The organism is Pseudomonas sp. NY15364, from assembly GCF_048068235.1.
GTDB lineage: Bacteria > Pseudomonadota > Gammaproteobacteria > Pseudomonadales > Pseudomonadaceae > Aquipseudomonas > Aquipseudomonas mendocina_D.
The window spans coordinates 1-56633 of record NZ_JBLUPX010000017.1; the positions used below are offsets into that span (position 1 = coordinate 1).

Annotated in this window: 51 protein-coding genes and 3 pseudogenes (1 of these 54 running past the window's edge); 26 read left to right on the forward strand and 28 right to left on the reverse strand. The window is 60.5% G+C overall.

Going from position 1 to position 56633, the window contains the following annotated elements:
- The 4 genes from ACNFCJ_RS15050 to ACNFCJ_RS15065 form a co-directional block, all read right to left on the reverse strand.
- Positions 1–873: AMP-binding protein (locus ACNFCJ_RS15050; RefSeq protein ID WP_416772161.1), on the reverse strand; the 873-nt coding region annotated here is incomplete at its 3' end.
- 16 nt (positions 874–889) lie between these two features.
- Positions 890–1201, reverse strand: coding sequence for an EthD family reductase (locus ACNFCJ_RS15055; protein ID WP_416772163.1), 312 nt, complete (start codon positions 1199–1201; stop codon positions 890–892).
- Positions 1202–1236: 35 nt separating this feature from the next.
- On the reverse strand, positions 1237–2844 hold the full coding sequence (locus ACNFCJ_RS15060) for a phytoene desaturase family protein (RefSeq protein WP_416772164.1): 1608 nt from the start codon (positions 2842–2844) through the stop codon (positions 1237–1239).
- Between the two features lie 49 nt (positions 2845–2893).
- A complete protein-coding gene (locus ACNFCJ_RS15065) occupies positions 2894–3682 on the reverse strand; it encodes an SDR family oxidoreductase (RefSeq protein WP_416772166.1) in 789 nt (262 codons plus the stop codon).
- A 104-nt stretch (positions 3683–3786) separates the two neighbouring features.
- On the opposite strand from ACNFCJ_RS15065, the gene ACNFCJ_RS15070 reads away from it, so the two are divergent.
- Positions 3787–4515 carry a Crp/Fnr family transcriptional regulator gene (locus ACNFCJ_RS15070; protein WP_416772167.1) on the forward strand — a complete coding sequence of 243 codons (729 nt, stop codon included), beginning with the start codon at positions 3787–3789 and terminating at the stop codon, positions 4513–4515.
- Between the two features lie 5 nt (positions 4516–4520).
- Here the strand turns inward: ACNFCJ_RS15070 and ACNFCJ_RS15075 are convergent, their stop codons facing one another.
- Positions 4521–5543: an AraC family transcriptional regulator gene (locus tag ACNFCJ_RS15075; protein WP_416772169.1), complete on the reverse strand. Its 1023-nt coding sequence runs from the start codon at positions 5541–5543 to the stop codon at positions 4521–4523.
- Positions 5544–5675: 132 nt separating this feature from the next.
- On the opposite strand from ACNFCJ_RS15075, the gene ACNFCJ_RS15080 reads away from it, so the two are divergent.
- The gene (locus tag ACNFCJ_RS15080; RefSeq protein ID WP_416772170.1) at positions 5676–6572 is read left to right on the forward strand and encodes a TauD/TfdA dioxygenase family protein; all 897 of its coding nucleotides are present in this window, start codon (positions 5676–5678) and stop codon (positions 6570–6572) included.
- On the opposite strand, the gene ACNFCJ_RS15085 is transcribed toward ACNFCJ_RS15080, so the two are convergent.
- The 4 genes from ACNFCJ_RS15085 to ACNFCJ_RS15100 form a co-directional block, all read right to left on the reverse strand.
- Positions 6569–7471: a LysR family transcriptional regulator gene (locus ACNFCJ_RS15085; RefSeq protein WP_416772172.1), complete on the reverse strand. Its 903-nt coding sequence runs from the start codon at positions 7469–7471 to the stop codon at positions 6569–6571. The genes ACNFCJ_RS15080 and ACNFCJ_RS15085 overlap by 4 nt on opposite strands.
- A 78-nt stretch (positions 7472–7549) precedes the next feature.
- Entirely contained in the window at positions 7550–8647 is a 1098-nt protein-coding gene (locus ACNFCJ_RS15090; RefSeq protein WP_416772173.1) for an NADH:flavin oxidoreductase/NADH oxidase, read from the reverse strand.
- Between the two features lie 10 nt (positions 8648–8657).
- Positions 8658–9641, reverse strand: coding sequence for a zinc-binding dehydrogenase (locus tag ACNFCJ_RS15095; RefSeq protein WP_416772175.1), 984 nt, complete (start codon positions 9639–9641; stop codon positions 8658–8660).
- A gap of 48 nt (positions 9642–9689) precedes the next feature.
- Positions 9690–10190 (reverse strand): lactoylglutathione lyase family protein, encoded by a 501-nt coding sequence (locus tag ACNFCJ_RS15100; protein WP_416772176.1) that lies wholly within the window; start codon positions 10188–10190, stop codon positions 9690–9692.
- A gap of 96 nt (positions 10191–10286) precedes the next feature.
- Here ACNFCJ_RS15100 and ACNFCJ_RS15105 point away from each other — a divergent pair, with 96 nt between their 5' ends.
- Complete coding sequence (locus tag ACNFCJ_RS15105; RefSeq protein ID WP_416772177.1) at positions 10287–11165, forward strand: LysR family transcriptional regulator; 879 nt, start codon at positions 10287–10289, stop codon at positions 11163–11165.
- On the opposite strand, the gene ACNFCJ_RS15110 is transcribed toward ACNFCJ_RS15105, so the two are convergent.
- Complete coding sequence (locus ACNFCJ_RS15110; protein ID WP_416772179.1) at positions 11154–11612, reverse strand: MarR family winged helix-turn-helix transcriptional regulator; 459 nt, start codon at positions 11610–11612, stop codon at positions 11154–11156. The genes ACNFCJ_RS15105 and ACNFCJ_RS15110 overlap by 12 nt on opposite strands.
- 71 nt (positions 11613–11683) lie before the next feature.
- On the opposite strand from ACNFCJ_RS15110, the gene ACNFCJ_RS15115 reads away from it, so the two are divergent.
- The 9 genes from ACNFCJ_RS15115 (at position 11684) to ACNFCJ_RS15155 (ending at position 22512) form a co-directional block, all read left to right on the forward strand.
- On the forward strand, positions 11684–12454 hold the full coding sequence (locus tag ACNFCJ_RS15115; protein ID WP_416772180.1) for a siderophore-interacting protein: 771 nt from the start codon (positions 11684–11686) through the stop codon (positions 12452–12454).
- Positions 12454–14208 (forward strand): tannase/feruloyl esterase family alpha/beta hydrolase, encoded by a 1755-nt coding sequence (locus ACNFCJ_RS15120; protein WP_416772182.1) that lies wholly within the window; start codon positions 12454–12456, stop codon positions 14206–14208. Before ACNFCJ_RS15115 ends, ACNFCJ_RS15120 begins: the two co-directional genes overlap by 1 nt.
- Before the next feature lie 13 nt (positions 14209–14221).
- On the forward strand, positions 14222–14722 hold the full coding sequence (locus tag ACNFCJ_RS15125; RefSeq protein WP_416772184.1) for a GlcG/HbpS family heme-binding protein: 501 nt from the start codon (positions 14222–14224) through the stop codon (positions 14720–14722).
- 378 nt (positions 14723–15100) lie between these two features.
- The gene (locus tag ACNFCJ_RS15130) at positions 15101–16441 is read left to right on the forward strand and encodes an MFS transporter (RefSeq protein WP_416772186.1); all 1341 of its coding nucleotides are present in this window, start codon (positions 15101–15103) and stop codon (positions 16439–16441) included.
- Between the two features lie 24 nt (positions 16442–16465).
- Positions 16466–17722: a gallate dioxygenase gene (locus tag ACNFCJ_RS15135; protein ID WP_416772187.1), complete on the forward strand. Its 1257-nt coding sequence runs from the start codon at positions 16466–16468 to the stop codon at positions 17720–17722.
- Between the two features lie 208 nt (positions 17723–17930).
- On the forward strand, positions 17931–19202 hold the full coding sequence (locus ACNFCJ_RS15140; RefSeq protein WP_416772189.1) for an OprD family porin: 1272 nt from the start codon (positions 17931–17933) through the stop codon (positions 19200–19202).
- 364 nt (positions 19203–19566) lie between these two features.
- Positions 19567–20622: a TRAP transporter substrate-binding protein gene (locus ACNFCJ_RS15145; RefSeq protein WP_416772190.1), complete on the forward strand. Its 1056-nt coding sequence runs from the start codon at positions 19567–19569 to the stop codon at positions 20620–20622.
- A 46-nt stretch (positions 20623–20668) separates the two neighbouring features.
- Positions 20669–21190: a TRAP transporter small permease gene (locus ACNFCJ_RS15150; protein ID WP_416772191.1), complete on the forward strand. Its 522-nt coding sequence runs from the start codon at positions 20669–20671 to the stop codon at positions 21188–21190.
- Positions 21190–22512: a TRAP transporter large permease gene (locus ACNFCJ_RS15155; RefSeq protein WP_416772193.1), complete on the forward strand. Its 1323-nt coding sequence runs from the start codon at positions 21190–21192 to the stop codon at positions 22510–22512. Before ACNFCJ_RS15150 ends, ACNFCJ_RS15155 begins: the two co-directional genes overlap by 1 nt.
- Here ACNFCJ_RS15155 and ACNFCJ_RS15160 read toward each other — a convergent pair whose 3' ends face one another.
- Positions 22513–23706, reverse strand: coding sequence for a LysR family transcriptional regulator (locus tag ACNFCJ_RS15160; protein ID WP_416772195.1), 1194 nt, complete (start codon positions 23704–23706; stop codon positions 22513–22515).
- A gap of 147 nt (positions 23707–23853) precedes the next feature.
- Here ACNFCJ_RS15160 and galB point away from each other — a divergent pair, with 147 nt between their 5' ends.
- The 8 genes from galB to ACNFCJ_RS15200 all read left to right on the forward strand — a co-directional run bounded on the left by galB (position 23854) and on the right by ACNFCJ_RS15200 (position 31191).
- A complete protein-coding gene (gene galB, locus ACNFCJ_RS15165) occupies positions 23854–24588 on the forward strand; it encodes a 4-oxalmesaconate hydratase (RefSeq protein ID WP_416772197.1) in 735 nt (244 codons plus the stop codon).
- Positions 24585–25301, forward strand: a complete 717-nt coding sequence (locus ACNFCJ_RS15170; protein WP_416772199.1) for a 4-carboxy-4-hydroxy-2-oxoadipate aldolase/oxaloacetate decarboxylase — start codon at positions 24585–24587, stop codon at positions 25299–25301. Before galB ends, ACNFCJ_RS15170 begins: the two co-directional genes overlap by 4 nt.
- A 2-nt stretch (positions 25302–25303) precedes the next feature.
- Positions 25304–26389, forward strand: coding sequence for a 4-oxalomesaconate tautomerase (locus ACNFCJ_RS15175; protein ID WP_416772201.1), 1086 nt, complete (start codon positions 25304–25306; stop codon positions 26387–26389).
- Positions 26386–27273 (forward strand): DUF1932 domain-containing protein, encoded by an 888-nt coding sequence (locus ACNFCJ_RS15180; protein WP_416772203.1) that lies wholly within the window; start codon positions 26386–26388, stop codon positions 27271–27273. Before ACNFCJ_RS15175 ends, ACNFCJ_RS15180 begins: the two co-directional genes overlap by 4 nt.
- Before the next feature lie 124 nt (positions 27274–27397).
- Positions 27398–28312 carry an ABC transporter substrate-binding protein gene (locus ACNFCJ_RS15185; protein ID WP_416772204.1) on the forward strand — a complete coding sequence of 305 codons (915 nt, stop codon included), beginning with the start codon at positions 27398–27400 and terminating at the stop codon, positions 28310–28312.
- Positions 28312–29310: a FecCD family ABC transporter permease gene (locus tag ACNFCJ_RS15190; protein WP_416772206.1), complete on the forward strand. Its 999-nt coding sequence runs from the start codon at positions 28312–28314 to the stop codon at positions 29308–29310. Before ACNFCJ_RS15185 ends, ACNFCJ_RS15190 begins: the two co-directional genes overlap by 1 nt.
- A 1-nt stretch (position 29311) precedes the next feature.
- Entirely contained in the window at positions 29312–30364 is a 1053-nt protein-coding gene (locus ACNFCJ_RS15195) for a FecCD family ABC transporter permease (RefSeq protein ID WP_416772207.1), read from the forward strand.
- Entirely contained in the window at positions 30361–31191 is an 831-nt protein-coding gene (locus ACNFCJ_RS15200; RefSeq protein ID WP_416772209.1) for an ABC transporter ATP-binding protein, read from the forward strand. The genes ACNFCJ_RS15195 and ACNFCJ_RS15200 overlap by 4 nt, the downstream gene beginning before the upstream one ends.
- 59 nt (positions 31192–31250) lie before the next feature.
- On the opposite strand, the gene ACNFCJ_RS15205 is transcribed toward ACNFCJ_RS15200, so the two are convergent.
- The 15 genes and pseudogenes from ACNFCJ_RS15205 to ACNFCJ_RS15275 form a co-directional block, all read right to left on the reverse strand.
- Complete coding sequence (locus ACNFCJ_RS15205; RefSeq protein WP_416772275.1) at positions 31251–31574, reverse strand: DUF3325 domain-containing protein; 324 nt, start codon at positions 31572–31574, stop codon at positions 31251–31253.
- A 9-nt stretch (positions 31575–31583) separates the two neighbouring features.
- A pseudogene (locus ACNFCJ_RS15210) lies at positions 31584–31778 on the reverse strand (methyl-accepting chemotaxis protein); the annotation flags it as partial.
- Between the two features lie 78 nt (positions 31779–31856).
- Positions 31857–32882 (reverse strand): annotated as a pseudogene (locus ACNFCJ_RS15215) (PAS domain-containing protein); the annotation flags it as partial.
- 227 nt (positions 32883–33109) lie between these two features.
- Positions 33110–35509: an efflux RND transporter permease subunit gene (locus ACNFCJ_RS15220; protein WP_416772211.1), complete on the reverse strand. Its 2400-nt coding sequence runs from the start codon at positions 35507–35509 to the stop codon at positions 33110–33112.
- Complete coding sequence (locus ACNFCJ_RS15225; protein WP_416772213.1) at positions 35506–36546, reverse strand: WD40/YVTN/BNR-like repeat-containing protein; 1041 nt, start codon at positions 36544–36546, stop codon at positions 35506–35508. Before ACNFCJ_RS15225 ends, ACNFCJ_RS15220 begins: the two co-directional genes overlap by 4 nt.
- A 54-nt stretch (positions 36547–36600) precedes the next feature.
- Positions 36601–37956, reverse strand: coding sequence for a DUF1329 domain-containing protein (locus ACNFCJ_RS15230; protein WP_416772215.1), 1356 nt, complete (start codon positions 37954–37956; stop codon positions 36601–36603).
- Positions 37957–37982: 26 nt separating this feature from the next.
- Positions 37983–39617 (reverse strand): DUF1302 domain-containing protein, encoded by a 1635-nt coding sequence (locus tag ACNFCJ_RS15235; RefSeq protein ID WP_416772217.1) that lies wholly within the window; start codon positions 39615–39617, stop codon positions 37983–37985.
- Between the two features lie 287 nt (positions 39618–39904).
- The gene (locus ACNFCJ_RS15240; protein ID WP_416772218.1) at positions 39905–40816 is read right to left on the reverse strand and encodes an SMP-30/gluconolactonase/LRE family protein; all 912 of its coding nucleotides are present in this window, start codon (positions 40814–40816) and stop codon (positions 39905–39907) included.
- Positions 40817–40899: 83 nt separating this feature from the next.
- On the reverse strand, positions 40900–42084 hold the full coding sequence (locus tag ACNFCJ_RS15245) for a thiolase family protein (protein ID WP_416772219.1): 1185 nt from the start codon (positions 42082–42084) through the stop codon (positions 40900–40902).
- Positions 42077–42853 (reverse strand): Asp/Glu racemase, encoded by a 777-nt coding sequence (locus ACNFCJ_RS15250; RefSeq protein ID WP_416772220.1) that lies wholly within the window; start codon positions 42851–42853, stop codon positions 42077–42079. Before ACNFCJ_RS15250 ends, ACNFCJ_RS15245 begins: the two co-directional genes overlap by 8 nt.
- On the reverse strand, positions 42850–43308 hold the full coding sequence (locus ACNFCJ_RS15255) for an acyl-CoA thioesterase (RefSeq protein WP_416772222.1): 459 nt from the start codon (positions 43306–43308) through the stop codon (positions 42850–42852). Before ACNFCJ_RS15255 ends, ACNFCJ_RS15250 begins: the two co-directional genes overlap by 4 nt.
- Positions 43305–44465 (reverse strand): FAD-dependent monooxygenase, encoded by a 1161-nt coding sequence (locus ACNFCJ_RS15260; protein ID WP_416772224.1) that lies wholly within the window; start codon positions 44463–44465, stop codon positions 43305–43307. The genes ACNFCJ_RS15255 and ACNFCJ_RS15260 overlap by 4 nt, the downstream gene beginning before the upstream one ends.
- Positions 44465–45307: a VOC family protein gene (locus ACNFCJ_RS15265; RefSeq protein WP_416772225.1), complete on the reverse strand. Its 843-nt coding sequence runs from the start codon at positions 45305–45307 to the stop codon at positions 44465–44467. The genes ACNFCJ_RS15260 and ACNFCJ_RS15265 overlap by 1 nt, the downstream gene beginning before the upstream one ends.
- Positions 45308–45330: 23 nt before the next feature.
- Entirely contained in the window at positions 45331–47055 is a 1725-nt protein-coding gene (locus ACNFCJ_RS15270; protein ID WP_416772227.1) for an AMP-binding protein, read from the reverse strand.
- Between the two features lie 25 nt (positions 47056–47080).
- Positions 47081–48331, reverse strand: a complete 1251-nt coding sequence (locus ACNFCJ_RS15275) for an alpha/beta hydrolase (RefSeq protein ID WP_416772228.1) — start codon at positions 48329–48331, stop codon at positions 47081–47083.
- A 250-nt stretch (positions 48332–48581) separates the two neighbouring features.
- Here ACNFCJ_RS15275 and ACNFCJ_RS15280 point away from each other — a divergent pair, with 250 nt between their 5' ends.
- Positions 48582–49340, forward strand: a complete 759-nt coding sequence (locus ACNFCJ_RS15280; RefSeq protein ID WP_416772229.1) for a TetR/AcrR family transcriptional regulator — start codon at positions 48582–48584, stop codon at positions 49338–49340.
- Positions 49341–49481: 141 nt separating this feature from the next.
- On the opposite strand, the pseudogene ACNFCJ_RS15285 reads toward ACNFCJ_RS15280, so the two are convergent.
- Positions 49482–49628 (reverse strand): annotated as a pseudogene (locus ACNFCJ_RS15285) (hypothetical protein); the annotation flags it as partial.
- A 408-nt stretch (positions 49629–50036) separates the two neighbouring features.
- On the opposite strand from ACNFCJ_RS15285, the gene ACNFCJ_RS15290 reads away from it, so the two are divergent.
- From ACNFCJ_RS15290 to ACNFCJ_RS15305, 4 genes are all read left to right on the forward strand, one after another.
- Positions 50037–51410, forward strand: a complete 1374-nt coding sequence (locus tag ACNFCJ_RS15290; protein ID WP_416772230.1) for a tyrosine-type recombinase/integrase — start codon at positions 50037–50039, stop codon at positions 51408–51410.
- A 107-nt stretch (positions 51411–51517) separates the two neighbouring features.
- On the forward strand, positions 51518–52153 hold the full coding sequence (locus tag ACNFCJ_RS15295) for a hypothetical protein (RefSeq protein WP_416772231.1): 636 nt from the start codon (positions 51518–51520) through the stop codon (positions 52151–52153).
- Between the two features lie 66 nt (positions 52154–52219).
- Positions 52220–52456: a helix-turn-helix transcriptional regulator gene (locus ACNFCJ_RS15300; protein ID WP_416772232.1), complete on the forward strand. Its 237-nt coding sequence runs from the start codon at positions 52220–52222 to the stop codon at positions 52454–52456.
- Positions 52457–52477: 21 nt separating this feature from the next.
- Positions 52478–53650: a hypothetical protein gene (locus ACNFCJ_RS15305; protein ID WP_416772233.1), complete on the forward strand. Its 1173-nt coding sequence runs from the start codon at positions 52478–52480 to the stop codon at positions 53648–53650.
- Between the two features lie 482 nt (positions 53651–54132).
- Here the strand turns inward: ACNFCJ_RS15305 and ACNFCJ_RS15310 are convergent, their stop codons facing one another.
- Positions 54133–54369 (reverse strand): helix-turn-helix domain-containing protein, encoded by a 237-nt coding sequence (locus tag ACNFCJ_RS15310; RefSeq protein WP_289535325.1) that lies wholly within the window; start codon positions 54367–54369, stop codon positions 54133–54135.
- A 67-nt stretch (positions 54370–54436) separates the two neighbouring features.
- Here ACNFCJ_RS15310 and ACNFCJ_RS15315 point away from each other — a divergent pair, with 67 nt between their 5' ends.
- Positions 54437–56633 carry the 5' portion of a helicase-related protein gene (locus ACNFCJ_RS15315; protein WP_416772235.1) on the forward strand. 1256 nt of this gene lie beyond the right edge of the window, so 2197 of the gene's 3453 nt are visible here — the first part of the coding sequence; the start codon lies at positions 54437–54439; the stop codon falls past the right edge of the window.

Genomic DNA, 56633 nt, shown 5'->3' on the forward strand with positions numbered 1-56633 from the left:
GTTGCAGGCATCGACATGCTCCAGCAGCATTTGCCAGACCGTCGGCACACCGAGCGCAATGGTGACCTGCTCCTGCTCGATCAGCTGGTACACAGAGCGCCCGTCCAGCGCTGGCCCGGGCAGAACCAGTTTGCAGCCGGCCATCGCCGTGCAGTAAGGCGTCCCCCAGCCGTTGACGTGAAACATAGGCACCACCGGCATCACCACATCCTGCGGGCCGATACCCAGCGCACTGGGTGTGTTCAGGCTCAGGCTGTGCAGCAGGGTCGATCGGTGGGAATACAGCGCGCCCTTGGGATTGCCGGTGGTACCGCTGGTGTAACACAGGCTCGAAGCAGCCTGCTCATCGAACTGCGGCCAGCTGTACTGGCCACTGAACGCAGCCAGCAGTGTCTCGTAGCTGAGCACGCCGGGCATGTCCTCGAGCCGGTCGACGGCCCCCTGCTCGCCCAGCAGCACCCAGAAGCGCACTTGCGGCACCAGCGGCTGCAGGGTACGCACCAGGTCGCTGAAGCTGGCGTCGAAAAACACCACCTCGTCTTCGGCGTGCTCGAGCATCCAGGCCACCTGCGAGGCATGTAGGCGCGGGTTGATGGTATGCAGCACGCGCTGCGAACCACTGACCCCGTAGTACAGCTCCAGGTGGCGGTAGCCATTCCAGGCGATACTCGCCACCCGGCTGCCCACCGCCAGCGCCCAGTTGTCGAGCACCATGGCCAGTTGCCGGGAACGCTGTGCGACATCCGCCCAGGTGTAGCGATGAATATCGCCCTCGACACGCCGCGACACCACCTCAACGCCAGCGCTGTAACGCTCTGCGTATTCCAGCAGCGATGAGATAAGCAGTGGCTTGTGCTGCATCAATCCGTTCACGGCCTGGCCTCCCGCATCACTGAATGACTTGGCTGATGACGACGACCGGGATGATGTCGGTGTAGTTGGTGCGGTCTGCTCCCAACACCTTACCCTCGGCGCCCATGGCCGCCTTGAAGCTGTCGACGTCGCTAAAGAACATGTGCGCGGCCGCGACGCTGGCCGCCAGCTTGCCGCTCGGATCGGCCAGGGCCTGATCGATCTCCAGCTTCAGCAGACCGCGTTCGGCCAGACGGTCACGGATCAGTTGGGCGTGGGTGTTCTGGTAGTACGCGTGGTCGAAGCTGTAGCCTTCGTGTGGAGGGTAGGAAACGGTTACGCGGATCATGGTGTGCTCCTGATAAGGTGGGTCAATTCGTTGGATCAAGCGAGGGTGCGCAGTTCGCGGAACAGGTCTCGGCCCAGCGCGGCCGATGCCGCCAGCAGCCCACCGACCATGGCGCCGCTGACGCCGCCCATAGCGACATCCTGGCCGGTGAAGAACAGCCCCTTGACCGGGCTGAAGGCACGGGTCCAGCGCTGCTTGTAACGCTCCGGCGTCGGTGCGAAGGACATGAAATCCCCGCGCACACGGCCAAGGAAATCATTGAAGCTGACCGGAGTGGCCAGCTCGGTATGCGCCACATGCCCCCGTGCCTTGGGATAGAAACGATAGACCTGCTCCAGCATTTCTTCAGTCAGACGCGCTTTCAACGCCTCGTATTCGTCACCGCGGTGCTTCCATTGGGTACCGGTGAACGGCTGCCACAGGTTCCAGTCGGTGAAGCTGCAGATGTCCATGGTGCTACGCCCCGGATAGCGCTGAGGCCAGGTCGGGTCCTTGGCCGACGGCTGCGAGATGAAGTGCAGCGGCATCGGTCGGTTGGCCGAATCCTCAATGTAGTGGTGCCAGTCTTCGGTCTGCCTGGCGCTCTGGTGAATCCAGATATTGGCCGGACCGATATCCAGATCCGCGTTGCTGGCATCCAGGCCGACGTTGAGCACCACCGCCGGCAGGGTGCTGGGCATCGACTGCGCCTTGTCATTGATCTGGGCGAGCTCGGCGTTGTCGCTCGGCAGCATGCTCAGCGTCTGCCGGATGCCGATACCGCTGATGACCTGCCGCGCCTCGTGTACCTCGCCACCGGCCATACGCACGCCGGCCACCTTGCCACCGCGCTCGATCACTTCGACCACATCGGCACCGGCTAGCACCATGCCGCCGGCACTGCGAATGGTCTCGGTGATCTGGTCAGCGATGACCTGGGCGCCGCCGATGGGATAACTGGCACCATCGAGGTAGTGGCGGATGACCGCTGCGTGCACCGAGAACGATGCCACGCTGGGCAGGCTGGCGTAGTCGCCGAAATGGCCGCACAGCACGGCGATCAGCGTCTCGTTGCTGGTGATTGAACGCAACACCTCCAGGGTGGTTTTCTCCGCCAGCGGCATGAAACGCGGTGCAACCTGCTCGAAGGCCTGATCCGCGAAGGCGCCCGGCATGGCCCGCACGGCGAGGAATTCACCTGCCGGCCGGCTGGCTTCGTTGACGAGTTCAATGTAACGGTCGATGGCGTCGGCTTCTTCGGGGAAGTACTGCTTCATCCGCTCCTTGAACGCGGCGCTGCCGGAGCAGTACTCGTACAGTTCGTCCCCCACGGCGATCTTGTTATAGATCTCCGGCATCTTGTGCCACTTCAGCTCATTGCGCGTGACCTTGTTGAACAGGCTCAGCAAGGTACCGGGGCGATGAACTTCTCCGATGTAATGCAGGCCTACGTCCCACTCGAAGCCTGGGCGCTTGAACACCTGCAGACAACCGCCGATGACGGCGTGACGTTCGAGAACCAATACCTTCTTGCCATCCAGCACCAGCAGTGCGGCGGCGGTCAGCCCGCCGGCACCGGAGCCGATGACGATGGCATCGAATTGGGTTTGCAGATCACCGCGCGCGAGCGCGCGCTTATAGCTTGAGTCAGCAGCACTGTTCATTGTTGTTTTCCTGGCTGGGGGTGGAGAAGCGGCTGAGCGATCGGCTCACTTATGCAGGGGAGCCGAACAAACCGGGGCCTGCCAGCGATGCACCACCGTCGACAGGCAACACCACGCCTGTCACGTAATCGCATATCGAAGAACTGAGCATGACGGCGACCTTGGCCACCGAGGTGAGATCGCCGTAGCGCCGCAGCGGCAGGTTGCGAATCACCGCCTCGCGCGATTCGCGTGTTGGTGTCAGGCGCGCCATACCTTCCGTGCCGTCGATGGGTCCGGGGACGATCGAGTTGACGCGGATGCCCTCTGGCCCCCACTCCATGGCGAGTACACGGGTGAGCATGTCGACCCCGGCCTTGGCCGCGCACACGTGCGCCTGCAATGGCGTGGCGATGGATGCCTGCGGCGCGGAGATGTTGATGATGGAAGCGCCTGGCTTGGTCAGGAAGGGATAAGCCGCGCGCAAGACATGGAAACTGCCGAGCAGATCGATATCCATCACGCTCTTGAAACCGTTGGGGGACATCATGGCGGCCGGGGCCACGAAGTTACCGGCAGCGCCCGAACACAGCACATCGATACCGCCCCAGGCCTCTGCTGTAGCCGCCATCGCCTCCTGAACGCTGGCCATATCACGCACATCACCGACGAAGCCGAGCACTTCAGCGCCCAGTGTCCGCAGGCTGGCAACTGCGCCATCGCCCCGCTCGGGCGAGCGACTGAAGACAGCCACGCGTGCGCCCGCAGTGGCAAAGGCCTGGGCGATCCCCAGATTGATGCCGCTTGTTCCACCGGCGACGAACACCGCTTTACCGATGAATTCGCTCTTATCCAGCATAGGTATTACTCCCGCCTGTAAGTCGCTTACTGTTATTGGCGAGGACTAGGCTAGGAGCTGCGAAGATGGCAGTCTGTCAAAAATTTGATTTTTGATTTCTCGCCATGGGCACACTGACTGACCCCCATAACCTGCTGACCGTACTGGAGAAGGATGAGTGGTTTTCGTCCTGCGCGAGCGAACTGAAGCAGGCTTTGGTTCGTGATGCCAAGCTCCACAACTACGCCGCAGGAGAGGCGCTTTACCGCGAAGGCGAGAGCGCCCGCTATGCCCTGTTCTGCGTGATCGACGGTGCCGTACAACTGACCAACGCTCTTCATGACGGCACCCCTTCCCTGCTGGTGTATCTGCAGCCTTACCACTGGTTCGGCGATATCGCCCTGATCGACGGCGGGCCGTACATTCGAGACGCGATCGCTGACATGGACACACAGATCCTCTGTGTGCCGATCCAATCCTTCAGTCATTGGCTGGACGAGCATCCCAAGTACTGGCGTGATATCGCGCGGCTCAGCATCAACAAGCTGCGGGTGGCCTATCAGGTGATTGGCGAACCGGGGGCGTTACATCACCGGCTGGCCAGACGGCTGTGGCTGATGGCGCAAGGATTTGGCTCCCGCACGCAGAATCCCTCGCTGCAGCTCGTCGTGTCTCAGGAGCACCTGGCGCAAATGATGGGCAGCACGCGCCAGAGCATCAACGCCGCGCTGGCCAAGCTGGAGGGCCTGGGGCTAGTCGGTCAGGGCTACAAGTCAATCGAGGTGCATGATCTGCAGAGCCTGCTCAACCATGCCAATCACTTGGATGTTGGCGACTCATCAGGGCGTTCCTGAGACAATCACTCCTGCGCACTCTGCCGCTGCCAGAGACTGGGTGAACAGCCGGTCCAGCGACTGAAGGCACGGGAGAAACTGGCAGCCTCGGCATATCCAAGGCGTTGGGCGATGCTGTTCAAATCCATTCGCGAATCAGCCAGCAGGCGCTTGGCGAGCTGCTTTTTGACGTGCTCGTTGAGCAACTGGAACGAATGCCCTTCGAGCGCAAGGCGACGGTGCAAAGTGCGCTCAGAGATGCCGATACGTTCAGCCACCACACGGCACGAAAGCAGTCGTTCCGATTGCGCGATGATCACGCGTTGCACCTGGCGGGCGGTGGGGGTCTTGGCCAATCGGTTCGATATTTCCCTGCATTGCACCTCACACAGATGCTCACCTGCGAGCTGCGCATCGATATGCGCCTGCGGCAGCGGACTCGACAGATCCCTGGCGGAAAGCAGAACGCCGTTACGCTCAGCGGAAAGCGTCAATGGGTGAGGGAAAACCGACTGCCTAACGGCCATATCGCCAGGCTCATGCGAAGTCATCTCCACGGCCAGGGGGATCAATGGCCGTTTCAGCAGTTCCGAGCCAATGTTCAAACAGGCTGAAATACCCCGTTCGACGACAAAGGTGCAGGCATCTCTGGGCAAGACACTTGTGTCGAATATCAGCCATGTGCCGCGCCGCTCAGGTTCGAAACGCACGGGGCAAAGCGCCACCGCCATCGTCTGAAATCGACTGAACGAGCCGAACGCCTCTTCCAGGGTACGGCTCGCTAGCATGGTAAAACCGAGCATCCCGAGAGAGGTCAGGTGGTAGCTGTCTCCTGTCATGAAGCCCAGTCCGGGACGATTGCTGTGTTCGAGCAAATTGCGAATGACGGCAAGCTCCTGCCAGGCCTCTATCTGCGCAGTAGCGGACTGCAGATCAGCAGGTGCAACAGCACAGCCTTTCAAGCAACTGGCCATCTCCACGCCCGCGGCCTGAGCTGTGTTGAGAAGATAACGAACCCCCGTAAGGGGGCGCTTCTGTCGCCAATCCATCACCCTGATTCCCGCGCTGCATACACCTGACGAGGATGGCAGAAACTATCATGAAGTGGCAGTAATTATCATGGAACCAGCAATACCCTCGCCCCATGCTGCCAACACCTCAACCGCTGAGATAACAACAAAATGAGCGAGTTCATCTACACGTTGCCTGACAGCAATCCACTAACCCGTTACGAGCATTTCCATGCGCTGCCTGCGACTGGCGCCTTGGGTGCCGATGTTGAAGGGGTTGATCTGCGAACCCTGGGCGCTGAAGGCTATACCGAACTGCGCCAAGCCCTGCTGCGGCACAAGGTACTGTTCATACGTGGACAAGTGCTGAGCGTCAGCGACCTGGAAAACGTAACCGAACAATTTGGCGAGTTCGGCCTTGAGCCCTACGTCACCTGCATGCAGGAACACCCGCATGTCGTACATGTCGTCAAGGAAGCGACTGAAAAAGCACCTTTTGTTTTCGGCGGTGCCTGGCACACCGACTGGACGTTCCAGGAACGCCCGCCGGCTTTCACCCTTCTGTATGGCCATGATATACCGCCTTATGGCGGCGACACCTGCTTCGCCAACCTTGCGCTAGCCTATGAGTGGCTGTCTCCTGGTATGCAGGCTTTGCTGGAAAGGCTGGATGCCAGACATAGCCCCGAACGCGCCTATGGCACAAACGCCAACCACAATGCGCTGTTGGAAAATATGCAAATTCGCTATGGCCAGGACACCTCCGATGAGATCCGCACGCACCCGCTGGTCATCCGCCATCCAGAAACCGGCAAGAAGGTGCTTTTCATCAATCCCGCTTATACCTGTGGCATTGAGGGGCTCCGAGACGCTGAAGCACAGCCACTGCTCAACTATCTGTTCAACCTGGCGGTGTCGCCAGCCTTCACTTGCCGCATGAAATGGCGACCGGGCACTCTGGCCATCTGGGACAATCGGAGCACATGGCACATGCCTGTCTCTGACTATCATGGCATGCGCCGAGAAATGTTCCGCACGACCGTGAGGGGGGAAAAACCATCACGTTAGAAGGGGATTCCTGCGCAGCTCTTGGCCAGTAACTCGCGCACCCAACGGTGCCCCGGGTCTTCATGTGTCCTGGGGTGCCAGACCAGAGTCTTGGTAAAGCCCTTCACCTCAAGCGGCGGCACCAGTCGTACCAGGCCCGCGGTGCCCTCTAGCAGCCGGCTAGGCACCAGCGCCATCAGATCACTGGTGCGAATGATGTCGAGCAGCATGACAAAGCTGGGTACCGATACTTTAACTTGCCGGCTGCGCCCCAGCTTGGCCAGGGCTTGATCGGTCGCCCCATGGAAGCCACCGCCACGCAGCGAAACGATGGCATGTTCCAGTGAGCAGAACGTATCCAGATCCATATCTGCGGTAGCATGTGGATGGTCTTCGCGCAGGATGCAGGCGTAATGTTCCTCGAACAGGTTACGGCTGTGCAGCTCTGGCGCAGTGCTCTGTGGGGTCAGCAGGGCCAGATCAAGCTGGCCACGCTCCATCCTTTCCGCAACAGACGACTCTTCCAGTTGCAATACCGCGACGCGAATACCCGGGGCAAGCGGTCGCAATGCGGTGACGAAAGGCACGACTACGGCACGCAGGGCGTAATCAGTCGCGGCGACACTGAGGGTGAAATCGGCACTGGCGGGGTCGAACACCTGCGGCGTGAGAATCTGCTGAATTTCAGCCAACACCTGCTTGATCGGAGCGGCCAGTTCGAGCGCGCGCGGTGTCGGCGCGATGCCGCGCTGAACCCTCACGAACAAGGGGTCGCCAAAGCTGTCGCGCAGGCGGTTGAGAATCCCACTCACGGCTGGCTGGGTCAGCGATAACCGCTCGGCAGCTCGGGTGACGCTGCGTTCGTCTATCAGCGCGTCGAATGCTTTGAGCAGGTTCAGATCAAGGGTGCGAAGGTTCATAGGCAGTGCCTTTCAATGGGCGTACGGCGTTAACTAGGCAAATACCGAAACGCCCTGCTACCGTCAGGGCGTTGCCGTTCAGTTTGGCTGGTAACGCTCCAGCCAGTGGGCATAGGGCGCGGGTAGCACCCAAGTCGGTCGCTCGATCTCTAGCGCCTGCGCCGCTTGCAGCGGCCAATGTGGGTTGCCCAGCAAACGCCTGCCGACCATCACCAGATCCATCTGCTCACCGGCTATGACCGCCTCACCCAGTTGTGGGGTGTCAATCCCCCACGAGGATGCCACGGGTAGCTCTGCTTCGCGACGAACGCGCTCGGCAATCGGGGCGAGAAAAGCCGGCCCCCATGGAATAGACGTTTCGGCGATGGTGAAGTTTACGCTGACATTCAGTAAATCCAGTCCGCCCTGACGCATTAGCCGCACCAGATCGATAGACTCGGCCAACGTCTGCTCGTCGCGACCGTCGTATTCGATCACTCCGAAACGGGCGGTAAGCGGCAGATTCTCCGGCCACACCTGACGAACCGCCGCCAGAGTTTCCAAAAGGAACCGGGCACGTCCGGAGAAATCCCCACCGTACTGATCGTTTCGCTGATTGCTATGGGCAGAGAAGAAACTCTGCGCCAGGTAGCCATGGGCGAAATGCAATTCAAGCCACTGGAAACCAGCATCGCGAGCCCGCACCGCTGCGGCCACAAAATCCCCTTTTACCCGCTCGATGTCATCGAGTGTCATGGCCTTGGGAACTTTGGGCAAATGATGACCAAAAGCAAGTGCGGACGGCGCTAGGGTCTGCCAGCCACGTGGATCTGTGTCAGCGATGTGGTCATCTCCGTCCCAGGGTCGATTGGCGCTTGCCTTGCGGCCGGCGTGGGCGATCTGAATACCCGGCACTGCACCGTAGCGCTTGATCGACGCCGCGATACGCGCCATGCCCTCGGTTTGCTGGTCGCTCCACAGCCCCGTGCAGGCAGGTGTGATTCGCCCTTCCGGTGACACCGCAGTGGCCTCGACGATCACCAGGCTTGCGCCACCACGCGCCAAGGCGGCGTAATGATCCCAATGCCATTCGTTGGTTAGGCCGTCGACAGCGCTGTACTGGCACATTGGGGGAATAGCGATTCGGTTACGTAAAGTGACGTCTTTGAGCGTAAAGGGAGAAAAAAGGGCCGACATTGCAAAACCTCTAGTCGATAAGAATCACGGGCTTGCCCGAGAAATCACGTTGGCGCAGTGCTTCCAGTTGTGCGGGAAGCTCTAAAAAATTAGCCCGGCGCAGAGGCTGGGCCTTGAGGCGTCCTTCGGCCAGTGACTGCAGCATCGCCTCACCAGCATGGACGAGCCGTGCCCAGTCCTGATCGTCGCCATGCGCATGCAGTGCCCCCAACGCCACCTCATGCAGCGACAGCGCACGGCCGAACGCCGGATTTGGCCACTGAGGCAGGCGGCCCTGGATGCAGACGATATGGCCGTTGGATCTAAGCGAAGGCACCAGCAATTCGGCATGCTCACTGCCGATGCAATCTATGACCGCGGCATAGCGCTGATGCGGCTGCCAGTCACGATCAGCCGACCACGGGCCAGCGATGCAATGGCTGGCGCCCAATTGTCGCAATGCATCGAAGTGGCGCGGGTTGCACAGCACGGTGACCTCGAGTTGACGCGCCACCGCCAGTTGCACCAGATAGCCGCCAACAGAACCACCGGCCCCCCCGATCAGAATCGAGGCGCCTGGTAGCGCGGGTAGCTTGTTCAACGCCTGCCAGGCGGTCAGCCCCGGGCAGGGCAACGCGGCTGCCAGCGCCAAATCCAGCTCATCCGGCACGCACATGAGTACGCGTTGGTTGAGCACGGTGTACTGCGCAAAACTACCCTCATGTGCCAGGCTCTGGTGGTAAGCCACCCGCTGGCCGATCCAGTTGCGATCGACACCCGCCCCTACCGCCTCCACAACCCCTGCGCCATCAACACCCGGCACCTTGCCCGGCGCCCAGTCGACCAGCTCGCCGGCCAGGACTTTCCAGTCAACCGGGTTGAGGCCAATAGCGACGTTACGCACCAGTACCTCATTGTCATTGAGGGGCGGAATGGACAGGCGCTCCTGGCGCAGGCTCATGGGGTCGGCGTGGCCCTGCCACGTCCAGGCCAGGTAATGCTCGGTTGCGTGCATACGATGCTCCTGAGGCGCGTAGTCGTGCTGGTGGCTTTGCGCGATCCGTTACTGGTAGGCGCCAGCTGAATAGGTCAGTTCATAGCTGTGGCTGTAGATCTCCAAGATGTTGCCAAACGGATCTTCCATGTAAACCATGCGGTAAGGTTTCTCGCCCGGGAAATACTCGCGAATCGGCATGCGTTGCTTGCCACCGGCGGCCACGATCTTTGCCGCCAGGCCTTCCACATCCGGATCCTGCACGCAGAAATGGAAGACACCGCCTTTCCAGTACTGGAACTCGGACGAGGGACGCTCAGCGTTGCGGAACTGGAAAATCTCCACACCGATGCGATCTCCGGTAGACAGATGCGCGATACGGAACGAGCCCCAGCCGGCGCCGAACACATCGGTGCACATCACACCAATAGCAGAGTCATCTTCGCTTATGGTGGTGGGTGGCATGATCAGATACCAGCCCAGTACCTCGGTATAGAACTTAACGGCAGCATCCAGGTCGGTCACCGACAGACCAATATGGGAAAAACTGCGGGGATAGGTCATTGACATAGCGATGACTCCATTGTGGTGAGAATGGAGACAGGCTAAAGCGCCATAGGCATAATTAAAATCATGCCTAAATTATCGGATTGATAAGTTATTGTTATGCTAAATCCGCAGTGGCTACGTACTTTCGCTCACCTCGTGGAGCTGGGAAATTTCACTCGCACGGCAGAGCGTTTGGATCTAACCCAAGCAGCGGTCAGCCAGCACATCCGTCACCTGGAAGAAAAGCTCGGCCCGTTGCTGATCCGCCGGCCACGCAAGATAGACATCACTCCTGCCGGCAAGGCGTTGCTCGATTATTGCGCGGAGCTGCTGCAGGCCGAGCAGCGTCTGCAATTAAAGCTGGACGGAGCCGACGCGGCACATGGCGATGTGAGCTTGATCAGCCCTGGCAGCATTGGCCTGGCCATCTACCCACTGCTGCTGGATTTACAGCAGAGCACACCTGGGCTGGTGATCCGTCATCGGTTTGCGCCTGACAGCGAAGTACTGAACAGCGTACTGGAAAACCGTTACGAACTTGGCATCGTCAGCCTCAAGCCTGACGATCCGCGTCTGCAGAGCAGCCTCTTTAGTAAAGAACCGCTGGAACTGGTTGTACCTGCCAGCGCACAGGTCAGTCAGTGGCAGGATCTGCAGCGTCTGGGGCTTATCGACCACCCCGACGGCAGGGCCATGGCCGGTCGCCTGCTGAGTCGGCAATTTCCTGGCAATCCTGGTATCCAGAGCCTACCAGTGCATGGATTCAGCAACCAGATTGGTCTTATCCTCGAGCCAGTCGCGCGTGGGCTGGGCTTTACCGTGCTGCCGCGCTATGCACGCAAGGCTTTCACCCGCCAGCACGAGATCCGCGTGCTCGAGTGTGGCACCCCGGTGGTTGACATGCTATGGCTGATTCACCGCGCCGAATGGCCGCTGTCTGCGCGTGCACTCCGCGCGCTCGATTTTTTGCAAGACCGAATCAAATCAAGCATCTGACGCCGAATCAGCTTCCCCGCCAAGGCTCGATCTGACCCGTTGCAGAAGCTCTATCAGCTTTTGCTGCTCCTGATCAGATAGACGCTCAACCGCCACCTCGTTCAGATGTTGGCCCTGGCGTTTCAATGATTCATGTACGGCTTGCCCTGCCTCCGTCAGGTGCAGTCGGATACTGCGGCGGTCAGCCCCGTCCACATCACCGTGCAGCAGTGCCTTGTCCCGCAACGCCTTGATAAGACGGGCTAACTGGGCCTTGTCGCGCCCGGTGCGCTGGACGAGCTCACGCAAGGTCGAGCCTGGGTGGGCTGAGAAAAAACCCAGCACCTTGTTTTCCATATGCGTCAGGTCATAAGGGCCATCGCGCAGCACACGATACTGCTGGGCGCGATAGAGGTGCATGACACTATGGATGGATTCAAAGACGGCATCGGCTAATCGGTCGGTCATATTGTTGACTTTATCAACTATGTGTTTTTAATATAGTTGATATTATCAACCATGACCCCTGAGGGCTAGTCATGAATGCACCCGTAAGTCGCATCAAACGCGTACGCCACGAACTACGCCGTCGTGAAGTGAAGGTATGCCGCATCGAGCAGATCGGCAGTCACTTCGTCAGTATCACCTTCAGCGGGGACGACCTCGTTGACTTCAAGTCAGAGTCATTCGATGACCACATCAAATTCATGTTTGAAGATGCTGCCGGCAATCTGGTGCGTCGGGACTACACACCTCGCCACTTTGATCCCGTCAAACGTGAGCTGACGATCGAGTTCGCTCTGCACGGCTCAGGTGGCGCATGCAACTGGGCCAAGCAGGCCACTCTGGGCAAGGAAGCCATAATCGGAGGTCCGCGCGGATCCTTGATTATCCCCATGGACTATGAGTGGCAGCTGATGATTGGCGATTCGACCGCATTACCTGCCATCTCACGACGACTGGAGGAGTTACCGGCCGGTAGTCGTGTCCAGGCGCTGCTGCTTGCAGAAGCAGAGTCAGACCTTCACGAGTTTCAAACAGCAGCGCATCTGGATGTGCAGTGGTTCAACAGCGACGAAGTGCTGCTGGCCACCCTTTCCAACCTGCTATTGCCTACAGGTGAAGGCTTCGCTTGGGCTGCAGGCGAGGCAAGCTTGATGAAAGCTGTGCGTAGAGTGTTAGTAGAAGAGAAAAAACATCCTAAAGAAGGTATGCGCATCGCCGCTTACTGGCGTCATGGAGCAGAAGGTTTTCATGAAGAACTAACTGACTCAGACAGCCGAGCCCCCAGAAATTCGGAAAACACATAATGACCCACGTAAGTTTGGTTTTATCCTGCCTGCTCGTCAGTCTTGCCAGTATCACGGCCAGCGCCTCGACCCCGGAACAGTTGGACGCCATTACGCCGGTACGCAGTTGTGAATCCCTGACCGCAATCGATCTGACAGGTATCGCCGGCACGGGCAGCAAGTTGACCCAAGCCATAAGCACGAATCAAGAGGGCAAAAAGCAGTGCGTCGTAGAGGGGCATCTCAGCCCGAGCATCACATTTAATCTGATTCTTCCGGAGCAGGGCTGGACACAGCGCTATCTACAGGTTGGCTGTGGCGGACTCTGCGGACGCATTGGGCTGCAGGTCGGCGCGGCCGATGGCTGCGCACCGCTGAATGCGGGTGAGTTCGCCATGGCCGGTACCGATATGGGTCACCAGGATCAGGATGGAAGCTTTGGCCATGACCAGCAAAAACGTGCGGACTTCGCCCATCGTGCAGTGCACCTGACGGCGCTGGCGTCTGTCGCAGTGATCAAGGCGTTCTATGGGCGAGCACCGGCCTATCGTTACTTCACAGGCTGCTCTGATGGAGGGCGCGAGGCACTGGTGGAGGCTCAGCGCTATCCGGAGGATTTCGACGGCATTATCGCCGGGGCAGCCGCGCTCAACTTCCAGGTGCAGAACGGTTTCTATCACGCCTGGCAAGCCCGGGCTAACACCGGCGAGGATGGCAAGGCGATTCTCGTGGCCAGCCGCCTGCCGCTGTTGCACCAAGCCGTACTGAAACAGTGCGATGGCCTCGACGGCCTTGAAGATGGCTTACTGAGCGATCCCCGTGCCTGTCACTTCGATCCGCAAGAGCTGCAATGCAAGGACGGCCAGCAGGCCGAAACGTGCCTGAGCGCCGATGAAGTTAAGGCAGCAAAACAGCTCTATGACGGACCGAGAGATCCCAACACCAACGAGCGTCTGACCGCTGGTGGACCGCAGCCGGGTTCGGAACTGGGGTGGGCGGGGGTGTTCGTACCGCATGACCGTGATCAGCCGATCTTCAGCAAGATGATTGCGTTACAGGCTCTGCGCAACCTGATTTTCGATCCGGCGCCTGGCCCGGATTTCAGCCTGGACGATTTGCGCTTCGAGGCGAAAACCTTTGATCTGCTACGCGCTCGCCACCCGCTGTTCGACGCTACCAACCCAGATGTATCTGCATTTGCCGCCACAGGTGGCAAGCTGATCATCTGGCATGGATGGTCCGACCCGCATATTTCGCCGATCAACAGTATTGCCTATTACGAGGCGATGAAAGCGCAACTCGGAGAGACGCGCACCAACGACTTCAGCCGTCTTTACCTGCTGCCCGGCGTATATCACTGCTCCGGTGGTGAAGGTCCTGCAGAATTGGATCTGCTAACCCCCATGATGGCATGGGTGGAACAAGGGGCCGTCCCCGATGCAATCGTGACTCGCCAGGCCCCACCAAGAGACCGCCCAAACGGCTTTGGCGCACCTCTCGGGACACCTGACGCAGCGGGCAAGCCGCACTTTGGAGCTTCTGGAGAACGTCCGCCGATGATGCCGATGGGCGGGCCGCAGGATACCCCCGGCAGCAACCTGAACATTGGCCGCACTCGCCCGGTCTACCCCTACCCGCTCGTCGCGGCGTACAACGGCCAGGGTGATCCGCAAAAGGCAGAAAACTACAGGAGCAGTGCTCCGCTGGTGGTGACGCAACCGGTGCAGTGGCGAGGTACTGACTTCTTCGAACCCTATGTTTCTCCGCGACATTGAGAGTGAGGCGCCTATGTTCACATTCAATTTATCGCTCCCTGTCCACTCGGCCCTGCTGGCAGCCGGCCTGTTCATGGGATCGGGCGCTCAGGCCGCTGACGCGCCGGTTACCCGACCGCGCGCGGACATCACCCTGGCGGGTGCGGAAAGGGTGCTGGATGCTGCGTTCAGCGAAGCCGAGCGCAACCAGTGGGTGATCAGTGCTGCGGTGGTTGACTCGTCTGGCGAGCTGGTAGCCTTCCGCAAGGCGGACGGTGCCATCGGCATCAGCCCGAGCGTAGCAATTGGCAAGGCACGCACCGCCGCCCTGCTGCGCCAACCATCGAAAAGCTTTGAGGATTTCATCAACGGCGGCCGCCCCAGCTTCCTGTCTACGCCAGAGATACTGCCACTGGAAGGCGGTGTTCCGATCGCGGTTGACGGCTTGGTGGTAGGCGCCGTGGGCGTCAGCGGCGCCCATGGGCCAAATGACTCGCAGGTCGCCAGCAAAGCGTCCGAGGCCGTTGCCCCGTAACGGCACCTGCTAGCCTCAACCCTGCTGAACATGGCACAGCCCGCCCACGCTGCGCCATGTTCCCACACAAGCCTGGACATCGCCCTCGCCGCTTAAGCGTTGCCTCCATGATGCGAGTAACGCGCGCCCCCTCTCCTTTCACCCCGCAGCGAGGGCCAGATGATCCGCTTGATCGTTGAAATCTATACCTCAGAGGCATTCCGGGCACCCGGTAGAAAGCCGCAATAAAAAAAAGCGATACCCGCTTAAGGATTTCCCAGCGGCATATCAGTACCTGTGGCGGTAGAGTCAATGCCCACCACCGCAGCAGACGGTGATAGCGCTGCCGACCACGCATCGGCAGCGCTTTATTCCAACAAGAATAATCAAGGTGCCGTAATGTCCACTTCGCCTGTCGATATCAAAGCCTGGATCGATAACCGTCCGGTCGGTCGTTATCAGTGGCTGATTCTTTTTCTGTGCTTTCTGATCGTTCTTTTCGATGGTTTCGACGTAGCAGTCATGGGCTTTGTCGCCCCGGCAGTGCTACAGGACTGGGGACTGTCGCGCGCGGCTTTCGGACCGGTTATGAGTGCTGGCATGGTCGGCCTGGCCATCGGCGCACTGGCCGCCGGGCCTTATTCGGATCGGCTTGGGCGGCGCAAGGTGCTGATCCTGGCGGTCGCGGGCTTTGGTTTATTCAGCCTGCTGTGCGCCTTTGCCAGTAACCCTTACGAGCTCGCGGGGCTACGTCTGCTCGGCGGAATAGCACTTGGCGCTGCGCTGCCCAATGCCACCACCCTCCTCTCCGAATACCTGCCAGAGGGCAAGCGCGCGCTACTGATCACCATCATGTTCACCGGTTTTAACCTGGGCTCAGGCTGTGGTGGCTTCCTCGCAGCATGGCTGATCCCCCACCATGGCTGGCACTCTGTGCTGCTGGTCGGCGGTCTCCTGCCGCTGTTGTTGCTACCCGTGTTGTTCTGGCTACTGCCGGAATCGCCGCGATTCCTCGCTACCCGCCAGGCTCCGACGGTAGAAATCGCCAAATTGCTGAACAAGCTCGGTGGTCAGTTCGATGCCGCCAGCCGCTTCCTGGTCGAGGCACGTCCGGATCAGAGCAAAGCGCCTGTGCGCGCCCTATTCAGCGAGCGCTTTCGCTTGGGCACCCTGTCGCTATGGCTGACCTACTTTATGGGCCTGCTGGTGATTTATCTGACTATGGGTTGGCTGCCAACACTGTTACGTGACGGCGGTTTGTCCATCGAACGGGCTGCTGGTATCACAGGACTGTTCCAGATCGGCGGTACGGTTGGCGCCATCGTCGTCGGTTGGATCATGGATCGTCGCTCGCCTGACCGGGTCATTGCCACCAGCTATGCATTGGGCGGCGCATTCCTCCTGCTGCTGGGCGCGTTCAGTCTCGAATCCAGTCTGCTTGCTCTCGGCGTGATCGCAGCAGGCTTCTGCATGAGCGGCGCGCAGACGGGCCTCAACGCCTTTGCTCCCGGTTACTACCCAACCGAAATGCGTGCCACCGGCGTCAGTTGGATGCTCGGTATCGGTCGCTTCGGCGCCATTCTGGGCTCACTGATCGGCGGCGCGGTGCTCAGTCTCGGATTTGGCCTGCCCACGCTGTTCGTATTACTTGGCTTGCCGGCCTTCGTAGCTGCGCTGGCCATACTGGGCAACGGCCTGGTATCGCGCCGACATGCTACCCCTGCTCTGAACACTCCTTAATCCTTCGCATACAGGTAACGTTGCATGGCACGTATCATCGGCGGCCTCGCCGTCTCCCACACGCCGACCATTGGTTTCGCCGTCGACCACGACAAACAGGACGAAGCGGCTTGGGCGCCGATTTTCCAAAGTTTCGAGCCGGTGCGCATCTGGCTGCAGGAAAACCGACCGGACGTGTTGTTCTACATCTTCAACGACCACATAACCTCGTTCTTCTTCGACCACTACAGCGCGTTCTGCCTCGGTGTCGATGACCGCTACGAGGTGGCGGATGAAGGTGGCAACCCACGCGACTTGCCAGCAATTGGCGGACATGCCGGTCTTTCCAGGCACATCGGCGCCAGCTTGATGGCGGACGAATTCGATATGAGTTTCTTTCGCGAAAAGCCGCTGGATCACGGTTTTTTCTCGCCCATGTCGGCGTTGCTGCCACATGACGACAACTGGCCGGTGGAGATTGTGCCTCTGCAAGTAGGCGTGCTGCAGTTCCCCATCCCGACCGCCAAGCGTTGCTACAAGCTGGGCCAAGCGCTGCGCCGTGCCATCGAAAGCTATCCCGAAGACCTCAAGGTAGCTATCGTCGCCACGGGCGGGCAGTCGCACCAGGTTCACGGCGAACGTTGCGGATTCAACAACCCGGAATGGGACGCACAGTTCATTGATCTGCTGATCAACGATCCGCAACGTCTGACCGATGTAACCCTAGCCGAGTACGCCACCCTTGGCGGTATGGAAGGCGCAGAGGTGATCACCTGGCTGATCATGCGCGGTGCGTTGTCGGCCAACGTGGACAAGCTGCATCACGCCTACTACCTGCCGTCGATGACCGGTATTTGCACGCTACTACTGGGCAACCGTGATCGTGACGTGCCGGTGGATGCCCTGGCTGAACATCGCCAGCACATGCAGCATCAACTGGCTGGCGTCGAGAAGCTCGAAGGTACCTATCCCTTCACCCTGGAACGCAGCGCCAAGGGCTATCGCCTCAACAAATTCCTGCGCGACATGATCAACCCGCAGTGGCGCGCGCGGTTTCTCAGTGAGCCGGAAGTGCTGTTCGAAGAAGCCGAACTCACCGAGCAGGAACGCGATCTGCTGCGCCGCCGCGACTGGCGCGGAATGATGCAGTACGGCGCTATTTTCTTTGGTCTGGAAAAACTGGGTGCCGTTCTGGGTATTTCCAACCTGGATATCTACGCTGCGATGCGCGGCCAGAGCGTAGAAGACTTCATGAAGACGCGAAATCAGCAGGTACGTTACTCGGTAGCCGCAAAAAACTGATGCTGTCTGCCCGGCCCGCCTTGTCGGCGGGCTTCGCCTAAAACAACAATAAAGAGACACCTTTAATGCCAACTCCACTCGATTCCGGCTGATACCGCGGGCTCTACTCGCGCTCATTCGTGCGCCAGCCAGCCACCATGGAAAGACTTTCGCTCTTGCCTAAGCAGGCAAGGGGCGGTTCGCTTCACCCACAAAAAGGCACACAACAATGAAAAAAATCGCATTGACGCCCCTGACCTGCGCAATCGCCATGGCGGCGGCAGTACCAGCAGCTAGCCAAGCTGACGGCTTCGTCGACGACGCCAAGGTCTCGCTGAACCTGCGCAATTACTACTTCAACCGCAACTACCTCAACGGCACTGACCCGAAAATCCAAGGCGAGGCTCAGGGGCAGGCCGAAGCCTGGACCCAGAACTTCATCCTTGATGCCCGCTCCGGCTTCACCGAGGGCACCGTCGGCTTTGGTCTTGACGTGCTCGGTCTCTACAGCATCAAGCTGGACGGTAACCGCGGCGCCGACAACACACAGCTGATGCCGATTCACGATGACGGCGAGGCCGCCGACCAGTTCGGTCGAACCGCTGTCGCCGCGAAGGCGAAGATTTCCAAGACCGAACTGAAGGTCGGCGAATGGTTCGCCGTGCTGCCGATCCTGCGCGCCGACGATGGCCGCTCGCTGCCGCAAACCTTCAAGGGTGGGCAGATCACCTCCAGCGAGATCGACGGCCTGACCCTCTACGGCGGCCGCTTCAACGGCAACAGCCAGCGCAACGACGCCAGCATGGAGCGCATGTCGTTCAGCCTCAGTCCCAAGGCGGTGTTCAAATCCAGCGCCTTCGATTTCGCTGGCGGCGAATACCGCTTCAACGATAACCGCACCATGCTCGGCGCCTGGCATGCCGAGCTGCAGGACGTGTACAAGCAGAATTTCCTGCAGTTGACCCACAGCCAGCCGGTGGGCGACTGGGTTCTGAGCGCCAACCTCGGCTACTTCAACGGCAAGGAAGATGGAGCAGCCAAGGCTGGTGAGCTTGACAACAAGGTCTACCAGGGCAGCTTCGCGGCCAAGACCGGCAACAACACCTTCACCGTGGCCTACCAGAAGCTCAGTGGCGACACCAAGTTCCTGCGCATCGACGGCGCCAGCGGCGGCACACTGGTCAATGACGCATTCACCACCAGCTTCGACAACCCAGAGGAGCGCTCCTGGCAGCTGCGCCACGACTATAACTTCGCCGGCGTCGGCATCCCCGGCCTGACCCTGATGAACCGCTACATCAGCGGCTCCAACGCCACCATAAGCGGCTTCGAAGATTCCGAAGAATGGGCTCGTGAATCCGAACTGGCCTATACCTTTCAGGAAGGCAACCTGAAGAACCTCAGCGTACGCTGGCGCAACTCGGATATCCGTCGCGATGGCACCGCGCAGGACTTCCACGAGAACCGCCTGATCATCAACTACCCGCTTTCGCTGCTGTAAAGGCTGTACCGCTTCACGATCGACTCCAATGTGTTACGGCACTTTCAGCCCGTCCTCGCGACGGGCTTTTTTTCATCACCGCCAGATACCGCTCGCTAGCCTGCAAGAACACTTTTCCTAAACGAGCATAAGTAAAACGCATGGGTAGCCAAGCTTTACGCATTGTCGGTAAAGCGCCACGCCGTGCCAGCATCTGGCCCACTCAAAACAACAAGCAGGATCTGTGCGAATTGCCTATCGCCAGACACCGAAGAGGAACACCGCATGCCCTGCCCCGTCCTGATCACCGCAAGTTGTCAGCTTCAGACTGACCATCGCCAATCCCGCATTTGCCCCCAATAACCAACAACAACAGGTAATTCGCATGTCCAGACTGACCCATGCCCTAGTGGCAGCCCTCGGGCTAACCCTATTCGGCCTCAACGCATCAGCGGCCGAGCCGGAGGTGGTTCTCAAGGTTCACCACCACATGCCGCTGCAGTCGATCACACAGAAGGACTTCCTCGAGCCTTGGGCGAAAAAGATCACCGAAGCTTCCGACGGCCGCATCCAGTTCCAGTTCTATCCATCGATGCAGCTAGGCGGCACCCCGCCGCAACTGATCGACCAGGTGCGTGACGGTGTTGCGGATATCGTCTGGACCCTGCCGGGTTATAGCACTGGTCGCTTCCCGCTGATCTCGGTATTCGAGCAGCCCTTCATGAGTAGCTCTGCCGAAGCTACCAGCCAGGCCATGTGGGTGTTCATGCAGCGCCACGGCGAGAAAGAGCTGGCTGGCCTGCACCTGCTGGCCACCCAGGTCACTGACGGCGCACAGATTCATACCAACAAGCGCCAGATCAAGACCATGGCCGACTTCCGCGGCCTGAAGATTCGCGCCTCCAACCGCACCGCCACCAAGCTGATCAGCCTGCTGGGCGCTACGCCGGTGGCCATGCCGGTACCGCAGATTCCTGAAGCCCTGTCCAAGGGTGTGGTCGACGGAGCTATCGTGCCATGGGACGTAGTGCCGCCGCTGAAGTTGCAGGAGCTGGTCAAGTACCACACCGAAACCGCGCCGGGCGAGCCGACGCTGATGTACACCACCATGATCCTGGCGATGAACCCGGACAGCTACGCCAAGCTGCCTGATGACCTGAAGAAGGTCATCGACGAGAACAGCGGTCTGGAGTTGTCGCGTACCGCTGGCCGTCTGTATGACACCAAGGTGGTGGAAATCGGGCACCAGGTTGCACAGGCGCAGGGCAATCAGTTCTACGTCCTGCCGAAAGAAGAAACCGCCAAGTGGGAAAAAGTCGGTCAGCGCCTGTACAAGGACTGGATCGAAGAAGTCGAGAGCAAGGGTTATACCGATGGCGCCGGTCTGCTTGAAGAGGCCCGCGCGCTGATTAATCAGTACAGCACCCAGCCAGCCCAGTGATTGTTCCGGGCGCGCCTTGACCGGCGCGCCCGGCTCGGAGCCTCCCATGAGTGAACCCCTGATCGAAGACGGCGCGTTGCCCGACGCGCCTGTCGCACGCGCCCTGACGCACCTGGCGAGAGTGCTCGCCTACGTTGGCGGTGTGGTGCTGATCGCCCTGACCCTGCTGTCGAGCTACAGCATCCTGATGCGCACCCTATTCGATGAGCCGCTACTCGGTGACGTGGAGCTGGTGCAGATGGGCTGTGGCATCGCCATTGTCCTATTTCTTCCGCTGTGCCAACTCAACCGCGGCAACGTCATCGTTGACGTCTTCACCCTCAACGCCCCCGCCGCCGTGCGCGCCTGGCTCGATGCCATCGGCGGCATGCTGGTTGCCCTATCGGCCGCGCTGCTGGCCTGGCGTTCCGGCATTGGGGTGATGGATGCCATCGCCACGGGCGAGGAATCCACCATCATGGGCCTGCCGCTGTGGTGGTCGATGAGCGCCTTCCCGGTCGGCTTCGCCTGCCTGACCCTGACTGCCCTGTATACCGCCTGGCAAGATTTGAACAAGGAGCGCGGCTGATGAGCAGCGTTGAAATCGGCGGCCTGTTTCTGGCTGCATTGCTGGTATTGCTGGTGATCCGCATCCCGATCGCCATCGCCATGCTGCTAACCGGAATCGCCGGCTACGTCACCATCAGTGGCTGGTCGCCCCTGTTGAGCTACCTGAAAAACGTCGCCTACGCCCGTTACACCGTGTACGACTTATCAGTCATCCCGCTGTTCCTGCTCATGGGACAATTCGCCTCCCGTGGCGGCTTGGCCAGCGGCCTATTCCGTGCGGCGGCAGCCATGATCGGGCATTGGCGTGGCGGCCTGGCCATGTCGGCCATCGGCTCCTGCGCCGCCTTCGGCGCGGTGTGCGGCTCGTCGATTGCCACTGCCGCCACCATGGGCCAGGTCGCCCTGCCCGAACTCAAACGCTACAACTACTCCGGGTCGCTGTCGGTGGGTTGCCTGGCCGCCGGCGGCACGCTGGGCATTCTGATTCCGCCCTCGGTTGTACTGGTGCTCTACGCCATCCTGGCCCAACAGAACATCTCAGCTCTGTTCATGGCTGCGTTCATCCCCGGCGTGCTGGCTGCACTCGGTTACATGGTGGCAATTGCCGTTTATGTGCGCCTCAATCCGGAAGCCGGCCCCGCCATGGAGCGCCTGAGCTGGCGCCAGCGTTTGCAGGCGCAGAAAGGCGTCTGGCCGGTGATGCTGATTTTCCTGCTGGTCCTGGGCGGCATCTATGGTGGCTGGTTCACCCCGACCGAAGCAGCGGCTGTCGGCACGGTCGGCACCGGCATCTTTGCGGTCACACTGGGCGGTATGCGTCTGCCGGAGTTCAAGAAAGTTTTGCTCGGCACCGCCGCCAGCAGCGCCATGATCTTCATGATTCTGCTCGGCGCCGATGTGATGAACGCCTTCCTGGCCCTGTCGCAATTGCCCGTATGGCTGGCCGAAACCATCGGTAACAGCGGCATGGCACCCTTCGTGGTACTGACTGGGATTCTGGTGCTGTACCTGTTCCTCGGCTGTGTCATGGACACCATGTCGATGATCCTGCTGACCATCCCGATTTTCTTCCCAATGATCATGGGGCTGGACTTCTACGGCCTGGGTGAAACCGAGAAGGCCATCTGGTTCGGCATTCTCGCTCTGATGGTCGTGGAGATCGGCATGATCACCCCGCCGGTGGGCATGAACGTCTACGTGATCAGCGGTATGAGTAAGGATGTCACGCTGCGTGACGCCTTCCGCGGGATAGTACCGTTCCTGGTCTCCGACATACTGCGCGTGGTGATCCTGGTGCTGTTCCCGTCCATCACTCTGTGCCTGATTCGTTGGTTGGGCTGATCAGCCCGCGCCTTCAACCACTACCTCGCGAATAGCCGCCATTAACGCCTGAGCCGCAGCGGTATGCAGACAACCGCTGCGGTAGGTCAAACCGATGGCGCGCTCGGTATGCCGCAACGGCTGGCCGAGGATGCATAACTCGCCCGCAACAATCTCCCTTTCCAGCTGATGCGCAGACACCACCGCCAGCATATCGGAACGCATCAACAGCCCCCGGATCACCGCCATGTCACCGCTTTCCACTTGCAGGGTGGGTGCGGCCATGCCCAACCCGACGAAACAGGTATCAAGCATCTGTCGCGCCGGAGAGCCGGCCCGAGGCAAGATCCATTGTGCATGTTGCAATCTCTGCGGCTCGATGGGAGTCTGCTGTAGCGGGTGCCCGTTACGCGCAACGATGACCATCTCCTCGCGCCAGAGTGCTTCACTGGTCAGGTCACTGGAATACTCTGCCGGCCGCAGCGCACCGAAAATGAAGTCGACATCACCGGCACGCAGATCGGTGGCCAATAGATCGAACGGACTCTCATTGGTGACCACTTGTACTGCAGGATGCTGACAAGTCAGACGAACGATGGCCTCGGGCAGAATGCGTGTACGCCCAAGCGGCAGAGCGCCTACGTGCACCACCCCCTGAAGCTGACCGCGCATGGCAGCAAGATCGGCGGCGAGATGCCCTAGCTCGTTTAGCGCACGACGTACAGGAAACATTATTACCTGACTGCTCCGGGTGGGTTGCAAACCTCGCGGCGTACGTTCGAATAGGCTGCGGCCACAGCCCTCTTCAAGCACCTTGAGTGCAGCACTGACCGCTGGCTGGCTCAGACCAAAGAGGTTGGCGACCGTCTGCATATGGTGTGTTTCATACAATTTGACGAACAACTGCAGACGCCTGGCCTGGTAGAGGTATAACGGCTCAGTGGCATGACCCAACAGCACCGATACACCCTCGAGCTCATCGAGCACACGTCTGGCACGCGGCAAAATGGTGGTGCCGTAATCGGTCAGACGCATACCGTTCGTATGGCGCTCGAACAGCGGCACGCCCAGAAAGGTTTCTAGGTCAGCAATAGCCCGTGTGACCACCGACTGAGCTCGAAACAGCACCTCGGCAGCACGTGAAACAGTCCCCAGGTCGGCTACCCGGACAAAGGCGCGTACCTGCATCAGGTTTGGAAGTTCCAGATTGACCATAAAATCATCCTGACTGCGAAGGCAGTCACTATGACCTGTGGCCGAGAAAGCAGCAATAAACAAAAGGCATACCCTGTGCAACCGAACGCATTAGCCGCACTTGAGCCTGAGTGCGATTCTGCGATGAGATCAAAAGGGAGCCATCGCATGACTCAAGCCAAAAAAAGCGCACTGGTTGTCAGTGCACACTCTGCCGATTTCGTCTGGCGCGCCGGTGGCGCCATTGCCAAGCATGTTGAACAAGGTTACGACATGCACATCGTCTGCCTGTCCTTCGGTGAGCGCGGCGAGTCCGCCAAGCTGTGGCGCAAGGGCGAAATGACCGAAGAGAAGGTCAAAACCGCGCGTCGCCAGGAAGCGCAGGCTGCTGCCGACATCCTCGGTGCCAGCGTCGAGTTCTTCGACATCGGCGACTATCCGATGCGCGCCGACACCGACGTACTTTTTCGCCTGGCTGATGTCTTCCGGCGCGTGCAGCCAGAGTTCGTGCTCAGCCACTCGATGAAGGATCCGTACAACTACGACCACCCGCTGGCCATGAACCTGACCCAGGAAGCGCGCATCATCGCGCAGGCCGAGGGTTACAAGCCGGGCGAGAAGATCGTCGCAGCGCCACCGGTCTACGCCTTCGAACCACACCAGCCTGAGCAGTGCGAGTGGCGCCCCGACACCTTCCTCGACATCACCGAGGTGTGGGACAAGAAGTACGCGGCCATCCAGTGCATGGCTGGCCAGGAACACCTGTGGGAGTACTACACCCGCGTCGCCCTGCAGCGCGGCGTCCAGGCCAAGCGTAACGTCGGCATCACCAGCACGCGCAACATCATCTACGCCGAAGGCTTCCAGAGCGTGTTCCCGCGTGTCACGGAGAACCTGGCATGAGCGAGCTAATCGGCAAGACCGGGATAGTGGTGCGCAATATCCAGCGCGCCTCGAGCGCCAGCATTGATGCATTGGGCGCCCTGGGCGTGGCTACCGTACACGAGGCTCAAGGCCGCAAGGGCCTGCTCGGCCCGCAGATCCGTCCAATTCAGCAAGGCACTGGCCTGTCTGGCTCGGCGGTTACCGTACTGGTGGCGCCCGGCGATAACTGGATGTTTCACGTCGCGGTTGAACAGTGCCAACCCGGCGATATCCTCGTCGTCGCCCCCAGCTCCCCCTGCAGCGACGGTTTCTTCGGCGACCTGCTGGCCACTTCCCTGCAAGCGCGCGGCGTACGAGCCCTGATCATTGATGCAGGCATACGTGACAGCCATACCCTTCGGCAAATGGGCTTCGCGGTCTGGTCCAAGGCGATCTACGCCCAGGGCACAGTCAAGGAAACACTGGGCTCGGTAAACCTGCCGCTGGTCTGCGCCGGCCAACTGGTGAATCCGGGTGATGTGGTGGTAGCCGACGACGACGGCGTTGTCATCGTACGTCGCAACGAGGTGGAATCAGTGCTGGCTGCCGCACGCACACGCGCCGACGCCGAGGAGCAGAAGCGCCTGCGCCTGGCTGCCGGTGAGCTGGGCCTGGATATCTACGGCATGCGCCCGCGCCTGGCCGAAAAAGGCCTGCGTTACGTCGACGACATCAGCGAGCTGGATGCCTGACCATGAGCCAGACCCGCATCCCCTGCCTGCTCATGCGCGGAGGCACCTCCAAGGGGGCCTACTTCCTCGCCGAAGACCTGCCGCCAGCCGGTGAGCAGCGCGACCAGGTTCTGCTGGCCGCCATGGGCTCGCCCGACGCGCGGCAGATCGACGGTATCGGCGGCGCCGATTCGCTGACCAGCAAAGTCGCGATCATCAGCCGCTCCGCGCGTGAGGACGCAGATGTCGATTACCTGTTTGCCCAGGTCGTGGTCAACGAACCGCGTGTCGACTATGGGCAGAACTGCGGGAACATTCTGGCGGGCGTCGGGCCGTTCGCCCTCGAACGCGGGCTGGTAGAGGCAGCCGGTGACGTGACGGCCGTGCGCATCTTCATGGAGAACACCGGTCAGATCGCCATTGCTCACGTTCAAACCACGGCGGGCCAGGTTCAGTATGCCGGCGATATCCGTATCGACGGCGTACCGGGCAGCGCGGCGGGGCTGACCGTCGAATTCGCCGACGTAGCTGGCTCCAGTTGCGGCGCCCTGCTCCCCACCGGCTCGCCCGTTGACCGCTTCGACGATATTGATGTCACCTGCATCGATAACGGCATGCCTGTCGTACTGCTGCGGGCCGCAGACCTGGGCATCAGCGGCTATGAGAGCCGCGAGGAACTCGACGGCAACGCCGAACTCAAGGCGCGCCTCGAGTCGATCCGCCTGCAAGCGGGGTCGCGCATGAATCTTGGCGACGTGAGCCAGCGCAACGTACCCAAAATGACGCTGATTGCCTCGCCTTGCCAGGGTGGCGCAATCCATACCCGCAGTTTCATCCCGCACCGCTGCCACGCATCGATCGGTGTGTTTGGCGCCGTCAGCGTGGCGACCGCCTGCGTTCTTGAAGGAACGGTGGCCAGCACACTGGCGCACATCACAGGTGGTGACAGGCAACGCCTCTCGGTCGAACACCCCAGTGGTGAGTTCAGCGTCGACCTGAGCCTGGAGCAAGGCCAACCTATCGGCTGCGGCCTGGTACGTACCGCGCGCCTGCTGTTCAATGGCATGGTTTGTGTGCCGCGAGCCGTTTGGGACAGGCATGACGCATGAGTATCCAGCGTGTCGGTCTGATCGGTCTTGGCGAAGCCGGTAGCATCATTGCCGCAGATCTTCGCGGGCGCGGTCTTGACGTTCAGGTCTACGACCGCCTGATCGAGACCGCACCTGGCCAGTGCTTGATGCTCCAGCGAGCAGAGCAATGTGACGTGCGCCTGTGCAGCAGTGCTGCGAAGGCCTGCGCCGACACCGACCTGCTGATCAGCGCAGTCACCGCTGGCCAGGCACTGTCGGTTGCCGCTCAACTGGCGCCCGAGATGAGGGCCAGTCAGTTCTACCTGGACATCAACTCCGTGGCGCCTGCAACCAAGCAGGAGGCCGCCAGGCTGATCGAGGCCGGCGGCGCGTCGTATGTGGACGCGGCGGTGATGGCACCGATCCCGCCGAAACGCCTAGCCACGCCCATGCTGCTCGGTGGCGCCCAGGCGGTAGCGCTGTCGGCAGCGCTCAACCATCTTGGCTTCCACACCCGCGCGGTGGCCAGCGCGGTCGGCACTGCCGCGGCAATCAAAATGTGCCGCAGCGTAATGATCAAAGGCCTGGAAGCACTGACCGCGGAGTGCTTGGCCAGCGCACGCCACTATGGTGCCGAAGAGGAAGTGTTGGCCTCGCTGCAGCAGAGCTTTCCATCTATGGGCTGGGACGGCGTACTGCCGGACTACCTGATCAGCCGCATCGCCGAACACGGCCGGCGGCGCGCCGAAGAGATGGAAGAAGCGGCGCAAACCCTCATTGACGCCAACTTGTCAGCCGACCTGAGCCAAGCCATCGCCCGCAGCCAACGTGCTCTCGCTGACACCATGCGCCTGAAGCGGCTGGACTACGCCGAAATGCAGCCGTTCGCCTGGCGAGAGCTGTTCGCCAGGTTGTACGGATAGACCTGCGAATCCAACGGCAGGATGTAAACCCAAGGTAAATGCGATTGATTGACATTAGATATCATATTAAAAGATAGCTTGCTTTCGATCTAATCGCCCTTAAGGGCCAATTCAGGAGTTTCTCATGTACCTGACGTCCCTATTGCGCCAAAGCGCCGCCTTGCTGACCGCTGGCTTGCTCCTAAGCGCGACCGTACAGGCTGCGCCCCGGTCGCTGGAAGGTGCTTACGGCAATGTCGAAGTCAATGGCACCCCTCAACGTATCGTGGCACTCGGTGACAACGCGCTGGACGCCGCCCTGTCGCTGGATGCCAAACCCCTGGCCACGCTGGCCAGCCGCGGTGGCAACGACGTTCCGGAATACCTAAAGGCCAAGGCCGGCAAGATCGCTCTGGTCGGCAGCGTGCGTGAACCCAACCTGGAAGCGATCTTGGCGCTGCAACCCGACCTGATCCTCGCCTCCAGTGAGCTGTCCAGCGATCTATACGCGAAACTCAGCCTGATGGCACCGACCATCGTGCCCAAGGGCGGCACCTTCCAGGACTGGCGGGATACCTACGCCACCTACGCCTTGGCGCTCGACAAGGCCGACCAAGCCAAGCAGCGCATCGCCGAGATCGACCAGCGCGTCGACGCCCTGCGCCAGCGACTGCCGCAGGGGCAGAAAGTCAGCGTCGTTCGCTGGAACCCTCAGGGCCCGTTCATTATGTCCAGCCACCTGTTCGTCGGCCAGTTGCTGCAGTCGCTGGGCCTTGAGGCCAACGAACTGGCCGCAGAGCAGAAGCGCAAACCGCATAGCGACATTCTCAGCCTGGAGAACCTGAGCAAGGTCGATGCCGACTGGATCTTCCTCGCCACGCTCAACCCCGACGGTCGCAAGGCTCTCAACGAGGCGCGCAAGCAGCCGGCCTTCACCCGCTTGAACGCGGTCAAGAACGATCGGGTGATCAGCGTTGACGGTCAAATTTGGAGTAGCAGCTCCGGCTACCTGGCCGCTGAACAGATCCTGGATGACGTGGAGAAGGCGCTGGTTCACTGATGCCTTCACGCGTTCCACTGCTACGAGCCGCCAGTCTGGCGGCTTTATGCTTGCTGCTGTTGACCCTCGCTAGCCTGCTGCTCGGCGCCGGCGATGTCGGCTGGCGTGCCAGCCTGCAGGCTCTAATGGTCGGTGATGACGCGGACGCCCGCTTTGTCGTCCGGCAACTTCGCTGGGCACGCACCGAGCTGGCCATGCTGGTCGGGCTGGCCCTCGGTGCCGCCGGCGTGCTGCTGCAGGCTGTGACGCGCAACCCCCTAGCCGAGCCTGGGCTGCTGGGCGTCAGTGCCGGTGCGTCGTTTGCCGTGGTGCTTGCAATCAACCTCGGTGCCTCGGCGGCAAGCCTGCATCTGGGCGTCGCGGTGGTTGGTGCGTTAGTCGGCTGCGTGCTAGTGATGCTTGTGACCCAACTGCGCGGAGTCGGTGATGATCCCGTGCGCCTGGTACTGGCCGGTGCCGCATTCTCCGGATTGCTGGGGGCCCTGAGCAGCCTGATGCTGCTGTCCGATCAGCGCACCGCCGATGAGATGCGTTTCTGGATCATCGGGGCTCTGGCTGGACGGCCGTTGGAAACCATGAGCTGGAGCCTACCAGGCCTGCTTGCAGGGTTGAGCGCCGCCCTGCTGCTGGTGCGGCCACTCGCCGCGCTTGCGCTGGGCGAACGTGTCGCCAGCGGCCTTGGGCACAACCCGCGCCTGACTCGCGCCGGCACGCTAATCGCGGTGGCCTTGCTGGTCGGTACAGCAACCGCAGCGGCAGGCCCGATTGGCTTTATTGGCCTTATCGTGCCCTATATCGCCCGCCGCCTGGTGGGCTCGGATGTGCGCCGCACCCTCGGCCTGAGCCTGCTGCTGGGGCCTTGCGTGCTGTTGTTTGCCGACACCCTCTCGCGCCTGATGGTGCGCCCCTATGAACTGCCGGTCGGGGTGATCACCGCCCTGGTCGGCGCGCCGATCCTGATCGCCGTGGTCCGCGGTCGTCGCTTGCCGATGCTCTGAGATGTCCAGACCTTCCCTCACGATCAGTGGCTATCGCGCCCTGCGCTTAAGCCATTACAGCCTGCTGATTCACCGGCGTGGCAGCTGGGTGGCCGTGTTACTGAGCGCACTGCTACTACTGTGCTCAGCCCTGATACTCGCCGCGGGTGTCGACGATCTGACGCTCTGGGGCGCCTTGCGCGCCATCTTCGGGGAGGGCAGCAGGATGCAACTGTTCCTGATTCAGGAGCTGCGCCTGCCTCGCCTATGCGCCGGACTGCTCAGCGGAGCAGCACTGGGCGCGGCCGGATGCCTACTGCAGACACTGGCCCGAAACCGGCTAGCGACTCCGGGCGTAATCGGTATCGACAACGGCGCCACCGCCTTTGCCGTCGCCGCCATCGTGGCAGTGCCCATCAGCCTGGCCCCGTCCGCCCTGGCGCTGACGGGAGCGATCACGGCCGCCGTGTTGACCCTGGCTCTGGCATCCGGCAGCGGCGCCCGTGGCTACCGTTTCATCGTAGTTGGCATCGCCGTCGGGGCGATATTCGGCGCTGTCACCAATCTGATGCTGGCCCGCTCCGATATCGATGCTGCCAACGCCGCTTACCCCTGGACGGTCGGCAGCCTCAACGCCCGCCCGAGTCAGGCAATCTGGCTGCTGGGGTTCGGCCTGGCCCTGGGCCTGCCGGCAGCGAAGCTGCTGGTGCGCTCGCTGAACCTGATGCGCTTCTCCGACAACGTGGCGATCGGGCTTGGCATCCGCCTGCAGCGGATGCGCCTGCTGACCTTGCTGCTGTGCGTTTGGCTGACCGCGCTGGCAGTAGCTGTGGCCGGCCCAGTCGGCCTGATCGGCCTAGTCGCGCCGGAGCTGGCACGCTACCTGTGCGCACGTCATGGCGTACCGCTGATCAACAGCGCGCTTTGCGGCGCATTGCTCATGATTCTTGCCGACTGGCTCGGCCGCAGCCTGCTGGCTCCCATCGAGGTACCGGTGGGTATCATCTCAGCCATCCTCGGCGCGCCCTTCCTACTGTGGATTTTGCTGCGCCCCCTCAAACGGAGTTCGCCATGACCTCACTCACCACCTTGTTCAACGACGGCAGCCAGGGTGACGTGCGTCTGGAAGCGCAAAGGCTGAGCATGGATTACGAGCGCAGGCGGGTGATCGACCAACTGGATCTGCACATTCCGCCGGCTCAGGTCACAGCGATCGTCGGCCCAAATGGCTGTGGCAAATCCACCTTGCTTGCCGCCCTCTCGCGCCTGCAAAAGCCCAGCACTGGTGCGGTGCTACTGGACGGCAAAGTGATTTCCAGCCAGCCTTCGCGTGAGGTGGCCAGACGCCTGGCTCTGCTGCCGCAGGACGCCAGCGCACCTGAAGGGCTGACCGTTGCAGAGCTGATCCGTTTCGGCCGCCAGCCACATCAGGGCCTGCTGAGCCAATGGAGCGAGCAGGATCAGAGGATCGTCGACGCTGCGCTGGCTGCAGCCGATCTGCTCGATCTGGCTGACCGACCGCTCGAATCGATGTCCGGTGGCCAGCGCCAGCGGGCCTGGATCGCCATGGCCATCGCCCAGGCAACCCCATTGTTGCTGCTCGACGAACCGACCTCAGCACTCGATCTCAGCCATCAGATCGAGGTGTTCGAGCTAATTCGCCAACTGACGACGGCCGGAAAGACCATCGTGATGGTGGTACATGATCTATCGAGCGCCTGTCGTTACGCCGACAACCTGGTAGCCATGCATCGAGGCACCATCATCGCCCAAGGCAAGCCACGCGACATTGTCACGCCGGAATTGGTGAAACAGCTGTACGACGTCAGTTGCGTGCTGCTCAACGACCCGGTCAGCGGTACCCCAGTGATCGCTGGTATCCAGCGTGCAGCGCAGCGCTGACAGGCAGGGCGATGCCAGCGCGCAGGCACGTGGCACTGCTGCCGATGCCTGCGCGGTTGTCAGGGCAATACCCTGATCAGGGTACAAGCCAGCCCGGCGAAACCGGGTAACGCTAGCGCAACCCGCGGCGCGTAGGGCAGCAGCATGATCAGAGCCACCCCCGCCACGCTCATCACACCGACCCAGCCCACTATCCCAGCCGCCACGCCCCACATGCGCACGCTGAAGGCCAGACTGGCGACCAGCAGTAACCAGCCCAAGGCCCGCAGGCAGCGACACGAAAGCGCACTAGGCATATGCTTGAACACCTGCCTGAACGACCGTTCAAGCCCCATGCACAACGCCGACATGCCCACATAGGCCAGCAGCAAGGCACCCATCATCAATTTAGCCTGTCGAGTCGCCTCAGTAGTCCGAACTGCTAAGGTTCGCACTTCATCAGCGACAACCGCAAAGCCACGGCCACTCTCTCCTGCTCGCGCAGCCTCAATCGCAGCATTCAACGCCAATAGGTTGGTCTGCGTGGCAATCCCCTGGATGGTACTTACTATCTCGCCCAGGCCTCTCAGGCTGTCCTGCAGTACTTGGTGCTGACTCACCTGCACCCTTCGCAACTCGGCTTCCTCATGCTCATTCTGGATATCGATCAGAGAACCCATGACGCGCAACGGAGTGCCATCGCTGCACCGTTGTGCGAGCCCGCGCGAACGGAACCAGTGGTAACTGCCATTCTTGAGCTGCAGCCTGTAGGTGAGTTCGAGAGGCGCAGTCGCATCGCGATCCTGCATATAGGCAGCGAAGGCGCTGATGCTGCCCTGGCGGTCTTCCGGATGGACGCGCGAAGCCCAGCTGTTCAGTTCCCTGGGGAAATCTTCGACGCTGTCGAAGCCTAGCAGTCGCAAGAACTGGGGCGACCACCATACCTCGTTGCGTGGGTTGACCGGATCTCCCGCGATGACCTCCATATCCCATAACGCGTCGTGAATGGTTTCTAGCGTCAACTGGAAACGGAGCCTGCTGGTGCTTAACTCGGCGCCGTGCTGCCTGCAAACCTCGATGTCCCGTAAGGTACACAGCATACGCAGCGGATGCCCGGACTCGTCTCGCCCAACACTGCTGCGCGCCTGGAACCAGCGGTAGTCGCCAGAAGCCACCCTCATGCGGAACTCCAGCGAACAGGGGGCAACACTCGCTTGTCTCATCACCCAGGCATTCAGCGATCGCTGCAGCGTCTGCCGCTCATCCACATGCACGCGCTCCAGCCAGTGCGCAAGGCAAACGGGGGCGTCCTGGCCGAACAAGCGTCTCAGTCCGGATGAAACAAACAGTCCGCCCTGCAAATCCAGGGCCCCACCCTTGCCGACTGCAACCTCCCAGTAGCCTTCCTCGGCGCAGGACTCCAGCAGGTGGAGGCGATCAACGACCAATAGATGACTCGACTCCAGTTCTGCGTATCGCCCCTGCAGCCGGTGTAATGCAGCCTCGACCTCGGCATGCAGCCCTTGCAACTCGGCCAGACGATCGCGGACACGCTGCAACTCGGCCTCCGCCCGTCGGACAAGCTGTACGTCACTCAGCGCGGCAGCCTGCTCGTCTGCGCCGAGCAGCCCGGACAGTTGCAGCAGCGTCCTCCTGGCAATGCGTGCAGCAGAAAAAAGAAACATGGCGAACTCCTTGGTCAATACCGGCATCACCCAACGCAGACGGCTGGCGAGCCGCCGGTATGCCGCGCGGGTAAAAAGGCGCCATGAACAGCGCCAGCCAAGGTTTAAATGGTTTATTCAGCGGCGGGTAATGCGCTTGTCCGGCAGGCATTTTGGAGGTGATCCACGCAGAAGGCTCAGCCGAATCGCTGAGCCCTCATGCCTAGCGGGTCAAGGTTGAAGAAACAGTCAGTTCCGACACTCGATCTGCCCGGTCATCCTTCCGGCGCCTCAATGTCTTGTGGGTCAGGCAGCAGAAAGTGTGCTAGCGCAGGCAGCAGGATCAGCGCGCCAAGCATGTTCCAGAGGAACATGAAGGCCAGCAGGATCCCCATATCTGCCTGGAACTTGATCGGCGAGAAGAACCAGAAGAACACCGCAACGGACAGCGTCACTCCTGTCAGCATCACCACCTTGCCGGTCCCCAGCAGCGCGCGATAGTAGGCCTCGGACAAATTGGAACCTTCACTGCGATGCCTAATCAACACGCTCATCACATAGAGAGCGTAGTCAACGCCGATACCCACCCCTAACGCGATGACAGGAAGCGTGGCGACCTTGACGCCAATCCCGAGCCCGACCATCAACGCCTCACACAGTACCGAGGTGAGCATCAGCGGGAGAATGGCGCACAAAGTCGCGCGCCAGCTACGGAAGGTCAGCAGGCACAGCAGCGCGACAACCGAGTACACCCAGATCAGCATTTCTGTCTTGGCGGTTTTCACCACCTGATTGGTCGCTGCCTCGAAGCCTGCGTTACCGGCGGCAAGCAGAAAGCGCACAGTTTCCGTGGAGTTGGCTTGCGCGAATCGCTCGACTACCTGAGTCACGCTATCAAGGGTATCGGCCTTGTGGTCGGCCAGATACACAAACATGGAGAGCAGGCTGCAGTCCTGATTGAAGAGGTCACGCGTTGCATTGGTAGCGATCGAGTTCAGCATTGCCTGGTTGCCGGTCAGCTCGTACCACCTGGGGTTTCCCTCGTTCATGCCCACCAGGCCGGCACGACTGAGGTCGGCCAGCGACTTGATGGACTCGACCCCCGGGAGTTTCCTCAGTTGCCAAGTCAACTCATCGACCTTGGCCTGAACATCGTATAAAGCACACTGGTTCTCAGGCGTGCGCACCATCACGATCATCACATCGCCGCTGGCGGCATAGTGGGTCGTGATGAAGGCGTTATCCAGGTTGTAGCGCGAGTCCACTCTCAACTCTGGCGCACCGGGCTCAAGATCTCCGATCTTCACCTGCTGGCCGACCAGATACCCGAATACTGCCAGAGCGGCTGCCGCACCAATCGTCACGGTGGCCCATCGGCGCTGTGTAAAGCGATCGAGGAAAAGCCATACCGGATGGCGCTCCACCTTGAGCGTACCGGCCTCCTCACTTTGTAGGCTGCGCCGTGCAGCACGAGCGTTCACCCCGACATAGGACAGCAGAATCGGCAACAGGACCAGATTGGTGAAGATCAACGCCGCAACGCCCAGGCTCGCTACCACGGCCAGATCCTGGATGATTTGGATCTTGATCACGGACAACACGGCAAAGCCTACTGCATCCGATAGCAACGCGATCAGGCCTGTTAGAAACAGCCGCCTGAAGGTGAGACGTGCGGCGAACAGCTTGTGCGCCCCACGGCCGATGTCCTGCATGATGCCGTTCATTTTCTGCGCGCCATGGCTGATGCCGATGGCGAAAACCAGAAAGGGAACAAGGACTAAGAACGGGTCCAGCCCGAGCCCCAGCAGAGGCAGCATACCCAGCTGCCATACGATCGCCACGAGTGAGCAACCCAACACCAGCAGCGTGCTGCGCAAGCAGTGGGTGTACCAGAGCAGCACGGCGCCTGTAATAAGCACCGCCAGCACAAAGAACACCAGGATCTGCTGCAGACCCGAGATTAGGTCCCCGACCACCTTGGCGAAGCCAATAACGTAGAGATCGACGCCCTGCTGCGCATACTTGTCGCGCAGGTTTTCGAGGCGTTCAGAGAACGCGTGATAATCGATGGGGCTCCCGGTCTCAGTATCTATCGACAAAAGCGGCAGGTAGATGATGCTCGAGCGAGCATCCAGGGCGATCAATTTGCCCATTTCGCCGGAGCGTTCGACGTTATACGCGACGACCTCCAGCGACTGGGCGCTGGCGTCATAGTCGTCGGGGATCACCGGGCCACCATCGAGACCATCCTCAGTCACCGCCATCCAGCGCGTCGAGGGTGTCCACAACGAGCGCATGAAGGGGCGGTCGACACCGGGGATCAGGAACACCTCGTCGTTGATCTGCTTGAGCGTTTCCAGATAGGCAGCGTCATAGATAGTGCCGTTACGGTTGTACACGGCGATGCGCAGCGAGTTGCCCTGCCCCGTGAGTTCGTCCTTGTTCTCCAAGTAATGCTCTATGTACGGGTGATCGTAGGGGATCATCTTCTCGAAGCTGGCATTGAATTCGAGGTGGCGCAGTTGCAGGGACAGAATCGCCGTTATCACTACGCAGAACAGCATCACCAGCCCGCGGCGATTAAACAGAAACCGCTCTATGAGTGGCGCGTAGTGTTTGTCGAACGCTTGCGGATCGGCAATATCGGCATGCCCTGTTGCCTTTTGCTGACTCATGGACTGACTCCCGATACGGACAATTCGTTAGCGACGGCGATCCGTCGAATCCCCAGCGCGCCGACCGCGAGCAGGTTGCCCCTGGCATCGACCGCGAACGCCGACAACGGGCTGCTGCCCTGCGGCCCCAGTATCTGCAGGGTGGCGCCCTCCAGCACTTGGACATCACCATTGAGCGCAGCGAACAGCAAGCGCCCTTGGCGATCCTCGCGCACGTCGATCAGCGTCATCGTTTGCGCGCTGTCAAGACGCTGCCAGCTCTCCCCCTGATCGACGCTGCGCACGACCTGGCCCTGCAGCCCGGCAGCAATTACCTCGCCCCCCGCAGTACCGTGCAAGGCAAAGAAGCTGCCGGCGTAGTCGGTCTCCAGCTGTATGAACGACTGCCCATGGTCGAGTGAACGGGCTAGGTAACCCTGCTCACCTGCAAGGTAGAGCACCTCGCCGGCACGCCGGATGGCATAAAGATGCAGTTCCTGCGGGTTGTCGACATGGGCCATCCAAACTCGCCAACTTTCACCGCCATCGTCCGAGCGCAGCGCCATGCCATAAGCACCAACGACGAAGACTGTGCGGGCGTCGAGGAACAACACCGCGAACAGTGGATCACTAGCGGCACCGTCCTCGATACGCTGGGCGAAGCGCTCCAGCCGCGCGGCCTGTTCGACGTGCGCGCCAGCCGCAGCTTTACGGGTCAGTTGCGCCAGTTGCATGCCGTGCAGTACCGGGCGCCAGGTGGCGCCGGCATCACTGGTTTTCAAAATGCTGCTGCCGTGTCCCAGGGCCAGGCCGACCTGGTCATCGTAGAACTCGACGGCAGTAAGTGTGTTACTCACGCCGCTGTCGACGCTGCGCCAGTTGTCGCCATTGTCGTCGGACAACAACACCAGGCCACGCTCGCCCACGCTCACCAAGCGCTCGCCAGCCTGGCCGATCGCGGTGAGGTAGCTCGACACCTCGCCCAGACCGGCGGCCAGAACGCTCTGCGAGAGCGTCAGCAAGCAGAGCAGGCCGACGCGATATAGATGCTTGATCATCTCATTTCCGCTCATACGTAAAGGCCGCGCCGGGCTTCCCGGCGCGGCCGGAGTTCAGCGCACGCCTTCGCTCGCCAGCGAGTCGGGCGTGAAGAACGAGTTGGGCCACGGCTCACGGAAGGTCACCTGATCCGTCGCGCCGTTGATCACGGTGTTGGCGAACCAGTTGCCGGTCTGCAGGTCGTAGACACCGAAGCTGGAGTTCACGACGCCAGGCAGATCAGGAGCGACGAAGTTCAGCAGGTAGGCGGTCTTCCAGAGCTGGCCTTTGGCGTCCCAGTTGTCGGCGAGAACGGCCTGCCAGGTATCTTCGTCGAGATAGAACTTACGCTTGGGCATAACATGGCGGTTGCCCGGCACCAGGTTCGCTTCGACCACCCAGACGCGGTGCAGCTCCCAGCGAACATGCTCCGGCTTGAGGAAGTTCGCGCCGAAGATGTCAGTGTCCTTTGCCGGTTGCAGGTTTTTATTGTTGTTGTAGGGCACATAGAGCTCCTGCTTCCCGACCAGCTTCCAGTCGTAGCGGTTCATCGGCCCCTCGAAGAGGTACACCTCGTCATAGTTCATCTGCCCGGAAGTGACGAACGCCGGCGTGTCGTAGGCGGCGTTGGGCAGCTTGCGCGTGCGCCGCTGGCCGGTCAGGTACTGCCAGGTCGGGCGGCCCTTGGCCAGCGGATCGAGGGGGTCGAGGGCGAGGATCGACTGCCCCGCCTGTAGCGGCGGCGCGGTGGGGATCAGCTTGAGCTGGCGATAGAGGCCATTGAAGGTCTCGCGGCCATCACGGATGTAGTAAGGGAACTGGTAGAAGCCGCTATTGGTGGAGGTCAGCGAGGTACGCCCGGTGGAGGTGCCGTTGTAGGCGCTGAACTCGAAGGTGTAGGCCTCGCCCTGCCAACGCAGCATATGGTTCCACATGGCTTCGTTGCCGTTTTGCGGAATCGGGAACGGCACCCCGCCATAGGCACCGGTCACGGCCTGGCCATCCTTCACCAACTTGGCTTCCAGGGCATTGCGGTAGGTATTGTCGTACACCCACTGAGGCGCGGCGGCGGTGCGATGGGTCGGGTAGACGTCGATACGATAGTCCGGGTACTTGGCGAACATCGCCTGCTGTCCCTCAATCAGGCGATCCGCGTAGTCCTTATAGTTTGCCGAGGTGATGCTGAAAAGCGGCTGCTCGTTGGCGAACGGATCGCCGCGCCGGCCACCCGGCTTGTAATTGTTGTCAGGGGTGGTGTAGCCGCCGGTCCATTCGGGGATGCTGCCGTCGGCATTACCGGCACGCTCTGCGCCAAATGGCGTAAGGACGGACTTGAGCTGGTCGGCCTCCTCTACGGATACCGCTGCCTGCGCGGTGTTGAGGAAGGTCAGTGCGATACTCGCGACAATAAGGGAGCGAGAGAAATTCATGGGAATACCTCGGAGCATGGCGCGCATCAGAATGCACGCTGGATGGAAATCGAGATGAAGTCGCGGTCGCGGTAGGCGTTAGTGCTGGCACCGGCGCTGCCGTAAAAGTGCGTGTAGTTGATCAGGCCGTTCCAGACGCCGTCGTACACCCCACGCAAGCCGATGCTCATGTCACCGCCGCCATCCGCGTTGTAATTGTTGAAAGCGGGGTCGATCGGCGATTTACCATGGGTGTAGCCAGCGCCGATCGGCACGAACAGGTCAAGGCCGGGCAAGGCCTGGAAGTAGCTAGGCTCCAGAACGAAACGCACGCCGGTGGCGCTATCAGTAAAGTCACGCTTGTTGAACTGCTCGCGGTTGTCGGTGACCGACATCAGGCGATGCCAAGCCAGTTCCCCGACCAGGGTCGCCGACTCCCACAGCGGCGTGCGTGGCACCAAGTAGATGGTCGACAGCTGCGCATGCAGCGAACGGCCTTTGGCATGACGATTACGGCTGTCGTCGTTTGGATCCAGCACCATCACAGGGTCGTTGCTGCGCAGCGGCATATCGAAGCGGGTCGACAGCTCGCCAGCGAAGTTGGCCTCGCCGACGCTGGTGCTGAAGCTCGCGCCGAGCATCTTGATGCCCTCGGAATAAACTTCGGCGAACTCGCCTACCTGGCCCGGCAGTTGCTGGAAGCTCTTGCCCGGATAGGCGTAGAGCTGCGGCAGGCGGTTGTTGAAGCGCAGGGCATAGAGGCCATATTCCGTGTCGCCGTCGCCCGGGCGCAGGGTCAGCGACACACCGAACTGCCCGGACTTGCTCGCATCGCGGCTCTTGCCCCGGTACAGCATGATGTTGCCATAAGCATCGCCCAGACCGGCGTCCTGGCCGATGATGATGCGCTCGTTACCTTCGCCGATCACATCCGCAATACTGAAGAAGCTGCCAACCGGAGCCAGGCGGGTCTTTTCCCAATCGAGCTGGTAGAAGGCCGCCAGGCTGGTGGTGTCGTTGATTTGGAACTGGGTGGAGAACTGGTTGATCGGCCGGAACAGCTCAGCGGCACGGGTGTTGGGCACCGACAGAGCCTTGAGCACGTCGATCGGCGCCTGGCCGTAGGCGATACCGTTGGTGGGGAAGAACAGGCTCTGGCCCCACAGTAGGGTGTGCTTGCCCAGGCGGAGCGAGGCTCGATGACCAGCGATGTCGCCGGAACCGTAAATAAAGGCGTCGAGCAGTTCCGCCTTGCGCCCGGCAAGCTTTTCCGTCTCATCGCTGAACTCGTCGGACTGACCAAGATGGTTCAGCGTGGCCGGCGAATCGTTGTCGTTGCCCTTGTTGTAGACATCGTCATACCAGGCCGCGCCGCTGAGACGAAAGCCGAAGCCCTGGTAACTCAGGCCGAGTTCGGAGAACAGGTCAAAGCGATTGGAAACTAGGCCCTTGTCCAGGTTGCGATTGCCGTCATCGGCATTGGCGTCGGCAGTCAGCGTGCTGTCCTGGCCCGCTACTCGGAACGCGCTGCTGTATTTCAGGGTGTTGTCCCAGTAGCCCTTGAGCTCCGGATCATCGAATTTTAACTGGAAGGCACCAGCGAGCGGCGCATACAGCGGCAGGACGCACAGCAGGGGCGCGACCCGGCTCAACTGACGCGTATTGTTGTTTGCTTCACGCATGAGAGACACCTCGAAAATATTATTTTTATTGGTACCGCGAGAATCTTTCCGAACGACTTGGAGCGTCTTCTTTTCGCATCAATTGATACAGTCTCAAATTCAGCCTAATCATTAATTGAGATAGTGTCAATATGTGCTTCGATGTCGTTTCACCCTGTTGTGTAGGAGCGGAGCGTCGCGAGCGAACAGGCTCTCTCGCGAGCAGAGCTCACACCTATGGGAGTTACTGTCTCGCAGGAAAAAGAGCAGGCCCGAGGACGAGCCTGCTTAACGCCCAACCAAAGGAATCAGGGACGTCCTGCGCCTTTGCCGACAGCGACGCGGGTGGTGAAGATGGTGGACTCGGTGCTCAGGTTGACCATGGCCTCGAAAATGTTGTCGCCCGGCACCTTAGTCGCCACCATGAACAGGGTCTTGCCATCCTCACCGCCCAAGGTGCTCGCGATGCACTCGTAGCCCGGCATCGGGATGCGATCGGTGATCTGGCCCTGGCTGTCGATGCGAATGAACTGCTCGTCGCGCAGCATGCTCAGCCAGATGCCACCTTCGGCGTCGATGCTGATGCCATCGACGCAGCCACGCTTGCGGGCACGGTCTTCTTCGCTGGGGAACCATTGGGCCAGATCCAGCAGCACGCGGCGGTTCTCCAGGCGGCCATCGACGATGTCGACCGCAGACAGACGCTCGGCGAAGGTTTCCACGAAGATCAGGGTTTTCTGATCCGGGGTGATGACGATGCCATTGGGGAAGGTGCAGCCCTCGACGCCCACCGAAATCTCGCCATCGGGCTCGACTATTACCACGCGACCGGGTTTGAGGGCTTCGCCCTCGAACACCCGCGCACCGACGTCATCGACATAGATGCGGCCTTGCTGGTCGATGACCATATCGCCGACATAGCCGGTGTAGAACCGGGACAGGTCCGCGTAGAGCTCGAGCCCTTCGGGGGTGTAGCGATACAACCGGGTATCGTGCATGGAACTGAGGATCAAGTCGCCATTGGGTAGGAAGCCCAGGCCGTTGGGCTTGTTCGGCATCTCAGCGATGACCGTCTTCGCGCCCGCCGCATCGATCGCGTAGACCTTCTTGCCGAGCATGTCCGATATGTACAGGATGCCGTCCCGCCAGCGTGGGCTCTCACCGAAGATCAGGCCGCTGGTCAGGACGTTCAGTTGGCGTTGTTCTTGTTGTACCGACATAGTGCTATCCACCAAGTTGTAGTTATTGAAACGCAGGGGTCGTAGGCCCTGCGCGGCACGCAAACACGCAAAGCAATTCAGGGTCAGAAAATCTCGAACAGGCCGGCGGCACCCATGCCGCCGCCCACGCACATCGACACCACCGCGTAGCGCACCTTGCGCCGGCGCCCTTCGAGCAGCACGTGGCCGACCTGGCGCGCTCCGGTCATGCCATAGGGGTGGCCGATGGCGATGGCGCCGCCGTTGACGTTGCATATATCCGGGTCGATACCGAGGTGGCGCTGACATAACAGCGCCTGACAGGCGAATGCCTCGTTCAGCTCCCACAGGCCGATGTCGCTCACCCGCAGGCCATGGCGTTGCAGCAGCCGTGGGATCGCCAGCACCGGGCCGATGCCCATTTCCTCGGGAGCCAACCCGGTCACGGCCATGCCACGATAGACCCCCAGCGGCGTCAGGCCGTGCTGCTCGGCCAGGCGCCGCTCCATCAACAGGCTGGCGCTAGCGCCGTCGGACAGTTGGCTTGCGTTACCGGCCGTGACCGTACCGCCCTCCAGCACCGCCTTCAGGTTGCTTAGCCCCGCCAGGGTGGTGTCGACGCGGTTACCTTCGTCGGCTTCGAGCAGTACCTCCTCAAAGCGCGTCTCACCGGATTCCCTGTCGACCATCCTGCGGCGAGCGGAAATGGGTACAATCTCCTCGCGCAGACGCCCAGCTACCTGGGCCTGCGCGGTGCGCAACTGCGACTGCAGGGCAAAGGCGTCCTGCTCCTCGCGGGAAATGCCATACCTGCAGGCGACTAGTTCGGCTGTCTGCAGCATCGGCATGTAGGCATGCGGCACGGCGCTCAACACCGCCTCGTCCTGCTCGTCGGCGACCCACTGGAAGTAGCGCTGCTGCACAGCGGAGATGTTCTCCTGGCCGCCCGCCGCGACCACATCCATGCCGTCGACCATTATCTGTTTGGCCGCAGTAGCGATCGCCATCAACCCCGAAGAGCACTGGCGATCGATGGTCTGGGCGCTCACCGATAGCGGCAGGCCGGCGGCGAACACCGCATTACGGGCGATATTGGAACCGGCGGTACCCGCCGTCAGAACGCTGCCAATCACCACGTCCTCGATCAGCGCCGGGTCGATGGCGGCGCGCTCGACAGCGTGGCGCAGGGCATGGCCCATCAGGCTCGGCGATTTGATGTCGTTGAGGCTACCGCGTATAGCTCGGCCGATCGGCGTTCGCGCGGTGGAGACGATTACGGCCTCACGCATGCTCGCCACCCACACGCGGGTAGCGCCCGGACAGCAGCGCACCGGCGTCCGGCACTATGGGCTCCAGGCCCAGGTGGTCGAGCATACTCCGCACGGTGCACACTGCCGTCGAGGTGACCGGGATACCCAGAGCGTCCTCGACCAGTTGGATCGCTGGCAGCGACTGCATCTGCACACAGGCCGACAGCACCACCACGTCGACGCCGGTGGTGTTGAGCTTCTTCACGTCCTCCAGCAGTCTAGCGGGATCGCGGCGGCCGACCTCCAGGTTGTCGGGAATCTCAAAGGCGATGGAATCCACCACTTCGATTCCTTCACTCTTGATGTATTCCACCACCAGGTCGCACAGCGGGCGCATATAGGGCGCCAGCAGCGAGATGCGCTTGGCCCCCATGATCTTCAGGCCCTCCACCAGGGCACCGGCAGAGGTCATCACCGGCGCCTCGCAGTGGTTGGCACGGGCGATAGCGCTCAGCTCTTCCTGCACTTGGCGGTGGTAGCCGTTACCCATGGCCATGATAGCCACCAAGCAGGCAGTACTCATCACGTCCACGCGGGCATCCGCCAGCTCGGCGGCGCAGCGCAGCGACTCGCGGTTCATCGCCTCCAGCTCCTCGCGGGTGACCTTGTGCATACGCATGCGGCTGGAGTGGAAGGTGAAGCGTTCGGGACGGATCCTCTGGCGTGCATTCAGCATCGCCGGGATTTCCGTCTCCATTGTAGTGTTGGAACTGGGCACGATCTGGCCGATGCGATAGCTGGCGGTCATGGCTGAACCTCTTCGGTGGCAGGCTGGTGGCTGAGCAGTACTTCTCGCAGCGCTTTTGGCACAGGCACGCCACAACGCACCTGCGGGTCGATGCAGATTGGCGAAAACACGCCCTCGAAGGCCAACCGGCCATCGCTCAGGTAAGCATTGGCCAGCAGATCAAAGCTGCGCTCGCGGATCGCCCCCACCTGGATGCAGATGTCCACTACCGTATTCGGCGGCAGGCTGACGTTGAAGGTCAGAGCCATATGCTTGCAAGGCAGGCCGACGCTGCCTGCCCTGCCCGACTCCGGCCCCCATCCGATATGGCGGTAAAAGTGCATCACGGCACCGAGCAGGTATTCGGAAAATCGTCCGGTAAAGGCCACCCCAGCCGGGTCACAGTCCATCCAGCGCACGCTACGCCGCACCGTGAACGGTAGGTGGCCGACGACGATTTCAACGCTCTCGTTCATGCCATGCTCCCAGCCCGCCCCAGGCGCACCATCAGCTCCGGGTACTCGCGCTGCAAGCGCGCGTCGTCGACCCGCCCGGTGCGAGTCATGAAGCGGTAGACGAACTCCTCAGGCGAGTACGCCTCCATCCACCTGGCCATGTCCTCGTACCATAGGTAGGAGCGCTCGGAGGCCGCGATCAGCTTCTGCTTGCTCGGCTTGTGCCTGTGCTCGTAACCGGCCAGGCCGGCGGCCACATCGCCGTCGCAGGCCAGCAGCGCCTTGGCCAGGGCGATGGAGTCGTTCATGGCGATACGCGTACCGGAGCCAATGGAGAAATGCGCACTAGCCAGTGCATCGCCCACCAGCACGTGGCGCCCGTGACTCCAATGGCGGTTGCGGATCACCGGGAACTGCCGCCACATGGTCTTGGCGTTACCATCGAGCAGCGTCGCACCATCCAGCTCGGGGGCAAATATTTCTTCCATCAGTGCCTGAAGTTGGGTGTCGGACAACTCTCCAAGGCCCAGGCGCTGCCAGGTGGCGTCGTCGCATTCAGCCACGAAGGTGCTCATCTGGTCGCTGTAGGCGTAGTAGTGGGCGACAAAGTGGCCGCCGCGGTACTTGCGGAACACCAATGCCGAGGCCTCGAAGACCTTGGCCGTACCGTACCAAGCGAAGTGGTTGCCCAAGTAGCTGGTGGTGGTACCGAACGCCTCGGAGAACGCCTGGCGCACCACCGAGTTAATGCCGTCGGCGCCGACCACCACGTCGGCATCGTCCAGGCCTAGTGAGACCAGCCCGTCCAGGTCATTGATGCGTTGGCGGTAATGCACCACCACACCGGCGCGCTCGGCCTCCTGTTCAAGGATCTGCAGCAGGGTCAGCCGCGGAATTGCCCCCCCCTTGATCGGTAGATGGATGTCGATGGGCGTCTCGTTCTGCACGATGATCTGGTGCTCATGCTGCTTGGTGGCGGCGCACAGCGCCTGATACGAGGCCTCGTCCGCCTCGCGCAGTTGCAACAGGCCCGTGTCAGCCAGCACCACACCGAAGCCGAAGGTAGCATCTGCCGGGTTCTGCTCGATGACCTCCACGTTCCACTGCGGTGCGCCGCGTTTTAGCAGCAGGCCTAGGTAGAGGCCAGACGGACCGCCGCCTACGATTGCTACCTTCATTAATGGTTCCCCCGGTTGATTTGCAGGCGATAACGGTCGAACTCGCTGACGTCGCCGAAGAAGCCGCCGGTCAGAGCTGCGTGCCACAGCGCGGCAACGAAACCGAGTTTCTTGCGCTCGAACACCAGTACATCTGGCGAGGAAATCTTCCAGTAGCCGTTGCCCAGCTTCTCCAGACGGTACTCGGGGGTCTGCTCGGCCGCCTCGATCAGCGGGCGGAATTCCGGCGCATCCAGCACCAGCAGGGCGGCTTCTTCGCCGGCCTGCGGGTCGATGCCGGCGGCCTTGCTGCGCCATACTTGGTCGATGCTGGTGAAGCTGCCGCCAGCCTTCGACTCGTCCTCGATTCGCATGGCCGCTTCGAGGGTGCGGGTGGCGTCCTCTGCATCCAGGGCGTTCATCTCGCGCTCCTGGATACTGATTTCCAGGTAATAGCCATTAGGATCGTTGAAGTAGATCGACTCGATCAGCTCATGGCGTATCTGGAAGATCAGTGGGATGCCCTGCTCTTCCAAGCGGGCGCGCCAGGCCACCAACTCTTCGTAGGTATCGACACGCCAGGCCGTGTGCGTGGCCTCGAAGCGGTAGTCGTCGACAGGCACGGTGTAGTCCGGCTGCTCGGTGTCGATGTAGTAAAAGAAGGCGATGGTGCTGTGGTTGCCGCTGTCGAAGAAGAAGTGCAGGAAGTCCGGGTGATTGGACGGCCCCCAGCCACGCGCCGAGATCGCATGCACCAGCGGCAAGCCCAGCTTGTCGCGGTAGAACTCCACGGTCTCACGCAGCTTCCAGGTCGGCCTGGCGCTGTGGTGTACACCCTTGAGGACGGGTCGATTGGTTGTCATCTGCTGTACTCCTCTGAACCGTTTCAGTTCGCTTGTTGTTGCGCCAGTTCACGCTCGACGTTGGCCTTGACCAGTTCCCGCAGCTTCTCCTTGCTGAGCTTTCCGGAGGCGGTGAGAGGGAAGGCGTCGAGCACTTCAATACGCTCCGGCCACTTGAACTTGGCCAGACCGTAGTTCTCCAGAAAGGCGCCTAGCTCGGCGACGCTGGGTGCAACGAAGCCTTCGCGCAGCACCATAGCCGCGCACAGACGCTCGTCGAAGATCGGGCATGGGAAGCCCACGGCGGCAATCGCCGCTACCGCCGGATGCCCGGCCACGGCCAGCTCGACCTCTTCGCAGTTGATCTTCTCGCCGCCACGGCTGACTAGGTCCTTCAGTCGACCGCAGAACACGTAGTAGGTCTTGCCGTCGAACTCCTTGGTGTACATCAGGTCGCCCGAGCGGTAATAACCGTCGCTGGTGAAGGTCTCGCGGTTGCGTTCCTCCGCGCGGTAGTAGCCGTGGATGGTGTAGGGTCCCTTGAACGCCGGCTCGCCAATCTCGCCGGGCTTGGCGTCCTGCTCGGTACCGGGCACCAGAATGCGGATGTCATCCCAGGCCGAGACCGGCCGTCCGTTGGTGCTATCGTGGGCGGCGGCCGAATCGTCGCGATGGCCGAACATGATCACCCCTTCGGTGATACCGAAGACGTTGTAGGTGCGCACACCGAGCAGTTCCTGCAACTTCGCCGCGCTGTTGGCCACCAGCACGCCGCGGGCGTTGCTGAGATCGACGCGACCGTCGTGGATGGCCGCTTCGAGCCGGGCGATGATCGGCCCGCCGAGCATCAGCCAGGTCGGCTTGGTGGTGGCGATCAGCGAGATCAGGGTGTCCGGCTGCAGGTCAGGGGTCACGGTAACGGTGCCGCCGGTCATCAGGAACGGCCCGAAGCAGCAGCCCATGTTGAGGTTGTGCACCATCGGCTGCGGCATGAACAGCACGTCGCCCGGACGGTAGTCCAGCCACTGCGCCACCGCGCGCATGTTGTACAGGTACTCATTGTGAAAGCGCGGGATGATCTTCGGCACCCCAGTGGTGCCGCCGGAAAGCTGGAACACGGCGACCTGGAAGGGATCGAGCTGCACGCTTTGAAGCAGGCGTTCAGCTTCTTCCAGGCTGGTGCCGGCGACCAGCTCGTCCTGGAGCAGCACGCCCTCCTCCGCCTCGCCGCGCGCCTGCATGATCAGGCGTAGCGAAGGCACCGTCTCCTGCATTTTGCGAGCGAAGCCGATGCTGTCAAACTTCGCGTCGTCGCCCTGGACGATATGCAGCTTGGCCTCACCCAGCTTGGCGAGATAGCCGATCTCGCGTTCGCGGTGCGCGGCCAGGGTACAGATCGGGATCAACCCGGCCTTGATGCAGGCGAAGAAGGCGATAATCAGTTGCTCACTATCACGCAGCTGGAACACCACGCGATCCAGCGGTTGCAGCCCCTGCTTGAGGAAGGCGCCGGCCAGGCGACTGGAAAGACCGTCCAACTCGCGATAGGTGATGCGCAGATCCGGCCCTAGCAAGGCAATATTGTCCGGGTACTGGCGAACGATGGAGCGGAAGCCATCGGCCATGGTCTCGAAGGTCAGCGCACCCTCGTCAAGGTAGCGATCCAGATCGCGCTGCGGCGGGTAGACGACGCCGGTGATGGGCGCCGCGACATGGCGCAGCGGCATGCTGCCGGCAGGGATGGAAGCTTGGTTTTTTGTAATTGTCATGTTTACACGCTCTTGCTTGTCGTTGTCAGAAGTGATTCTGGAGCCAGCGCCGCAGGTGCTCACCGGCCAGTTCCTGACCCGATGTCTCGCTCTCGTCCAGGGCCTGTCCGTGGTGGTTGCCGCGCACCCGATGGCGCTCCTTGGATGCGGCCGGAATGGCGTCGAAGATGGCGTCGGCATCGGCCGGGAACACGCAGTTGTCGCCGCTGTACTCGATCAGCAGCAGCGGTTGTTCGATGGCCCCAGCACACTTGGCCAGCGAAGCATTCGAGGACAGCCCCGACCAGGTCGACAGCCAGGACTCCGGGGTGACAATCCGGCCGAAACCGACGCTACCCAGGTTGGAGACAAACGGGTCGCTGCCCCATAGGGAGCCGACATAGCGGTCCGACGGATCCAGCGAGGTATCCCAGCATCGTAGATCGGCATCGGTGCGCCAGACCTGGAAGATCGGCCCATGGCTGGCCAGTTGCCGTTCATCCCGCGATTCGCCGGACTTCAGCCGTTCGCGCGCAGCCTGACGGCGTTCGACCAGGCTCCGGGCATACGCGTCGATGCGCGCCACCCGCTGCCGCTGCGCCTCACGGTAGCGCTCGATGAACGCGGGGGCATAGGATGAGGACTCCGGCGGCATGCGAAAGCCGTTGGCCTCGCTGAAAGGATCCAGCGCGGCATCAACCGAGAACGGGTCGGCCTCGTCTATTACCGACGGGTCCAGCGCATTCATCAACAGGATGCCCTGGCCCGGATGGGGCGAAACCAAGGCGATGCCATCGGCCACCGGGAAATCCGCCGTAGCGAACTTGGTGGAGCGACCGGCAGGGGTCTTGGCGATGCGCTTTTCCGGCGTGCACAGCGCCTGATGGTTGTAGTAGCTGAACAGCCCGGCACCGCCCGAATTGCCTAGCAGCACAATGGTCTCGAAACCCATCTCGCGCAGGCGGCGCATGCCGGCGGCGACGTCGTAGAGCGCGAACTCGTGCTCTAGGCGCAGGTCATTGCCAATTGAACGCGCGCCCTGGACCCAGCAGGCCCAGCCGGCGTCGAGCACTTCCGGCACTAGGTAGTGGGTCACCACCAGCTCGCGTGGGTGCATGACGAACACTACTTTGCGCTCACCGCCACGAGCGAACAGTACGCCCAGCGCACCCTGTCCATCCTGGGTGCGCAGCGGACAGGGCGTCGTACTGAACGGCTCCCTCATCCGCTCCGGGCGCCATGAGGCGCCGCGCAACCCGGCGGTGACCGCGACCTTCTTGTTATTGGAACTTGCCACCATTAACCCTCCTGCATGATCCCAGCAGAGTCTTTACGGACACTTATTGAGACCATCTCAATTGCTCTTCAGGCAAGATTAGTGGAGAAACTGAGACTATGTCAATTATCCGCAAGGGAATCTTTTCGGATCCACTCCAGATGGCTGCAAGCCGGCTCTCAGGCACCACGCCAAAGGATTGCGCTTGTCCATGGTGGCGGAATCGGCCGATAATCTGAGACTGTATTAATTAGATCGAAGGGAAGCCCGAGTGAGCAAACCAACCGATGCAGCCGCCCCTGCCAAGCCCGCGCAGCGCAAACGTGCCGGCCGCCGGCCGAAGGGCGATCAGGACGTTTCCCGCGACACAATGGTCGCCTGCGCCATCCGCATCGCACGCAACGAATCCCTCGGCGAAGTCAGCATGGTCAGGATCGGCAAGGAGCTGAGCGTGGCCGCCGGTATGGTGCACTACCACATGGGCAGCCGCGACGAGCTGATCAGCACAGTGATCAACGCGGCCTTCAAGGAGCGTATGCAGCTGCTCCCCACACTCACCGGGGATTGGCGCCAGGACCTCGAGAATATCGCTTTCGCCTCACTCGACGCCTATTCGCGCTGGCCGGGGCTAGCCACCTACATCCTCACCGAGAACAAATTCCGCCTATTCCAGCGGGTGAAGCCGGGCGAGGTCGACTACGGCCTGGCCTACTTCGATCATATAGGTAAGGTACTCATGCAGGCGGGTATGCCCGGTCCGTTCGCGGCCATGGCGTACCACATTCTCATGCTATTCGTCTTGGTGATGGCAGCGGAGAAGGAGAATCGCCAGTCGCCGCAGACCCACAGCGACTTCATCACCGGCTACATGTCGCGCATCGGCGCAGACGATTACCTGGGCGCCGCATACTTAGCCGCCCCGTTCGCCGCAATTGACAGCCCGAAGACCTTTGAAACGGGCACTTCGATCTTACTGGACGGTTTCGAGCGCTGGCGGACTGATGCTATGAATTGTCAAACACTTGCCTGAGCACAAGAAGGTGGGCAAGACCCATTCGATCAAGATTCTCAATGTTGGTGGGGTAGCAGGTCTATCAGTGGCCGTCACCACCAACAGGCGGCCGAGGGGACAGGATTAAGCCCCGCCCATAGGCCCAAGACATTGACTTGGCTATATACGGAACTGTTGCACCAGGGAACGAAGGCGATCACCTACGCTCGACAGACTACGCGCAGCCTGAGCACCCTGCTCGGCCTCGCCAGCCACACTGTCCACGGCGACGGCGATCTGATGCACGCTGCGATTGATCTCCTCGGCGTCATCAAGACAGCGCACAGCAAAATCGAAGCCTCACAGGAACATCTGGTTGATAGCCTCTCACTCGGTAAAGCGCAGCAAAAACACCGGTGGGGCAAAAAGTGGGGCAAAATTCAGGGATGCTCAAAAACCATCAGGCATAAAAAATCCAGTCACCGCTAAGTGACTGGATTTTCTAGGGTTTTTTGGTCGGGACGGAGTGATTCGAACACTCGACCCCTTGCACCCCATACTGGTGATAGCTCTTCCGGCACCAACCAAGGGCAACCACCAAACAAACGCAAGCCATTGATTTTTATAGAAACCGCCTTATTATAGCTTCCACTGTCAGCTTGTAGACTGCGCCCGAATCCACGCACAAACGGTCACCAAACGGTCACCGGAAATTGCATCGATAAGGACGCTAAAATGGCAGACATCACAGACCGACAGATGAGCATCAAGCCCGGCCCAAAGGACATCTGGCTCATCGAATCCGCACCAAAAGGCCACGGCCGATTCATGGCCCGCATCAGGCCAAACGGCGAGCGCCTCTTCTACTATCGCTACACCGACTCTGCGGGCGCTAGGGTTCGTCTCCCAATCGGCTCATACGATCGTGACGGGACCTCCGGCCTTACGCTTAAGTCAGCACGGCAGCGCTCCCGGGAACTGACAGATCTGTACCTCGGTGGAGTTACAGACCTACGCGAGCATCTCGAAGCCGAAGAAGCTGCCCGCAAGGCTGCAAGAGACGCCGAGATCGCCAGGCTCGAAGCAGAAAAAGCAGCATCCGAAGCTGCATTAGCCCGCCAAGCTGCCCGCAAAACGGTAGCTGAGCTTTTCGACCATTGGGCACGTGTCGACCTGATCAACCGAAAGGACGGCGGCGCGGAGGTGCGCCGCATGTTCAACAAGGATGTGCTGCCTCTGATTGGTCACCTGGCCGTCGAGGACGTCAGAAAGGGGCACATCACGGAAGTGACGGACAAGCTTCTGTCCCGGGGGGTCAACCGCATGGCGAAATTGATCTTCTCGCTGATGCGCCAGATGTTCCGCTTCGCGGTGGATCGCGACCTTATCGATAGCGACCCGACAGCCAGCATCCGAAAAGCAAAAATCGGTGGTAAGGATGTCGAACGTGATCGAGTGCTGAGCGAGGACGAGATCCGTGCCTTGGTGAAGCAAGTGCCGGCTGCCGGTCTTCTGGTCACCTCACAAGCCGCCATCTGGATTGCCCTTTCAACATGCTGCCGTATCGGAGAGCTCCTGGCTGCACGATGGGAGCACGTCGACCTGAATAAGCGCACCTGGCTAATCCCGTCTCAAAACAGCAAGAACAAGAAGGCCCATCTGATAACGCTTTCGGAATTCACGGTGCAGAAGTTCCAGCAACTTCGTGAGATCACCGGATCCTCTCCTTGGTGTTATCCGAACACCGACGGCAGCGGACCAGTCTGCCCGAAGACGGTTACCAAGCAGATCGGCGACAGGCAACGGAGGCCGGACCAGAAGGTTATGAGCAACCGTAGCGCGATGGCACATGCCCTCCTCCTACCTGGCGGGAAATGGACTCCACATGACCTTAGGCGAACCGGGGCCACGCTCATGACGATGATGGGCGTCCTACCGGAGGTAGCAGAGCGCTGCCTGAATCACACGGAAGAGAACAAGGTGAAGCGCATCTATCAGCGCCACAGCTATGCCACAGAAATGGCCGAAGCCTGGCAAAAGCTCGGAACTCACCTCCATCGACTGACGAGCGAAGACTGCTCCAACGTCGTGACGCTGAAACTCGCATAAATCCATCAAGGGTGAATCATCCGATGTCCCGTCTCCTAACAGAAGCCGAGTGGCTAACTCCAAAGCAGGCGCTTGCCCTACTTCGCAAGCATGATCCGGAATTTTCCATGGAAGATCTGACCAGCTATTGCACGGAACTGAAACTTATCCAGATTTATGTACGGCTTAGGATGGCTGAGGGCGAAGAACCGGATAGCCGTGCCTCCGTGTATGGTGTCGGTGAGTATCTGGTTCTCAACCCTGAGGATGCACTGCATGGGCCGGACCAGACAACGCTCTGTCTGCTTGGTGACGTTCTAGACGCCCCGGACCCAGCCGCATCGAAACAGCGCAACATCGAATGGGAGCTTTCTGCTCAGAGAAGCTCCCTACGAATCCTCTTCAAGCGCGCAGAAATTGAAAAAGCGATTACGCCAGCTATGGCATCTGGCAAACCCTTGTCACCTATAGCACCGGGGAAAGCGCCAACCGCATCACCATCTCCAACGTCACCATCGGTGAATCACCAGATAGTGATATCTGCGCTTGTAGAAATGCTCAAGGACGACAAGCGACCAAGATACAACCAGCAATCCATCATCGAGACCATCGAGGACGAGTACGGCCATATACATGGGCTTGGCGCGACCAGTCTGCGTCACCTCTTCGCTGAGGCCAATAAAGCTCGGAAAACGGCAGGCACCTCAAAGCGAATCGGAGGGACAAAAATCCGACTGGAGAAAAAAGAAATCCAATTGGAATGACTTCTCGTGCGCCGCAGGATTGTATGAGCGAGAAATCAATGCGCGCTTCGCGCCAAGGACTCCGCTATGACCACTCACTCCACTTCTACTCAGTCAGCAGTTAGTTATCCCCGCCGTTTCCTCCGCCTGCCTCAGGTGGAGGAACTAACCGGCTTCAAGCGCTCGCACATCTACAACCTGATGAAAGCAGGCCTCTTCCCCGCCTCTGTAAAGCTCGGGTTACGTGCCGTTGCGTGGGACTCACATGCCATCGAGCAATGGCAAAAAGAACGACTCGCAACTGCTCAAAAAGGCTCCAACTGACCTATAGAGCGCACGCGAGCCATGCACACATTGTACCGTTTACCCCAACCCAATAAGACACGCAGATACCGTCAAACCCCAGTAAACACTGGGGTTCTGATCGATCTGTACCTTAGCAATCAAAAGCTCGTAGTTATAGATAACTATCTATCTAGTTACTCAACTACTGAAGAAGAGAAGGAAAGACTACTGGAGCTCAGAATCGAGATTTCTAACAACAGCCGGCTGGCAGCAGAGATGTTCCAAACCCTCAAGCTTCCAAGATGGAGCCGGCTTCCGGAAGACATAAGGCAGGTTTTCAACATTGCGGCAACTGGCAGGATGGAAAACGCGTTCGCTGTTAGCTGCAATCTTGGGCCCAGATCAGCATACCGCGCTCAAAAGGCATCTCGTGGAGAAGCAGACTATATCGGCCGAAAGCTTCGCGAACTTCCGGGTGTCTCACCTGAAATCGCTGCTGTATTAGAGGATGCTCCTAATCGACAGGGCTGCAATCCCGGACTGCACTTCCATGCAGCTTTGCCGATCCAACCGGATCATTTACTAAATCTTCGATACTCTTTGAAAAGTATTTTCGCCGCTGACTACGTGGAAGTGGCCGGTAATCGAGCTGTTTATCTCAAAGCGATAGACCAACCCGGGCGCTGGGCTAGCTATTGCTGCAAGACGCTCCGGAAAGCTAACCAAATCACTGAAACAGCTAGGTTTGCAACCAAAGCAGCAAGCCGGGCGGGTGAAGAACTCTATGATGAAGTCATAGACTGGTTGAGGAATCTTCCAAGCATTGACACGCTTAACTCCAGCCTTGCCGAGCTTATACGCCCCAATGTCAACGTTCCCGCATGCCCTCAACTGCTCCAGCTGATAGAGCAGCATCGTGAACATCGAAGAGAAATGCAGCAGAAGCGTGGGCAGCAGACAAAGCTCCTCAAGCGATTGGCAAGGGAGAATCCGGATCAATTCAGGCTTGAGCTGGTTGAAAAACTCCATACACCTTCAAGCACACCTGAAACATCGCATAAACCGCCCGCAGAGCCCGCTCTAAGCATGATTTCAGATTCGCGCATCATCTGTACGCCAGAACACCCAGAAGCGCTTATAGAGCGATATAGGGGCATTCCCGGGGTGGGGGAATGGGCAAGCATCGATGATGATGAAGAGCAAATCTTTGGCTCACCATCACATTGTGTATGAGCGTGGAGCCGGGTCTCGTTAGAACCCGGCTGCATCCAGCTGGGATGCACCACTCGACATAGCCCTACTTATGTCGCTAGCAGCGACACGACACAAAAACATGTCGCAGAAACCCTGGAACGGCGACACGTACCACCCGCTCATGGTTCGCGGACGGTAACAAAGTCAAGCCTTACGTCCAGCGTTGAAAGAAGGTGATAGCCAAGAAGCCAAAGCCACAAGCTCGGGCCTAGTCGAGCTCCAATTGTCAAAGTCTTAGAACCGACGACGCTTGTTCGCCCTATTCAACTTCATGGGCGCAACATCGCGGCAAGTCCCCTTACACAGGCGTCCGGCCGCAGAAGTTAAATTTTGTTCGGTTGAAGTTCATGTTTTCCAAGCGTAAGGAACACATGTAAGGAGACACTCGAAATCTGCATTGGCTTCTGCCTGCCAGCTTTGCCGGCAGAAACAACCTTACAGAAAGAGCTTCTGCCGGCCCCTCAATCAGCCGAAAACTCCAGCAGCGAAGCCGGGGCAACACCGAGTGCATGCGCAATTCGCTCGATGTTGTAGATGGTCACGTTCTTTTCACCGCGCTCCAGCATTCCCACGTAGGTGCGGTGCACTCCGGCACGCTCGGCGAGCAGCTCCTGAGAAATCCCCTGGCGCACACGCTCGCGCCGCACATTGTCTGCGAACACTTTGACCAGAAGGCATTGATCGGGCTTGAGAGGCATGCAGCCACTTTCGTGACGTGCATACTCTCATTCTACATACTATAGTTAGCACAAGAGTGAACTACTGTTGCCGATCATCACGGCAGCTGCAGCCAAAAAGCCATTTCCCTCTCGCGAAGCAGTAACGCAATTGGAAGCCTTCCTCCGCACTACTACAGCCTCTGCAGGGGGCTTTCGGACATTCGATGCGCCTGGAAACGAGTTCAAACTGGCTCTTGAGGCACTCCGGGTAAGCCACGCTCACCTCTTCGATCCGATGATGGCGCTGCACACCTCCGCCATAACTCCGCTGCCTCACCAGATCAACGCAGTCTATGAGGTCATGCTGCAGCAGCAACCTCTGCGCTTTGTCCTGGCCGATGATCCAGGCGCAGGAAAGACCGTCATGGCCGGGCTTCTGCTGAAAGAAATGCTACTCCGGGGCGACGCAAGGCGAGTCCTGATAGTCGCTCCCGGAGCACTCACCGAGCAGTGGCAAAACGAGCTGGACGAGAAGTTTGGCATCAGATGCGAAACGCTTGCTTCGGGGAATGCAGAATCCAGCTCCTCCGGAAACCACTTTGCTGATCACGATCTGCTTATCGCCAGACTGGATCAGCTGGCTCGCAACCAGCGCCATCAGCGGAAACTGCAGGAAGTGTCCTGGGATCTCGTGATCATCGACGAAGCCCACAAGCTCTCCGCAGGCTACCGGGGGCGGACCGTCAGCAAGACGCAGCGCTTCCTGCTTGCCGAAATCCTGAGCCGCACGTGCCGTCACTTACTGCTGATCACTGCTACCCCGCACAACGGCAAGGAAGAGGAATTCCGGCTGCTCCTGTCACTGCTTGACTCAGACCGCTTTGGCGGCAGGCACGACGCCGACTCACCAAGCAGCGATCTAAGTGACATCCTGCATCGCACCGTCAAAGAGAACCTGCGGGATATCGCAGGCAATCGTCTACTCCCCTCCCGTCATGCCTACACGGCCACGTACGACCTGAGCCCGGAGGAAGCCGCGCTCTACTGCCGGGTGACAGAGTATGTTCGTGCAGAGATGAGCCGGGCGGATCGACTAGGCGGACGGCGCAGGGAGGCGGTGGGTTTCGCCCTCACACTCCTGCAACGGCGCCTGGCCTCCAGCTCGGCAGCCCTCTACAGATCGCTTCAACGTCGCAGGCTCCGACTCGAACAGCAACTCGAAAAGCTTCCGCCCGAAGGCGTCGATGCCTACCTTTGGGATGTCGCTGGCTATAGCCAACTCCCGGACGATCTGGACGAGGCTGCGGATGAGCTCCCCCCGGAAGAATACGAAAGCCTTGCAGAGCGCATCGTAAATGAGGCCACGGCAGCTTCCTCTCGTATCGAGGTGGAATCCGAGATCAGAGCCCTACTCTCTCTGGAAAACCAGGCAGAGAAACTGCTGAACAACGGAACCGACCGCAAGTGGGATGAATTGTCGAGTCTGCTTAAGGATCGACTGCAGCTACACGACACATCGGGCAGAAGACACAAGCTGATAATTTTCACCGAGCACCGCGACACCCTCTACTACCTGCTGCGACGGATACGCTCCGTCCTTGGTTCTGTCGCTGCCGTAGCAATACACGGAGGCCTGAGTCGAGAGGAACGACGCCAGGTGCAGCAGTCCTTCAGCAGCGCCCCCGAAGTTCAGGTACTGGTTGCCACCGATGCTGCTGGTGAGGGCGTGAACCTTCAGTGTGCCAATGTGATGGTCAACTTCGACCTGCCCTGGAATCCCAATCGTCTTGAGCAGCGCTTTGGAAGGATTCATCGCATCGGACAGACCGAACCGTGCCATCTCTGGAATCTCGTCGCCAGAGGGACACTTGAAGGCAGGGTGTTCGAGACGCTCTTTGCGAAGCTCGAGGTCGCACGCTCAAGCCTGGGTGGCCGGATCTTCGACGTGCTTGGCCAGGCCTTCGAGAACAGACCTCTCGAAAGCCTGTTGCGGGAAACCATCCGCGAGGGCAATCAGCACGCAACCAAAGGCCGACTGGAACAGGCCGTGGCGCAGGCGCTGGATACGGGACGTCTCCAGGGCATGCTTGAGCGAATCTCGCCAGCCAACGAACCGGATATCGAAACCCTGAAAGACAAGCTGACGGCAGCAGCCCGCAATGTGCCGAGCCCGGAATTCTTATGCTCCTTCCTCGGCAGAGCTCTGACCCATCTTGGCGGCGAAATGACGGCCCTAGACGATGGTTACTTCCGGATCCCCACAGTACCTGCAGCGATACGCGAGCACGACCGACTCAGCGGCG

Excerpts from the sequence above, each read along its gene's own strand:
- ACNFCJ_RS15090 (WP_416772173.1), bottom strand. The coding sequence starts at position 8,647 with ATGTCGGCCCTTTTTTCTCCCTTTACGCTCAAAGACGTCACTTTACGT.
- ACNFCJ_RS15250 (WP_416772220.1), bottom strand. The coding sequence starts at position 42,853 with ATGACCGCCAGCTATCGCATCGGCCAGATCGTGCCCAGTTCCAACACT.
- ACNFCJ_RS15100 (WP_416772176.1), bottom strand. The coding sequence starts at position 10,190 with ATGTCAATGACCTATCCCCGCAGTTTTTCCCATATTGGTCTGTCGGTG.
- ACNFCJ_RS15220 (WP_416772211.1), bottom strand. The coding sequence starts at position 35,509 with ATGAGTCAGCAAAAGGCAACAGGGCATGCCGATATTGCCGATCCGCAA.
- ACNFCJ_RS15120 (WP_416772182.1), top strand. The coding sequence starts at position 12,454 with ATGACCCACGTAAGTTTGGTTTTATCCTGCCTGCTCGTCAGTCTTGCC.
- ACNFCJ_RS15155 (WP_416772193.1), top strand. The coding sequence starts at position 21,190 with ATGAGCAGCGTTGAAATCGGCGGCCTGTTTCTGGCTGCATTGCTGGTA.
- ACNFCJ_RS15140 (WP_416772189.1), top strand. The coding sequence starts at position 17,931 with ATGAAAAAAATCGCATTGACGCCCCTGACCTGCGCAATCGCCATGGCG.
- ACNFCJ_RS15255 (WP_416772222.1), bottom strand. The coding sequence starts at position 43,308 with ATGAACGAGAGCGTTGAAATCGTCGTCGGCCACCTACCGTTCACGGTG.
- ACNFCJ_RS15065 (WP_416772166.1), bottom strand. The coding sequence starts at position 3,682 with ATGCTGGATAAGAGCGAATTCATCGGTAAAGCGGTGTTCGTCGCCGGT.
- ACNFCJ_RS15310 (WP_289535325.1), bottom strand. The coding sequence starts at position 54,369 with ATGCCTCTCAAGCCCGATCAATGCCTTCTGGTCAAAGTGTTCGCAGAC.
- ACNFCJ_RS15260 (WP_416772224.1), bottom strand. The coding sequence starts at position 44,465 with ATGAAGGTAGCAATCGTAGGCGGCGGTCCGTCTGGCCTCTACCTAGGC.
- ACNFCJ_RS15190 (WP_416772206.1), top strand. The coding sequence starts at position 28,312 with ATGCCTTCACGCGTTCCACTGCTACGAGCCGCCAGTCTGGCGGCTTTA.
- ACNFCJ_RS15305 (WP_416772233.1), top strand. The coding sequence starts at position 52,478 with ATGCACACATTGTACCGTTTACCCCAACCCAATAAGACACGCAGATAC.
- ACNFCJ_RS15145 (WP_416772190.1), top strand. The coding sequence starts at position 19,567 with ATGTCCAGACTGACCCATGCCCTAGTGGCAGCCCTCGGGCTAACCCTA.
- ACNFCJ_RS15245 (WP_416772219.1), bottom strand. The coding sequence starts at position 42,084 with ATGCGTGAGGCCGTAATCGTCTCCACCGCGCGAACGCCGATCGGCCGA.
- ACNFCJ_RS15160 (WP_416772195.1), bottom strand. The coding sequence starts at position 23,706 with ATGGTCAATCTGGAACTTCCAAACCTGATGCAGGTACGCGCCTTTGTC.
- ACNFCJ_RS15240 (WP_416772218.1), bottom strand. The coding sequence starts at position 40,816 with ATGTCGGTACAACAAGAACAACGCCAACTGAACGTCCTGACCAGCGGC.
- ACNFCJ_RS15070 (WP_416772167.1), top strand. The coding sequence starts at position 3,787 with ATGGGCACACTGACTGACCCCCATAACCTGCTGACCGTACTGGAGAAG.
- ACNFCJ_RS15195 (WP_416772207.1), top strand. The coding sequence starts at position 29,312 with ATGTCCAGACCTTCCCTCACGATCAGTGGCTATCGCGCCCTGCGCTTA.
- ACNFCJ_RS15235 (WP_416772217.1), bottom strand. The coding sequence starts at position 39,617 with ATGCGTGAAGCAAACAACAATACGCGTCAGTTGAGCCGGGTCGCGCCC.
- ACNFCJ_RS15295 (WP_416772231.1), top strand. The coding sequence starts at position 51,518 with ATGGAAGATCTGACCAGCTATTGCACGGAACTGAAACTTATCCAGATT.
- ACNFCJ_RS15300 (WP_416772232.1), top strand. The coding sequence starts at position 52,220 with ATGACCACTCACTCCACTTCTACTCAGTCAGCAGTTAGTTATCCCCGC.
- ACNFCJ_RS15105 (WP_416772177.1), top strand. The coding sequence starts at position 10,287 with ATGCTAAATCCGCAGTGGCTACGTACTTTCGCTCACCTCGTGGAGCTG.
- ACNFCJ_RS15180 (WP_416772203.1), top strand. The coding sequence starts at position 26,386 with ATGAGTATCCAGCGTGTCGGTCTGATCGGTCTTGGCGAAGCCGGTAGC.
- ACNFCJ_RS15080 (WP_416772170.1), top strand. The coding sequence starts at position 5,676 with ATGAGCGAGTTCATCTACACGTTGCCTGACAGCAATCCACTAACCCGT.
- ACNFCJ_RS15150 (WP_416772191.1), top strand. The coding sequence starts at position 20,669 with ATGAGTGAACCCCTGATCGAAGACGGCGCGTTGCCCGACGCGCCTGTC.
- ACNFCJ_RS15265 (WP_416772225.1), bottom strand. The coding sequence starts at position 45,307 with ATGACAACCAATCGACCCGTCCTCAAGGGTGTACACCACAGCGCCAGG.
- ACNFCJ_RS15205 (WP_416772275.1), bottom strand. The coding sequence starts at position 31,574 with ATGATGGGTGCCTTGCTGCTGGCCTATGTGGGCATGTCGGCGTTGTGC.
- ACNFCJ_RS15125 (WP_416772184.1), top strand. The coding sequence starts at position 14,222 with ATGTTCACATTCAATTTATCGCTCCCTGTCCACTCGGCCCTGCTGGCA.
- ACNFCJ_RS15270 (WP_416772227.1), bottom strand. The coding sequence starts at position 47,055 with ATGACAATTACAAAAAACCAAGCTTCCATCCCTGCCGGCAGCATGCCG.
- ACNFCJ_RS15200 (WP_416772209.1), top strand. The coding sequence starts at position 30,361 with ATGACCTCACTCACCACCTTGTTCAACGACGGCAGCCAGGGTGACGTG.
- ACNFCJ_RS15055 (WP_416772163.1), bottom strand. The coding sequence starts at position 1,201 with ATGATCCGCGTAACCGTTTCCTACCCTCCACACGAAGGCTACAGCTTC.
- ACNFCJ_RS15230 (WP_416772215.1), bottom strand. The coding sequence starts at position 37,956 with ATGAATTTCTCTCGCTCCCTTATTGTCGCGAGTATCGCACTGACCTTC.
- ACNFCJ_RS15130 (WP_416772186.1), top strand. The coding sequence starts at position 15,101 with ATGTCCACTTCGCCTGTCGATATCAAAGCCTGGATCGATAACCGTCCG.
- ACNFCJ_RS15175 (WP_416772201.1), top strand. The coding sequence starts at position 25,304 with ATGAGCCAGACCCGCATCCCCTGCCTGCTCATGCGCGGAGGCACCTCC.
- ACNFCJ_RS15085 (WP_416772172.1), bottom strand. The coding sequence starts at position 7,471 with ATGAACCTTCGCACCCTTGATCTGAACCTGCTCAAAGCATTCGACGCG.
- ACNFCJ_RS15095 (WP_416772175.1), bottom strand. The coding sequence starts at position 9,641 with ATGCACGCAACCGAGCATTACCTGGCCTGGACGTGGCAGGGCCACGCC.
- ACNFCJ_RS15110 (WP_416772179.1), bottom strand. The coding sequence starts at position 11,612 with ATGACCGACCGATTAGCCGATGCCGTCTTTGAATCCATCCATAGTGTC.
- ACNFCJ_RS15075 (WP_416772169.1), bottom strand. The coding sequence starts at position 5,543 with ATGGATTGGCGACAGAAGCGCCCCCTTACGGGGGTTCGTTATCTTCTC.
- galB (WP_416772197.1), top strand. The coding sequence starts at position 23,854 with ATGACTCAAGCCAAAAAAAGCGCACTGGTTGTCAGTGCACACTCTGCC.
- ACNFCJ_RS15115 (WP_416772180.1), top strand. The coding sequence starts at position 11,684 with ATGAATGCACCCGTAAGTCGCATCAAACGCGTACGCCACGAACTACGC.
- ACNFCJ_RS15170 (WP_416772199.1), top strand. The coding sequence starts at position 24,585 with ATGAGCGAGCTAATCGGCAAGACCGGGATAGTGGTGCGCAATATCCAG.
- ACNFCJ_RS15060 (WP_416772164.1), bottom strand. The coding sequence starts at position 2,844 with ATGAACAGTGCTGCTGACTCAAGCTATAAGCGCGCGCTCGCGCGCGGT.
- ACNFCJ_RS15185 (WP_416772204.1), top strand. The coding sequence starts at position 27,398 with ATGTACCTGACGTCCCTATTGCGCCAAAGCGCCGCCTTGCTGACCGCT.
- ACNFCJ_RS15135 (WP_416772187.1), top strand. The coding sequence starts at position 16,466 with ATGGCACGTATCATCGGCGGCCTCGCCGTCTCCCACACGCCGACCATT.
- ACNFCJ_RS15290 (WP_416772230.1), top strand. The coding sequence starts at position 50,037 with ATGGCAGACATCACAGACCGACAGATGAGCATCAAGCCCGGCCCAAAG.
- ACNFCJ_RS15225 (WP_416772213.1), bottom strand. The coding sequence starts at position 36,546 with ATGATCAAGCATCTATATCGCGTCGGCCTGCTCTGCTTGCTGACGCTC.